General features: G+C 59.1%; 51 protein-coding genes and 1 pseudogene (1 of these 52 running past the window's edge). 27 read left to right on the top strand and 25 right to left on the bottom strand.

All coding sequences use genetic code 11. The features are described from left to right. The 6 genes from FBX99_RS13990 to FBX99_RS13965 all read left to right on the top strand — a co-directional run. Positions 1-232 carry the 3' portion of a phage holin family protein gene (locus FBX99_RS13990; protein WP_047701522.1) on the top strand. 158 nt of this gene lie to the left of the window's left edge, so 232 of the gene's 390 nt are visible here — the last part of the coding sequence; the start codon falls outside the window, past its left edge; the stop codon is at positions 230-232. Beyond that, complete coding sequence (locus FBX99_RS13985) at positions 229-564, top strand: hypothetical protein (protein WP_144927351.1); 336 nt, start codon at positions 229-231, stop codon at positions 562-564. Before FBX99_RS13990 ends, FBX99_RS13985 begins: the two co-directional genes overlap by 4 nt. A gap of 224 nt (positions 565-788) precedes the next feature. Then, positions 789-2,117 carry a deoxyguanosinetriphosphate triphosphohydrolase gene (locus FBX99_RS13980; protein WP_144927348.1) on the top strand — a complete coding sequence of 443 codons (1,329 nt, stop codon included), beginning with the start codon at positions 789-791 and terminating at the stop codon, positions 2,115-2,117. Positions 2,118-2,490: 373 nt separating this feature from the next. Then, entirely contained in the window at positions 2,491-3,117 is a 627-nt protein-coding gene (locus tag FBX99_RS13975) for a response regulator transcription factor (protein ID WP_041020693.1), read from the top strand. A 23-nt stretch (positions 3,118-3,140) separates the two neighbouring features. After that, the gene (locus tag FBX99_RS13970; protein WP_371921413.1) at positions 3,141-6,749 is read left to right on the top strand and encodes a transporter substrate-binding domain-containing protein; all 3,609 of its coding nucleotides are present in this window, start codon (positions 3,141-3,143) and stop codon (positions 6,747-6,749) included. 141 nt (positions 6,750-6,890) lie between these two features. Then, complete coding sequence (locus FBX99_RS13965; RefSeq protein ID WP_144927342.1) at positions 6,891-9,842, top strand: HD domain-containing phosphohydrolase; 2,952 nt, start codon at positions 6,891-6,893, stop codon at positions 9,840-9,842. A gap of 118 nt (positions 9,843-9,960) precedes the next feature. On the opposite strand, the gene FBX99_RS13960 is transcribed toward FBX99_RS13965, so the two are convergent. Beyond that, positions 9,961-10,443 (bottom strand): GAF domain-containing protein, encoded by a 483-nt coding sequence (locus tag FBX99_RS13960; protein ID WP_055127277.1) that lies wholly within the window; start codon positions 10,441-10,443, stop codon positions 9,961-9,963. Further along, positions 10,440-11,330: an ATP-binding protein gene (locus FBX99_RS13955; RefSeq protein WP_144927339.1), complete on the bottom strand. Its 891-nt coding sequence runs from the start codon at positions 11,328-11,330 to the stop codon at positions 10,440-10,442. Before FBX99_RS13955 ends, FBX99_RS13960 begins: the two co-directional genes overlap by 4 nt. A gap of 163 nt (positions 11,331-11,493) precedes the next feature. Between FBX99_RS13955 and FBX99_RS13950 the strand changes: the two genes are divergently transcribed. Beyond that, a complete protein-coding gene (locus FBX99_RS13950) occupies positions 11,494-13,815 on the top strand; it encodes a response regulator (protein ID WP_144927335.1) in 2,322 nt (773 codons plus the stop codon). On the opposite strand, the gene FBX99_RS13945 is transcribed toward FBX99_RS13950, so the two are convergent. The 3 genes from FBX99_RS13945 to msrB form a co-directional block, all read right to left on the bottom strand. Further along, on the bottom strand, positions 13,799-14,260 hold the full coding sequence (locus FBX99_RS13945; RefSeq protein WP_144927333.1) for a MarR family winged helix-turn-helix transcriptional regulator: 462 nt from the start codon (positions 14,258-14,260) through the stop codon (positions 13,799-13,801). The genes FBX99_RS13950 and FBX99_RS13945 overlap by 17 nt on opposite strands. After that, positions 14,257-14,742, bottom strand: a complete 486-nt coding sequence (locus tag FBX99_RS13940; RefSeq protein WP_144927330.1) for a glutathione peroxidase — start codon at positions 14,740-14,742, stop codon at positions 14,257-14,259. Before FBX99_RS13940 ends, FBX99_RS13945 begins: the two co-directional genes overlap by 4 nt. A 235-nt stretch (positions 14,743-14,977) precedes the next feature. Further along, a complete protein-coding gene (gene msrB / locus FBX99_RS13935) occupies positions 14,978-15,373 on the bottom strand; it encodes a peptide-methionine (R)-S-oxide reductase MsrB (protein WP_144927327.1) in 396 nt (131 codons plus the stop codon). Positions 15,374-15,590: 217 nt separating this feature from the next. Between msrB and FBX99_RS13930 the strand changes: the two genes are divergently transcribed. After that, a complete protein-coding gene (locus FBX99_RS13930; protein ID WP_053155200.1) occupies positions 15,591-16,802 on the top strand; it encodes a pyridoxal phosphate-dependent aminotransferase in 1,212 nt (403 codons plus the stop codon). A 299-nt stretch (positions 16,803-17,101) separates the two neighbouring features. Continuing rightward, entirely contained in the window at positions 17,102-17,989 is an 888-nt protein-coding gene (htpX, locus tag FBX99_RS13925) for a protease HtpX (protein ID WP_041020684.1), read from the top strand. 155 nt (positions 17,990-18,144) lie between these two features. On the opposite strand, the gene FBX99_RS13920 is transcribed toward htpX, so the two are convergent. Next, positions 18,145-18,798 (bottom strand): thiopurine S-methyltransferase, encoded by a 654-nt coding sequence (locus FBX99_RS13920; protein WP_145131816.1) that lies wholly within the window; start codon positions 18,796-18,798, stop codon positions 18,145-18,147. Between the two features lie 103 nt (positions 18,799-18,901). Between FBX99_RS13920 and FBX99_RS13915 the strand changes: the two genes are divergently transcribed. Then, the gene (locus FBX99_RS13915) at positions 18,902-19,669 is read left to right on the top strand and encodes a class III extradiol ring-cleavage dioxygenase (RefSeq protein WP_145131814.1); all 768 of its coding nucleotides are present in this window, start codon (positions 18,902-18,904) and stop codon (positions 19,667-19,669) included. A 135-nt stretch (positions 19,670-19,804) separates the two neighbouring features. On the opposite strand, the gene FBX99_RS13910 is transcribed toward FBX99_RS13915, so the two are convergent. Both FBX99_RS13910 and FBX99_RS13900 read right to left on the bottom strand, forming a co-directional pair. Continuing rightward, on the bottom strand, positions 19,805-21,478 hold the full coding sequence (locus FBX99_RS13910) for a DEAD/DEAH box helicase (RefSeq protein WP_145131812.1): 1,674 nt from the start codon (positions 21,476-21,478) through the stop codon (positions 19,805-19,807). Between the two features lie 303 nt (positions 21,479-21,781). Further along, positions 21,782-22,537, bottom strand: a complete 756-nt coding sequence (locus tag FBX99_RS13900; protein ID WP_047701534.1) for a spermidine synthase — start codon at positions 22,535-22,537, stop codon at positions 21,782-21,784. Positions 22,538-22,676: 139 nt separating this feature from the next. Here FBX99_RS13900 and FBX99_RS13895 point away from each other — a divergent pair, with 139 nt between their 5' ends. After that, positions 22,677-24,023, top strand: a complete 1,347-nt coding sequence (locus tag FBX99_RS13895; protein ID WP_047701535.1) for a class II 3-deoxy-7-phosphoheptulonate synthase — start codon at positions 22,677-22,679, stop codon at positions 24,021-24,023. A gap of 133 nt (positions 24,024-24,156) precedes the next feature. On the opposite strand, the gene FBX99_RS13890 is transcribed toward FBX99_RS13895, so the two are convergent. Further along, entirely contained in the window at positions 24,157-25,386 is a 1,230-nt protein-coding gene (locus FBX99_RS13890; RefSeq protein ID WP_145131810.1) for a winged helix-turn-helix domain-containing protein, read from the bottom strand. Positions 25,387-25,450: 64 nt separating this feature from the next. Next, entirely contained in the window at positions 25,451-25,669 is a 219-nt protein-coding gene (locus tag FBX99_RS13885) for a DUF1127 domain-containing protein (protein ID WP_082432450.1), read from the bottom strand. 97 nt (positions 25,670-25,766) lie between these two features. Here FBX99_RS13885 and FBX99_RS13880 point away from each other — a divergent pair, with 97 nt between their 5' ends. Beyond that, positions 25,767-26,621 carry a LysR substrate-binding domain-containing protein gene (locus FBX99_RS13880; protein WP_024776693.1) on the top strand — a complete coding sequence of 285 codons (855 nt, stop codon included), beginning with the start codon at positions 25,767-25,769 and terminating at the stop codon, positions 26,619-26,621. Here FBX99_RS13880 and FBX99_RS13875 read toward each other — a convergent pair. Further along, a complete protein-coding gene (locus FBX99_RS13875) occupies positions 26,611-27,360 on the bottom strand; it encodes a sulfite exporter TauE/SafE family protein (RefSeq protein WP_144927312.1) in 750 nt (249 codons plus the stop codon). The genes FBX99_RS13880 and FBX99_RS13875 overlap by 11 nt on opposite strands. A 144-nt stretch (positions 27,361-27,504) precedes the next feature. Here FBX99_RS13875 and FBX99_RS13870 point away from each other — a divergent pair, with 144 nt between their 5' ends. From FBX99_RS13870 to FBX99_RS13860, 3 genes are all read left to right on the top strand, one after another. After that, complete coding sequence (locus FBX99_RS13870) at positions 27,505-27,966, top strand: MarR family winged helix-turn-helix transcriptional regulator (RefSeq protein ID WP_144927309.1); 462 nt, start codon at positions 27,505-27,507, stop codon at positions 27,964-27,966. 356 nt (positions 27,967-28,322) lie between these two features. Next, positions 28,323-28,742, top strand: a complete 420-nt coding sequence (locus FBX99_RS13865; RefSeq protein ID WP_145131808.1) for an organic hydroperoxide resistance protein — start codon at positions 28,323-28,325, stop codon at positions 28,740-28,742. Positions 28,743-28,776: 34 nt separating this feature from the next. Further along, on the top strand, positions 28,777-29,790 hold the full coding sequence (locus tag FBX99_RS13860) for an alpha/beta hydrolase (protein WP_144927303.1): 1,014 nt from the start codon (positions 28,777-28,779) through the stop codon (positions 29,788-29,790). An 87-nt stretch (positions 29,791-29,877) separates the two neighbouring features. On the opposite strand, the gene FBX99_RS13855 is transcribed toward FBX99_RS13860, so the two are convergent. Then, a complete protein-coding gene (locus FBX99_RS13855; protein ID WP_007955690.1) occupies positions 29,878-30,447 on the bottom strand; it encodes an elongation factor P in 570 nt (189 codons plus the stop codon). A gap of 48 nt (positions 30,448-30,495) precedes the next feature. Next, positions 30,496-31,629 carry an elongation factor P maturation arginine rhamnosyltransferase EarP gene (gene earP, locus FBX99_RS13850; RefSeq protein ID WP_144927300.1) on the bottom strand — a complete coding sequence of 378 codons (1,134 nt, stop codon included), beginning with the start codon at positions 31,627-31,629 and terminating at the stop codon, positions 30,496-30,498. Between the two features lie 121 nt (positions 31,630-31,750). Between earP and FBX99_RS13845 the strand changes: the two genes are divergently transcribed. Both FBX99_RS13845 and FBX99_RS13840 read left to right on the top strand, forming a co-directional pair. Beyond that, entirely contained in the window at positions 31,751-32,137 is a 387-nt protein-coding gene (locus FBX99_RS13845) for a cytochrome b/b6 domain-containing protein (protein WP_144927297.1), read from the top strand. Positions 32,138-32,139: 2 nt separating this feature from the next. Further along, entirely contained in the window at positions 32,140-32,622 is a 483-nt protein-coding gene (locus FBX99_RS13840) for a GreA/GreB family elongation factor (protein WP_144927294.1), read from the top strand. 6 nt (positions 32,623-32,628) lie between these two features. Here FBX99_RS13840 and cysB read toward each other — a convergent pair whose 3' ends face one another. The 4 genes from cysB to FBX99_RS13820 form a co-directional block, all read right to left on the bottom strand. Further along, positions 32,629-33,603, bottom strand: coding sequence for an HTH-type transcriptional regulator CysB (gene cysB, locus FBX99_RS13835; protein ID WP_041020064.1), 975 nt, complete (start codon positions 33,601-33,603; stop codon positions 32,629-32,631). Between the two features lie 109 nt (positions 33,604-33,712). Further along, positions 33,713-34,213, bottom strand: a complete 501-nt coding sequence (locus FBX99_RS13830; protein WP_047701543.1) for a universal stress protein — start codon at positions 34,211-34,213, stop codon at positions 33,713-33,715. Between the two features lie 87 nt (positions 34,214-34,300). Beyond that, a complete protein-coding gene (locus FBX99_RS13825; protein WP_144927291.1) occupies positions 34,301-35,206 on the bottom strand; it encodes a 5'-nucleotidase in 906 nt (301 codons plus the stop codon). A gap of 20 nt (positions 35,207-35,226) precedes the next feature. Continuing rightward, positions 35,227-36,180, bottom strand: coding sequence for a putative 2-dehydropantoate 2-reductase (locus FBX99_RS13820; protein WP_144927288.1), 954 nt, complete (start codon positions 36,178-36,180; stop codon positions 35,227-35,229). A gap of 266 nt (positions 36,181-36,446) precedes the next feature. Here FBX99_RS13820 and FBX99_RS13815 point away from each other — a divergent pair, with 266 nt between their 5' ends. Beyond that, a complete protein-coding gene (locus FBX99_RS13815; RefSeq protein WP_003183777.1) occupies positions 36,447-37,523 on the top strand; it encodes a 3-deoxy-7-phosphoheptulonate synthase in 1,077 nt (358 codons plus the stop codon). Between the two features lie 74 nt (positions 37,524-37,597). Here FBX99_RS13815 and FBX99_RS13810 read toward each other — a convergent pair whose 3' ends face one another. Further along, positions 37,598-37,879, bottom strand: coding sequence for a GNAT family N-acetyltransferase (locus FBX99_RS13810; protein ID WP_024776680.1), 282 nt, complete (start codon positions 37,877-37,879; stop codon positions 37,598-37,600). A gap of 633 nt (positions 37,880-38,512) precedes the next feature. Between FBX99_RS13810 and oprI the strand changes: the two genes are divergently transcribed. Further along, complete coding sequence (gene oprI, locus FBX99_RS13805) at positions 38,513-38,764, top strand: outer membrane lipoprotei OprI (protein ID WP_011335311.1); 252 nt, start codon at positions 38,513-38,515, stop codon at positions 38,762-38,764. 126 nt (positions 38,765-38,890) lie between these two features. Here oprI and FBX99_RS13800 read toward each other — a convergent pair whose 3' ends face one another. From FBX99_RS13800 to FBX99_RS13790, 3 genes are all read right to left on the bottom strand, one after another. Further along, entirely contained in the window at positions 38,891-39,862 is a 972-nt protein-coding gene (locus tag FBX99_RS13800; RefSeq protein ID WP_145131806.1) for a L,D-transpeptidase family protein, read from the bottom strand. Positions 39,863-40,005: 143 nt separating this feature from the next. Beyond that, positions 40,006-40,299: a hypothetical protein gene (locus FBX99_RS13795; RefSeq protein ID WP_041020059.1), complete on the bottom strand. Its 294-nt coding sequence runs from the start codon at positions 40,297-40,299 to the stop codon at positions 40,006-40,008. 56 nt (positions 40,300-40,355) lie between these two features. Further along, complete coding sequence (locus tag FBX99_RS13790) at positions 40,356-40,961, bottom strand: arylesterase (protein WP_144927285.1); 606 nt, start codon at positions 40,959-40,961, stop codon at positions 40,356-40,358. 10 nt (positions 40,962-40,971) lie between these two features. Here FBX99_RS13790 and FBX99_RS13785 point away from each other — a divergent pair, with 10 nt between their 5' ends. From FBX99_RS13785 to FBX99_RS13775, 3 genes and pseudogenes are all read left to right on the top strand, one after another. After that, positions 40,972-41,655, top strand: coding sequence for an ABC transporter ATP-binding protein (locus FBX99_RS13785; protein ID WP_144927282.1), 684 nt, complete (start codon positions 40,972-40,974; stop codon positions 41,653-41,655). Further along, positions 41,655-44,159: an ABC transporter permease gene (locus tag FBX99_RS13780; RefSeq protein ID WP_145131804.1), complete on the top strand. Its 2,505-nt coding sequence runs from the start codon at positions 41,655-41,657 to the stop codon at positions 44,157-44,159. The genes FBX99_RS13785 and FBX99_RS13780 overlap by 1 nt, the downstream gene beginning before the upstream one ends. A gap of 34 nt (positions 44,160-44,193) precedes the next feature. After that, positions 44,194-44,361: pseudogene (locus FBX99_RS13775) on the top strand (transcription elongation factor GreB); the annotation flags it as partial. A gap of 1,065 nt (positions 44,362-45,426) precedes the next feature. Here FBX99_RS13775 and FBX99_RS13770 read toward each other — a convergent pair. Next, on the bottom strand, positions 45,427-47,646 hold the full coding sequence (locus tag FBX99_RS13770; RefSeq protein ID WP_145131802.1) for a hypothetical protein: 2,220 nt from the start codon (positions 47,644-47,646) through the stop codon (positions 45,427-45,429). 213 nt (positions 47,647-47,859) lie between these two features. Here FBX99_RS13770 and FBX99_RS13765 point away from each other — a divergent pair, with 213 nt between their 5' ends. The 3 genes from FBX99_RS13765 (at position 47,860) to FBX99_RS13755 (ending at position 50,962) form a co-directional block, all read left to right on the top strand. Continuing rightward, entirely contained in the window at positions 47,860-48,750 is an 891-nt protein-coding gene (locus FBX99_RS13765; RefSeq protein ID WP_144927271.1) for a viroplasmin family protein, read from the top strand. Between the two features lie 50 nt (positions 48,751-48,800). Next, entirely contained in the window at positions 48,801-49,307 is a 507-nt protein-coding gene (greB, locus tag FBX99_RS13760) for a transcription elongation factor GreB (protein ID WP_144927268.1), read from the top strand. Between the two features lie 467 nt (positions 49,308-49,774). Continuing rightward, positions 49,775-50,962, top strand: a complete 1,188-nt coding sequence (locus tag FBX99_RS13755) for a hypothetical protein (RefSeq protein WP_256662485.1) — start codon at positions 49,775-49,777, stop codon at positions 50,960-50,962. Between the two features lie 547 nt (positions 50,963-51,509). Here FBX99_RS13755 and FBX99_RS13750 read toward each other — a convergent pair. After that, entirely contained in the window at positions 51,510-51,833 is a 324-nt protein-coding gene (locus FBX99_RS13750; protein ID WP_178111933.1) for an ATP-binding protein, read from the bottom strand. Between the two features lie 239 nt (positions 51,834-52,072). On the opposite strand from FBX99_RS13750, the gene FBX99_RS13745 reads away from it, so the two are divergent. After that, on the top strand, positions 52,073-52,495 hold the full coding sequence (locus FBX99_RS13745; protein ID WP_144927262.1) for a hypothetical protein: 423 nt from the start codon (positions 52,073-52,075) through the stop codon (positions 52,493-52,495). 169 nt (positions 52,496-52,664) lie between these two features. Next, on the top strand, positions 52,665-53,852 hold the full coding sequence (locus tag FBX99_RS13740) for a restriction endonuclease (RefSeq protein WP_145131800.1): 1,188 nt from the start codon (positions 52,665-52,667) through the stop codon (positions 53,850-53,852). Positions 53,853-54,236: 384 nt separating this feature from the next. Here FBX99_RS13740 and FBX99_RS13735 read toward each other — a convergent pair whose 3' ends face one another. Both FBX99_RS13735 and FBX99_RS13730 read right to left on the bottom strand, forming a co-directional pair. Next, complete coding sequence (locus FBX99_RS13735) at positions 54,237-56,720, bottom strand: arsenate reductase (azurin) large subunit (RefSeq protein ID WP_144927256.1); 2,484 nt, start codon at positions 56,718-56,720, stop codon at positions 54,237-54,239. Between the two features lie 13 nt (positions 56,721-56,733). Then, positions 56,734-57,252, bottom strand: coding sequence for an arsenate reductase (azurin) small subunit (locus tag FBX99_RS13730; RefSeq protein ID WP_144927253.1), 519 nt, complete (start codon positions 57,250-57,252; stop codon positions 56,734-56,736). Positions 57,253-57,671 lie beyond the last annotated feature (419 nt).

The raw sequence follows: 57,671 nt of genomic DNA, 5'->3' as shown, positions 1-57,671 counted from the left end.
CGGCCTGGCCCTGGTCTTTGCCTTGCTGCTCCTGGTAGGCCTCTCGACCCTGGTGCTGATCCTGGTATGGGACACCTATCGACTCGCGGGCATCATCGGCCTGTGCCTGTTCTATCTGTTGGCGGCATTGTTCTGTGGCCTTCGACTCCGGGCCGCGATCTACGATGAATCGACCCCCTTCCATGCCACACTCGAAGAACTGACCAACGACCGGGAGCGTCTGTTGCCATGAGCCTGCCCGACATTCCTCAAGCCCGCACCCGGCAGGAAATGCGCAAAGCGCTGGTACGCCTGCGCATGGAAATGCATCGCCAGGAAATCCGCCAGGAAACGCGCCAGCTGCTGCACCCCCTGCAACGGGTGCGTGGCCTTGGGCAGAGCTGGCATGAAGGCTTCGGCATCAAGCATGCGCCACTCTGGGGCATGGCAGCCGTGTCCTTGCTCGGTTTCATCGGTGGCAAGCGGACCCGCAGCGGACGCAGCAGTGGCCTGGTTCGCCTGATCCGGCTGGCAACGACGCTGGTGCCGCTGATCAAACTTGCCCGCAACGTACGCAAACCCTGACGGGCTTGCGGGACGCTTCACGAACCGGGAAGCTAGTGTCCTGTTTCGCAAATACGTTCTTTTTTGACGAGTGGCTGTTGTCGTCAGGCAAGGCGCAGCGACGAGTCATAGCCCGCTATGGCGAGGAGCGGCAACGCAGCATGACGGCAACAGACACCGTCAAAAAACACAGTATTTGTGATACAGGACACTAGAGCACCTCTACCTCAACGGAGCAACCGGCCTTGGACTGGCATACCCTGCTGACTCGCGAACGCCTCGGAAAACCTGTGCACAGCCCGGAAGAGCTGGGCCGCAGCCCTTTTCACAAGGACCATGACCGCATTATCTTTTCCGGAGCCTTCCGCCGCCTCGGACGCAAGACGCAGGTACACCCGGTTTCCAGCAACGACCACATCCACACGCGCCTGACCCATTCGCTGGAAGTCAGTTGCGTCGGTCGCTCCCTGGGGATGCGCGTAGGGGAAACCATCCGCAGCGCCCTGCCCGACTGGTGTGAGCCGAGCGATCTGGGGATGGTGGTGCAATCGGCCTGCCTGGCCCATGATATCGGCAACCCCCCCTTCGGTCATTCCGGCGAAGACGCTATCCGCTATTGGTTCCAGCAGGCAGCAGGTCGCGGCTGGCTCGACGCCATGAGCGAGGCCGAGCGCAGCGACTTTCTCAATTTCGAAGGCAACGCCCAGGGGTTCCGGGTCCTCACCCAGCTTGAATACCATCAATTCGATGGAGGCACCCGACTGACCTACGCCACCCTTGGCACCTACCTGAAATATCCGTGGACCGCCCGCCATGCCGACTCCCTGGGCTACAAGAAGCACAAGTTCGGCTGCTACCAGAGCGAGTTGCCATTGCTGGAACAGATTGCCCACAAGCTCGGCCTGCCCCAACTTGAAGATCAGCGCTGGGCACGGCATCCACTGGTGTACCTGATGGAGGCTGCCGATGACATTTGCTACGCACTGATCGACCTGGAAGATGGCGTGGAAATGGAGCTACTGGACTACTCCCAGGTGGAGTCGCTGCTCCTGGACCTGGTGGGCGATGATATTCCGGACACCTACCGCCAGCTCGGACCGCTGGATTCCCGGCGACGCAAACTGGCGATCCTGCGGGGCAAGGCCATCGAACACCTGACCAACGCCGCCGCCCGGGCGTTCGTCGAGCAACAGGAAGCGTTACTGGCCGGCACGCTGGCAGGTGATCTGGTGGAGCATATGCATGGCCCGGCAAAGCGTTGCGTGTTGAATGCCAAGGACATGGCACGCAAGAAGATATTCCAGGACAAGCGCAAGACCCTGAATGAAATCGGTGCATACACCACACTCGAAATCCTGCTCAACGGCTTCTGCGGTGCAGCCCTGGAACAGCATGGGGGCCGCTCACCCTCGTTCAAGAATCGTCGCATTCTCGACCTGTTGGGGAACAATGCACCCGACCCCAATGGTCCTTTGCATGCTGCGTTCCTGCGGATGATCGATTTCATCGCCGGGATGACCGACAGCTACGCCAGCGAAATGGCACAGGAGATGACCGGTCGTACTCGCCAGTGACATTTCCCCGGTGGGGCGAGCCTGTTCTTGATGGCGTCCGATCCGTTTGCCCTCGTGGCGACGGACGCCTCGCTTCGGAAGCCGGCCCCCCCACAACGGATTTGCAACGTAAGTTGCACAGTATTGACAACATACTTTCAACCTACCCGTAAGAGCAGGCGCTCTAATACAACGTCCTAATGGGTGGTCCGCTCATAAAACGCGCCCGTCTCATGCCCATTACCTACTAAAAACCTAATTACCTCGTAGTACCCCACTTCTTTTTTTGTAGGAAACTTCTGAAATTGAATATGTACACCCGTCTCCTCGTACGACCACAGCTGTAACTGGGCTAAGGTGCGCGCTTTATTTAAGCTCGCAAGGGACTTTATTCATGAACTCCGTTTTCATTGTCGACGATCATCCGGTCATTCGCCTCGCCGTTCGCATGCTCCTGGAGCACGAAGGTTATAAAGTCGTAGGAGAAACCGACAATGGCGTCGACGCGATGCAAATGGTGCGCGAATGCATGCCGGATCTGGTTATCCTGGACATCAGCATTCCCAAGCTGGACGGGCTGGAAATCCTCTCGCGCTTCAATGCCATGACCACCCCGCTCAAAACGCTGGTGCTCACGGCACAGTCACCGACGCTGTTCGGCATCCGGTGCATGCAGTCCGGAGCCTCCGGTTACGTTTGTAAACAGGAAGACCTCAGCGAACTTGTCAGCGCAATCAAGGCCGTATTATCCGGCTACAACTATTTTCCCAGTCAGGCTCTCAATCCGATGCGCCCTGACGACCCGCGCAGTATAGAGTTGGATCTCTTCAAGAACGTCAATGATCGGGAATTGATGGTACTGCAACTTTTTGCCCAGGGTCGCACCAACAAGGAAATAGCCAAAGGTATGTTTCTAAGCAATAAGACTGTCAGCACCTATAAGAAGCGGTTGATGCAGAAACTCAAGGTCAAGTCTCTGGTAGAACTGATTGAAATGGCGAAACGAAACGCATTGGTGTGAGAATAAACAGGATGTTCAGATGCATGAAAGGATGCCTCCTGCTATTGATGGCAGGGTTATATGCAGGATTACTCGCTGCGGCGCCGGATGCGCCCGAGCACTACATGCTTCTGGGTCGCTCGACCACGGCTCATCCCGAGGTCAGCCTGGATGAGGCCCAGCGTGACTGGTTGCGTGGCCGCAAGGCGTTGGTCCTGGGAACTTCCGCACCGGATTACCCGCCTTTCGATCTCTCTACCAGCGGACGCGACTACGAAGGCATGACCGCCGATTACGCCGGGCTCATCGCCGCCGCAACCGGCCTGCCGATGAAAGTCCTGCGATTCGAGTCCCGTGAGGCAGCCGTTGCCGCGCTCAAGCATGGACAAATCGACCTGCTGGGTAGCGCGAACGGTTTCGAAGCCCGCGACCCCGAGCTTGTCCTGTCGGCTCCTTATGCCGTGGACCAGCCCGTTCTCGTCACCCGAACCAATGAAAACCGATCCCTGAACGAGGATCTCGAGGGATTGCGGCTGAGTATGGTCTATCACTACCTGCCATTGCAGGACATCGAAAAACTTTACCCGAAGGCGCGCATCACCACCTACCCGTCCTATCAGAACGCCATAAATGCCGTTGCCTTCGGCCAGGCCGATGTATTTCTCGGCGATACCATCTCCACTCATTACATGATCAGCAAGGGATACCTGAGCAACATTCGCATGGCCAGCTTCGGCAAACATGAATCCTACGGATTCGGTTTTGCGCTACGACGTCACGACACCCGACTGCTGGAGATCATCAACGCGACGCTCAACCAGATCCCGATCGCCGAGCAAGCCGCGATTTCCAAACGCTGGAGTGCAGGTGCCGACCTTTATCTCACAGAACACAGGATACAACTGACCGATCGGGAGCGACGCTGGCTGAGCGGGCATCCGGTGGTTCGGGTAGCCGTGAACGAAACGTTCGCCCCGTTCACTTTTTTTGATTCGGACGGCGATTTCCGCGGGATCAGCGCCGATCTGCTGGAACTGATCCGGCTGCGTACAGGCCTGCGCCTGGAAATTCAGCACAAGCGCAACGACAGCGACGCGATCAACGCGCTCCTGAACGGTCAAGCCGATCTGATTGCGGCACTCGTACCCAGCAGCGAACGGCAGCAACAAGTGAAATTCAGCCGCCCCTATCTCGACAGCTCATTAGTCCTGCTGACTCGAAAGCAGTCCGACACGCCCGCCACACTCGACCAGTTCGGGACCAGGACTCTGGCGATTACCAAGGGCAACCCGCTCATCGAGTGGTTGCACAAACAGTATCCAGACATCAGGATCATCGAAGCCAACGACCCTTCGCACGCCATTGAACTGCTCGCCCAAGGCCAAGCCGACGGCAGCGTGAATGCCCTGGTCATGGCCAATTATTTTCTCTCGTCGCACTCGTTCCGGGACACCCTGCAAATCAGCAGCACCGTCGGCACCCAGCAGGCCCTGTTTTCCCTGGCCACAGCCAGGGGCGCGCCCGAGTTGAACACCATTCTCGACAAAGCCCTGACCAGCATCGACCCCGAGGAACTGGGCGTGATCAACAACCGCTGGCGAGGCTATGTCTCGGCATCGGAACACACCTGGCGCACTTATAACCGCCTGTTCTTCCAGGTCGTTGCGGGCGTCGGCCTGCTATTGCTGATCTCATTGGCCTGGAACGCCTACATGCAGAGGCAGATCCGCCAACGGCAAAGGGCCGAACTGGCGTTGAACGACCAGCTCGAGTTCATGCGCTCGTTGGTCAACGGCACCCCTCACCCCATCTACGTAAGGGATCGCAACGGCGTTCTGCAAAGCTGCAACGACAGTTACCTGGAAGTGTTCGATGTAAAACGCGAAGACGTCATCGGCAAGGACGTGATGTCCGGACCGGTGAGCAATGCCTTCGAAGCACAGGAGTACCAGGCGGACTATCAGCGCGTCATGGCCGAAGGCACCGCGTTGATCGTGGACCGGCCGTTGCTCATCGGGGACAGGAAACTGACGATCTATCACTGGATCCTGCCTTACCGAAACTCCGCCGCGCAGGTACAGGGCATCATCGGTGGCTGGATCGACATCAGTGAACGACGCCAGCTCTTCGATGAGCTGCGCGCCGCCAAGGAGCGGGCCGATGACGCAAACCGGGCCAAGAGCACCTTCCTGGCAACCATGAGCCATGAAATCCGCACCCCCATGAACGCGGTGATCGGAATGCTTGAATTGGCGTTGATGCACGCCGACAAGGGCCACGTGGATCGCTCGACAATCGCAGTGGCCTACGAGTCGGCCTCCGGCATGCTGGAGTTGATAGGCGACATCCTGGACATCGCCCGCATCGAATCGGGCCACCTGAGCCTGGCACCCGAGCGGGTCAATCTCAGGGCGATGCTGCAATCGGTCATACGGGTATTCGAAGGCGTGGCGCGCCAGAAGAATCTCGCGTTGTCATTGCAGTTCGAACCATCTGACGACAATCCGGATGTGCTGGTCGACCCCCTGCGGTTCAAACAGGTGCTGTCGAACCTGATCAGCAATGCGCTCAAATTCACCGAACAGGGCTGGGTAAAGGTCGAGGTCAGGCTGACTCGATCCGCCCGGGACGATACCCTGCACATGCAACTGCTGGTCAGCGACAGCGGTATCGGTATCAGCCCCAGCGACCTGCAACGTCTGTTCGAACCCTTTGCCCAAGCCGACAATGCCGGCCGGATGGCTCGAAAGGGTGCCGGGCTGGGGTTGGTGATCAGTCGCAACCTGTGCCGGATGATGGGTGGCAGCCTGGATTTGCACAGCCAGCCGGGCACCGGCACCCAGGTCCGGGTCTGCCTGAAGCTGACCCTCCTGCCTCCGGTAACGGCTTCCACACCTCCTGAACCGGCGATAGAAACCGCCACGGCCGCCCTGAACGTTCTGGTGGTTGACGATCATTCGGCCAATCGCTTGCTGATGTCGCAACAACTGGAATATCTCGGCCATCGCTACCAAGTCGCCCACGAGGGTGCCGAAGGGCTCAAGACCTGGCTTGAAGGGGACTTCGATCTGGTCATTGCCGATTGCAACATGCCCGTCATGAGCGGTTACGAACTGGCCGGGGCGATTCGCAAGCACGAGTCCGAACACCGATTGACACCCTGCGCCATTCTTGGATTCACCGCCAATGCACAACCTGAGGAAAAACAGCGCTGCCAGGCAGCGGGCATGGACGACTGCCTGTTCAAACCGATCAGCCTGAGCGCCCTCAGCCAATGGATGAAGGCCATCAAGCCCATCAGTCGCTCCAATGTCTTCAATGTACAGAACCTGCACGCGCTGACCGGCGGCAATCCCCTGTACACCCAGCGCCTGTTGGAAGAATTGCTCAACAGCAACAGATCGGATCGCCAGGTACTGCTCGACATCGCCCGGAGCGGGAACCAGCAGGCACTTACCGAAGCAGCACACAAGATAAAAGGTGCCGCTCGAATCGTGCAGTCGCCCTTGTTGATCCAGCGATGCGAGGCGCTGGAGCAGGCCTGCCATAAGGCGCAGGCACGCGACCTGATTGACGAATGCACCAGTGCCCTCGAACACGCCATGACCGAGCTGGAGCGGGTCCTGGAAACAGAGATCGCCAAGGCAAAATAAGCTGGTGTTTACTATGCTGTTGGCTCAGCAGCGCGCACCAGGGGCGTTCTCAATGGTGTACCCCTCCGCGCCTTGCGGCCCGCTTCAATACACAACGCGGTGCAAAACCATTGAGAACGCCTGCCCCCTGGAGTGACTGCAATGCCCAGCGCGCCGCGCCCGGAACAACGCCGGTTTCCTCTGCACGTCCACATCAGCGTGATGTTTACACTGCTTTTGCTGCTGACCGGTGTGGTGCTGGGGGTCTTCAACTACCGGCAGACGACGCAGATCATCCTGTCCAGCAGTGAAAAGCTGTTCAACCGGATCGAACAGGACGTGCGCCTGGACTTGTACGGCACCTACGAACCGATCCGCCATGTGCTGAGCCTGCTGGCCGACTATCCGGCAACACAGGCATCCAATCCCGACCAGCGCCTGGCCCTGCTCGGGCCCTTCAGCCAGGCGCTGCGGGACAACCCGAACCTGGCATCGTTGTACCTGGGCGATAGCAAGGGCGACTTCCTGATGGTCCGGCCGCTGCGCACCGCCGCACTGAAGAGCGCCCTGAAAGCGCCCGCCAACGCGTTTTATCAGGTCTGGACCGTGGAACGCGCAAACCCTGTGGGCCCGATCCGCTCCCAGTCATTGTTCTACGACCAGGCACTGGTGCTCATCAGCCGCCAGGACAACCCCGACGACACCTTCGATCCGCGCCACCGAAGCTGGTTTCGCAGCGCATTGGAGACGGCTGGCCAGATCACCACCGAACCCTACGTGTTCTTCTCCACCCACGACATCGGCACCACCCTCGCCCGGCGCAGCGGCGATCAGGCGGTCATCGGTGCCGACCTGACCCTGGCGGCCCTTTCGCAGACCCTTGCCAAGCACAAGGTTACCCCCGGCACCGAAATCGTACTGCTCGACCCACTTGGCAACGCAGTGGGCTACCCCGATAGCAACCGATTGCTGACAGACACCCGCTCGGCACGCCTGATCAAGGCCCGCGACCTTAATCCGGCTATCGCCGCCGTGCTGGACGCAAGCGCTGGTGCCTCGCGCCTGGAGGCGGCTGGACGTCGGTGGATCGTTTCCCGCAGCCATATGCAGGAAGGCGGCCCCCTGGGCCTGGAACTGGCGTTGCTGGTTCCGGAAGATGAACTGCTGGCCGATGCCTATCGCATGCGCTGGCAAGGCGCGCTGATTACCCTTGCGACCCTGCTGCTGTGTCTGCCTCTGGGCTGGTTGACCTCCAGGATCCTGGTCAAGCCTTTGGACGCGCTGGTGCAAGAGGCCGACGCCATTCGCAGCTTCGACTTCAATTACCCGATGTCCCGTCGCTCCCTGGTGCTGGAGGTCGATCAGTTGAGCCTGTCGATGGCCCGAATGAAAGAGACCCTGGCGAGCTTCTTCGAAATCACCGCCAGCCTGCGCGCCGAGACCCGCTTCGCACCGCTGCTGGAGCGGGTACTGTTCGAGACCGCGAATATCGGCCAGGCCCAGGCCGGCCTGATCTACCTGCGCGAGAACGACAGCGACCGGGTAAACCCCTATGGACTGGTGATCGAGCAGACCCCGCAGGACCTGGCCGCCTTCGACTTGCAAGGTCACGCCCTGGCCGGCAACGACAGCCCTCCCTGGCTTAAGCAACTGGCGGCATCGGATAACCTTGTCACTGCCCTGGGTTTCGAGCAGGCGGCAGACCTGCAGGGCGTCCTGCGGGCGCTGGACTCTCCGCGGGTTCATCTGATCGGCATCCACCTGCGCAACCGTCACCAGGAAACCGTGGGGATCCTGGTACTGCTGATCACCGACAGCGGCACCGAAGCCGACCTGGAGAAATTGCAACCCGACCGCATCGCGTTCCTGCAGGCCGTGTCCGGTGCCGCCACCGTGAGCATCGAAAGCCAGCACCTGCAGGCCAGACAGAAACAATTGCTGGACGCCTTCATTCAACTGCTGGCCGGTGCAATCGATGCCAAGAGCCCCTACACCGGTGGCCATTGCCAACGAGTACCGGCCCTGACGCTGATGCTCGCCCAAGCTGCCGCCAACAGCCAGGCGCCAGCGTTCGCGGGCTACCAACCAACGGCAGATGAGTGGGAAGCCTTGCACATCGCCGCCTGGCTGCATGATTGCGGAAAAGTCACCACTCCCGAGTTCGTGGTGGACAAAGCCACCAAACTGGAAACCCTGAACGACCGCATCCACGAAATCCGTACCCGCTTCGAAGTGCTGAAACGCGACGCCTGGATCGATTACTGGCAGGCCATGGCGATGGGCGGCGAGCCGTCTTCACTGGCGCAGTCACGGGATGCGACACTCGCCGGCCTCGACGATGACTTCGCCTTCGTCGCCCGCTGCAACCTGGGCTCCGAAGCCATGGCCGATGCCGATCTGCAACGCTTGCAACGCATTGCCCAACGCCAGTGGACCCGGACCCTGGATGATCGACTGGGGGTTTCCTGGGAGGAAAACCAGCGCCAGGCGCGCACGCCCAAGCCAACGTTGCCGGTGACGGAACCGTTGCTGGCCGACAGGCCCGAGCATCTGTTCGAGCGCCACGAAGCCGAAGTGATTCCGACAGACAACCCGTGGGGCTTCCAGCTGGACGTCCCGCAATGGAAATACAACCGTGGCGAACTCTACAACCTCAGCGTCAGGCGGGGCACGCTGACCCGTGAAGAGCGTTACGTCATCAATCACCACATGGTGCAAACGATCATGATGCTCAGCCAGTTGCCCTTCCCCAGCCATTTGGACAACGTGGCGGAAATCGCCGGCGGTCATCACGAAAAAATGGATGGCACCGGCTATCCCAAGCGGCTCAAGCGCGAGCAGATGAGCCTGCCGGCGCGCATGATGGCAATTGCAGACATTTTCGAAGCACTGACAGCAGCCGACCGCCCGTACAAGAAAGCCAAGAAACTGAGCGAAGCCCTGGGCATCATGGCCACCATGTGCCGTGAGGCCCACATCGACCCCGAGCTGTTCGGGCTGTTCATCGATGAACAGATCTACCTGGGCTATGCCAACCAGTTCCTCGATCCGGACCAGATTGATGACGTCGACACAGACAGTCTGTTGGCCCAGGCGGGATTGCGGTCATGCTGATCGCGCCACAATTCCCTGTGGGGGCGAGCCTGCTCGCGAATCGGTGACTCAGTTGAAGGCAATGCCGACCCTACCGCCGTCATCGCGGGCAAGCCTTGCTCCCACGGTTCCTGCCCATTCAGCAATCGGTCAGACGCAGGAAAATCTCCGCCAATTGCTCGATGCCGGCCTGGTCATGTTCGCTGAAACGCGCCAGTTTCGGACTGTCCAGGTCGAGCACGCCGATCAGGCGCCCGTCCTTGAGCAGCGGAACCACCAATTCGCTGTTCGACGCGCTGTCGCAGGCAATGTGGCCGGGGAAGGCGTGGACATCCTCGACACGCTGGGTTTGGCCAGTCGCCGCCGCGGTGCCGCAGACACCTCGCCCGAAGGGAATTCGCACACAGGCGATCTGGCCCTGGAACGGCCCCAGCACCAGTTCTTCGTTGCGATTGAGGTAAAAACCGGCCCAGTTCAAGTCGTCCAGCTGGCTGAACAGGAAAGCCGAGAACTGCGCAGCGTTGGCGATGAAATCGCGCTCATCCGCCAACAGGGACTCCAGCTGTGCCGATAGCAAGCCGTAGCCGTCGAGGCCCATGCCTGTGCTCTTCAAATCGATCATGCCTTGTGCTCCAGGAGTTTCAGGCCTACCCAATAACGGGCAAACTGATAGGCGCAACGGCCGTTGCGGTTGCCGCGCCCGGTGGCCCAGCGTACCGCCAGCACGTCCAGCGCTTCGTCACGCTGCCAGGCCAGCCCGGCCTTCGCCGCCAGCTCGCCGATCCAGTGTTCCACCACGTCGAGGTAGTGCTCCTGGGTAAACGGATAGAACGACAGCCACAATCCGAAACGGTCGGACAACGCGATCTTGTCCTCCACGGCTTCGCTGGGGTGAAGCTCGCCATCGACCCGTTTCCAGTTCTCGTTGTCGCTTTCCTTCTCCGGCACCAGGTGACGACGGTTCGACGTGGCGTACAACAACACGTTGTCCGGCGCCTGTTCGAGAGAGCCGTCCAGCACACTTTTAAGCACGCGGTAATCGCCCTCGCCGGATTCGAACGACAGGTCATCGCAGAACAGCACGAAGCGCTGTGGCAGCCTGGCGATCTGCTCGACCACCCGCGGCAGGTCGGCCAGGTGATCGCGCTCGATCTCGATCAAGCGCAGGCCAGCGATCGCATGCTCGGCCAGCAAGGCACGCACCAGGGACGACTTGCCAGTCCCTCGCGACCCCCAGAGCAGCGCATGGTTGGCCGGCAGGCCGTCGATGAACTGCCGGGTGTTGCGACCCAATTGCTCGACCTGACGATCGACGCCGATCAGGTCCGACAGGCGCATGTCGAGGCTGACCTGCAGCGGCAGCAGATAGCCGCTGCGTCCGTCGCGTTGCCAGCGGGCGGCCAGGGTCACGGTCCAGTCGATGGCGGGACGGGGAGCGGGCAACAGGGGCTCGATGCGAGCCAGTACGGCATCGGCACGCTCAAGAAAAGCATTCAATCGGGCGTCCACGTCTTCTCCTCGGACAAATTCACAGTAATGATGGCGCTGCTGCGCCGAAACGCCGCTCTCAAGGATGGCGCCATCCCATCCAGCACACACCGGCCGCGCCGGTATCCGGAGATGATCAGCTATGCTTGACCGGCGAAGGGAAACGTAAGTGGTTCACCATTCCATGGACATCAGATTCACCCAACGGCTCTCTTACAAGCAGGCCCGACTGACCGTCCTGGTGGGCTTCGTGCTGGGCACCTTGCTCAGCCTGATGCAGATCGGCATCGATTATGCCAGCGAAGACGCGTCGATCAACCGCGAGATCCTGTCGTTGCTGGAAATCAGCCACAACCCGGCCTCGCGCATCGCCTACAACATCGATGCCGAACTGGCCCAGGAGTTGGCCCTGGGCCTGTTGCGCTCGCCCGCCATCATCGGCGCCGAGCTGGTCGACAACAACAATACCGTGCTGGCCAATGTCAAGCGACCCGAACTGCAGAACAGTTACCGTTTCATCAGCGATTTCCTGTTTGGCGCCCAGCGCCGCTTCGAAGACCGGCTCTACCTGGACCATCTGCCCAATGAATCTCTGGGCGTGCTGCGGCTGGACGTCGACACCTACGCTTTCGGCAGTCGCTTCCTGCGTCGGGCCGAGGTCACGTTGCTCAACGGCTTCGCTCGCAGCCTGATCCTGACCGGCCTGTTATTGGCCTTGTTCTACGTGATGCTGACCAAACCCCTGGTGCGGGTCATTCGCGAACTGAGCAGCCGCGACCCGGGCAGTAATGAGCAGAGCAGCCTGGAATGCCCCACCGGCCATCAATACGACGAAATCGGCGTACTGGTGTCGGTCGCCAACCAGCAGTTCGAAAATATCTCCACCGAAATCCAGCAGCGGCGCATGGCCGAAAATCGCCTGACCGAATACCTGGCGCAGCTGGAAAACATCGTCTCGGCTCGTACCGCCGAACTCAAGGCCATCAACGCCCGCCTCAGCCAGTCCAACGAAGAACTGGAAGTGGCCAGGCGTACTGCCCTGGACATGGCCGAAGCACGTTCCGCGTTCCTGGCCAGCATGAGCCATGAGATCCGCACACCGCTGAACGGCCTGCTGGGCATGATCGCCCTGTCCCTGGACGGCCCCCTGACCGCCGAACAACAGCAACAGCTATCGATAGCCCATGACTCTGGCAAGGTGTTGGTCGAGCTGCTCAACGACATCCTCGACCTGTCGAAATTCGATGCCGGCCAACTGGAACTCGAACGTATCCCGTTCGATCTCGGCTCCCTGATCGAAGACACGGCCAACCTGCTTTCGCAGAATGCCGCCCCCAGCGTCGAGCTGGCCTGCCTGATTGATCCGCAATTCCCGGCGCAAGTGCTCGGCGATCCAACCCGTGTGCGGCAGATCGTCAGCAACCTGTTGTCCAATGCCCTCAAATTCACCCGTTTCGGCCGGGTCGATGTGCGATTGAGCGCCTATGAAGGCGGGGTCCGGATTGAAGTCTGCGATACCGGCATAGGCATTCCCCAGGATGCTCAGGCAAGAATCTTCCAGCCCTTCACCCAGGCCGGCGCCGGCATCACCCGCCAGTTCGGTGGCACCGGGCTGGGCCTGGCGCTGACCAACAACCTCTGCGAAGCCATGCAGGGCCGCTTGACGATCAGCTCCGAAGCCGGTTTCGGCAGCCAGTTCTGCGCCGACCTGCCCCTGCCCTGTCATACACCGGCGGCGCCGGTCGACCCCTTGCGTGGCAATATCGTCGCGATTACCGCCAACAGCAGCGGCCTGGCCGAACTGCTGGACAGCCTGTTGCCGGGCTGGGGGGTGGACTATTTGAGACGCTCGGTGGATGACAACCTGCTGGGCCTCAAGCCTGATGTCCTGATTACCGACTGCCCTGAGTGCCTGTTCAACTTGCGGCCAACCTTCAACGCGCCGATCCTGCTCGTCACCGCCTACGGCAGCTTCATGCCCAGCGAACAGGCGGCCGCCCTGGCCCCGCTACTTCAACAGGCCCGACCACTGGCGCGCCACGCGCTGTATCAGATCCTGCGTCGGGCGCTGCAGAGCGAGACGACCACCATCACTGACACGCAGATCGAAGCTCTGCCACCGTCCAGGCGCGCAAGAGTGCTGCTGGTGGAGGACAATCCGGTCAACCAGTTGGTCGCCAAAGGCATGCTGGTCAAGCTCGGCTGCGAAGTCCTTGTCGCCGCCCATGGCGCAGAGGCCCTGGATCAACTCGAACGGAGCACTTTCGACCTGGTGCTGATGGACTGCAACATGCCGGTGATGGACGGCTACGAAGCCAGTCGGCAGATTCGTCGCAGCGGCCGCTGGCCGGACCTGCCGATTGTCGCGCTGACGGCCAACGCCATGCCAGAGGAGCGGGAACGCTGCCGGGGTGCCGGCATGACGGATTATCTGTCCAAGCCATTCCGACGCGAAGAACTGGCGGCGATACTGGATCAATGGGTGCCGACTACGTCAGCGCTTTGATCTGCCCAAGCAGATGATCGAGACCATTACGCAACGCCCCCAGGCGGTCGAGATCAATCCCGCTGTCGCACAGCAGACGAGCCTTGAGGGGCCCGACCTGTTCGCGCAACGCCAGACCCGCCGGCAACAGGCCCAGGTGTACCTCCCGCTCGTCCCGGGCCGAACGCCGGCGCTGGACCAGGCCCAGTTGCTCCAGGCGCTTGAGCAGCGGCGTCAATGTGCCGGAATCCAGCAGCAACCGTTCACCCAGGGCCTTGACCGTCGGTTGTTTCGGCGCGGTGTCCTGCCATTCCCACAACACCAGCATCACCAGGTATTGCGGATAAGTCAGGCCAAGCTGGTCGAGCATCGGCTTGTAACCACGGATCACCGCCCGCGAAGCGGCGTACAGCTTGAAACACAACTGGCTGTCGAGCTTCAGCGAATCGACGGGCAGCTCGTTCATTTGAGCAGGGCTTCGATCTCATGGGTCAGGTCCTGGGGTTTAGTGGTCGGGGCGAAACGCTTGACCACTTGACCGTCCTTGCCGACCAGGAACTTGGTGAAATTCCACTTGATGCCCTTGGACCCGAGCACACCGGGGGCACGCTGCTTGAGCTGGACAAACAGCGGATGGGCGTTGGCACCGTTGACCTCGATTTTCTTGAACAACGGAAAACTCACACCGAAGTTCAGCTCGCAGAACTCGGAAATCGCCCCTTCATTACCCGGCTCCTGCTTGCCGAATTGATTGCAGGGAAAGCCCAACACCACCAGGCCCCGATCCCTGTAGGTCTGCCACAACTGCTCAAGCCCCTTGTACTGCGGGGTGAAGCCGCACTGACTGGCGGTGTTGACCACCAGCACGGCCTTGCCAGCGAAATCGGCCAGGGTCTTTTGCTCACCCTTGATGGTGGTGCAGGGAATGCTCAGCAGGTTGTCGCTCATGGCAAGGCTCCAAAGGAATGGGACTGACGTGCAAGATAGCGAGCAATTCAATTGTATGCAATTTAATTATTCAGCCACCTCCGCGAATGATTTGATACAGATTTGTGGCGAGGGGACTTATCCCCGTTGGGTTGCGTAGCGACCCCAAAGGAGGGATACATCAGCCTCGCACTTCAAGGGGAGCCTAATGGGGCTGCCGTGCAACCCAGCGGGGATAAATCCCCTCGCCACAGATTTACGCGCGGGGAACGAGATCCAGGCACACCGAGTTGATGCAGTAACGCAAGCCCGTAGGCGGCGGGCCATCGGGAAATACATGACCCAGGTGGGCATCACATTTGGCGCAGACCACTTCGGTGCGGATCATGCCGTGGCTGACATCTCGCATCTCCATTACCGCGCTGTCCCCAATGGGCGCGTAAAAACTCGGCCAGCCGCAACCGGAATCGAATTTGGTCCGCGAATCGAACAGCGGCTCGTTGCAGCAGATGCAGTGATAGACACCGTCGGTCTTGGTGCCGTTGTATTTACCCGAAAACGGCCGTTCAGTGCCTTTCAACCGACAGACGTTGTACTGCTCCGGGTCGAGCATGGCGTGCCATTCCTCAAGGGTTTTCTTCAGCTTTTCCATCGTCCCACCTCGGCAATTGAAAAAGCCCGATCCGACGCTTTTCCGCGGGTCGGGCGGCACGTATGATTGCGCCTCGTCAGCGCCAGTCTGGCAGTCGCGTCATGGGTATTCAAACGGATTGTGACGCCATGCCGCGTCAGGCCCGCCACAGACGCAAGATCACCAGCACGGTCGTCCATACGCCGCCTGGATCGTTCATCTTCGGGAACACATCGCCATGCAGGTCAGCAAATCGAACAAGCTCGCCAACGTCTGCTACGACATTCGCGGCCCGGTGCTCAAGCACGCCAAACGCCTGGAAGAGGAAGGCCATCGCATCCTCAAGCTGAACATCGGCAACCCGGCGCCCTTTGGTTTCGAAGCGCCCGATGAAATCCTCCAGGACGTCATCCGCAACCTGCCGACCGCCCAAGGCTACAGCGACTCCAAGGGCCTGTTCAGCGCGCGCAAGGCCGTGATGCAGTACTACCAGCAGAAGCAGGTCGAAGGTGTCGGTATCGAAGACATCTACCTGGGCAACGGGGTGTCCGAGCTGATCGTGATGTCCATGCAGGCCCTGCTCAACAATGGCGACGAAGTACTGGTACCGGCGCCGGACTACCCGCTCTGGACCGCCGCCGTGAGCCTGTCCGGCGGTAACCCCGTGCATTACCTGTGCGACGAGCAGGCCAACTGGTTCCCGGACCTGGCGGATATCAAGGCCAAGATCACCCCGAACACCAAGGCGCTGGTCATCATCAATCCAAACAACCCGACCGGCGCGGTGTACTCCAGGGAAGTGCTGCTGGGCATGCTCGAACTGGCCCGTCAGCACAACCTCGTGGTGTTTTCCGACGAGATCTACGACAAGATCCTCTACGACGATGCCGTGCACATCTGCACCGCGTCCCTGGCGCCGGACCTGCTGTGCCTGACCTTCAACGGCTTGTCCAAATCCTACCGGGTGGCGGGTTTCCGCTCCGGCTGGATTGCCATCTCCGGTCCCAAGCATCATGCCCAGAGCTACATCGAAGGCATCGACATGCTGGCCAACATGCGCCTGTGCGCCAACGTACCGAGCCAGCACGCGATCCAGACGGCACTGGGGGGCTACCAGAGCATCAACGACCTGGTCCTGCCGCCTGGCCGGCTGCTGGAACAGCGCAATCGCACCTGGGAACTGCTCAACGACATTCCCGGCGTCAGCTGCGTCAAGCCGATGGGTGCGCTGTATGCCTTCCCGAGGATCGATCCGAAGGTCTGTCCGATCCACAACGATGAAAAGTTCGTGCTCGACCTGTTGTTGTCGGAAAAACTGCTGATCGTCCAGGGTACGGCGTTCAACTGGCCGTGGCCGGACCATTTCCGCGTCGTGACCCTGCCACGGGTCGACGATCTGGAGCAGGCCATTGGCCGGATCGGCAACTTCCTCAAGTCCTACCGACAATAAGCCGTAGCGCGCGAGGCACCTCGCCTCGCGCGCTGTTTGATTCAGCAACATATCCGCCCTGCCAGCCTCGGCAGGCCCTCTACACTGAATTCTCAACAGCGGGCGGGCGATGCGGCCCAACGTTCACGGGACAAGAATGGCATCCGGCTTTTCCTCAGTGACTTTCAGAAAAGTCTTTCATTCATTTAGGACGCCTGTAGGACACAGTTTGAAATAGTCGCTGAGTTGAATAGCCTGCGGCAGCACCTTATATACCCCGCATAACGCTACATCTTTAGCATGAGGAGATTGCTACCACCATGATGCGCATCCTGCTGTTCTTGGCCACTAACCTGGCGGTCGTGCTGATTGCCAGCATCACCCTGAGCCTTTTCGGCTTCAACGGGTTCATGGCGGCCAACGGGGTTGATCTCAACCTCAATCAGCTGCTGATCTTCTGTGCGGTGTTCGGCTTCGCCGGTTCCCTGTTCTCGCTGTTCATCTCCAAGTGGATGGCGAAGATGAGTACCAGCACGCAGATCATCAGCCAGCCGCGCACTCGCCACGAGCAATGGCTGCTGCAAACCGTCGAGCAGCTGTCCCGTGAGGCTGGCATCAAGATGCCGGAAGTCGGGATTTTCCCGGCCTATGAGGCCAATGCCTTCGCCACGGGCTGGAACAAGAACGACGCACTGGTCGCCGTCAGCCAGGGCCTGCTCGAACGGTTCTCCCCGGATGAAGTCAAGGCCGTGCTGGCCCACGAGATCGGCCACGTTGCCAACGGCGACATGGTGACCCTGGCCTTGATCCAGGGCGTGGTGAACACCTTCGTGATGTTCTTTGCCCGCATCATCGGCAACTTCGTCGACAAGGTGATCTTCAAGAACGAAGAAGGCCAGGGCATCGCCTACTACGTGGCAACCATCTTCGCTGAATTGGTATTGGGCATCCTCGCCAGCGCCATCGTCATGTGGTTCTCGCGCAAGCGCGAATTCCGCGCCGACGACGCCGGCGCACGCCTGGCCGGCACCAGCGCCATGATCGGCGCCCTGCAACGTCTGCGTGCCGAGCAAGGTTTGCCGGTGCACATGCCCGACACCTTGAATGCCTTTGGGATCAACGGTGGTATCAAGCAGGGCCTGGCTCGTCTGTTCATGAGCCACCCACCGCTGGAAGAGCGTATCGACGCACTGCGTCGCCGCGGTTGATCGTCCGGAGCTGAAGAGAAGCCCGCAGCGATTCGATGATCGTTCCCACGCTCTGCGTGGGAACGCCTCAACGGACGCTCCGCGTTCGGCCTTTAGGGACGCAGAGCATCCCAGGCTGCATTCCCACGCAGAGCATGGGAACGATCACCCGCTACTCAGCGATTGAAAATCCGATAAACCCGCTCGTCCAACCTGGTCACCCCAGCCTGCAGGAACTTCCAGCTTTCCCCCAGCACATCCTGCTCCTGCAAGACCTCCAGCTTCCAGTTGTACCCCAGCAACCGCTGCACTTCATCATCACTCACGGAAAATGGCGGACCGGGCATTTCAGCCTGGTTGTATTCAAGGGTGATCAGCAAACCGGCGCAGCTTGGCAGGATGCTTTGCAGGTGCGCCGTGTATTGCTCACGCATCTGCCCAGGCAAGGCAATCAACGCTGCCCGATCATAAAGCGCCACGCAATCGTCCAGGTCATCCCGACCCAAGGCAAAGAAATCACCGCAACGGATTTCGATGTCCCCGGCACGAAACACCTTGAAAGCCCCCTCTTCACTCACGCTCGGCCTCAACTGATGTTCATCGAAAAAATCAGTGATGGCTTTTTCCGACAGCTCCACCCCCAATACCGAATGCCTCTGCTGGGCGAGCCACAGCAGATCCAGGGTTTTGCCGCACAATGGCACCAGTACCCGACTGCCCTGCGCCAAGCCCATTTGCGGCCAGAATCGCTGCAGGTACGGATTGACTTCCGATGAATGAAAACCGATCTGATTGGTTGACCAGCGCTTATGCCAGAACTCGGGCTCCATGATTCGCTCCAAAAATTCGATCAAAACAGGTTAAAACTTATATTAGATTTAGATCATTGACCTGACAGAAGATGACCACATCTTAACGCTCAGGAGCTCGTTCATGCTGCCCAGCCTGTTTATCTCCCACGGCTCACCGATGCTCGCCCTCGAGCCCGGCGACAGCGGCCCGGCGCTGGCTCGCCTGGCCGCGCAATTGCCCAGGCCTACGGCCATCCTCATTGTGTCCGCCCATTGGGAAAGCAGCGAGCTGTTGGTCAGCGCCAATCCGCAACCGCGTACCTGGCATGACTTCGGCGGCTTCCCGCCAGCCCTGTACCAAGTGCAGTATTCCGCACCGGGACAGCCGGAACTGGCCGCCCGGGTGGCCGAACTGCTCAACGCCGCGCACCTGCCGGCACGGCTCGACGTCCAGCGGCCATCCGACCACGGCGTCTGGGTACCATTGTCCTTGATGTATCCCCAGGCCGACATCCCGGTGGTTCAGCTCTCCCTGCCCAGCGACCAGGGGCCCGCTTTGCAGACACGGGTCGGCCAGGCGCTCGCAAGCCTGCGCCAGCAGGGCATCCTGTTGATTGGTTCCGGCAGCATCACCCATAACCTGCGCGACCTCGACTGGAACGCCGGCCCCGAGAGCGTCGAGCCTTGGGCGAAGGATTTTCGCGACTGGATCGTGGAAAAACTGGCGGCCGACGATGAGGTCGCGCTGCATGATTACCGTCGCCAGGCACCCAATGCCGTGCGCAGCCACCCCAGCGACGAGCACCTGCTGCCGCTGTATTTTGCCCGCGGTGCCGGCGCCAGGTTCAGCGTGGCCCATGAGGGGTTCACGATGGGAACGCTGGGGATGGACATCTACCGGTTCGATTGACCGAGTCGCGCCCTTCGCGAGCAGGCTCGCGAAAGGGGCAACACCATCAACCGACCGAACACCAAACGACAGGCATAAAAAATCCCCGAACCAGTCGGGGATTTTTCATGCTCGATCAATCAACCCAAGGGTTGATCAGTCTTCGCGATAACGACGCAGCTTGAGTTGCTTGCCGGCTACGCGAGTATCCTTGAGCTTGGCCAGCAATTTCTCCAGACCATCTTCCGGCAGTTCCACCAGGCTGAAACTGTCACGCACCTGGATGCGACCGATGGCTTCACGGGCCAGGCCACCCTCATTGAGGATCGCGCCCAGCAGGTTCTTGGCGGCGATGCCGTCACGGGCGCCCAGCGCGGTGCGGCAACGGGCACGGCCTTCGGCCAGCGGGATCGGTGCACGACGCTCACGGTCGCCACGGTCCGGACGGTCACCGCTACGCTCGGGACGATCGCCACGTGGCGCGCTGTTCGGCACCAGGGGACGTTCCTTCTCGATGGCAGCCAGGTTCAACGCCTGACCATTGGTGGCTTTGCGCAGCAGGGCGGCGGCCAGGGCACGTGGACTGCAACCGATGTCGGCAGTCAGGCGATCGAGCAGATCACCGTGGGTCGATTCGGCGTCAGCCACCAGCGGCGACAGGCTGTTGGTCAGCTTCTTGATGCGGGCATCGAGAACGGCCTGAGCGTCCGGCAGGCGAACCTCCGCCACCTTCTGCCCGGTAACACGCTCGATCACCTGCAGCATGCGGCGCTCGCGCGGAGTCACCAGCAACAGTGCGCGACCTTCGCGACCGGCACGACCGGTACGACCGATACGGTGAACGTAGGATTCAGGATCGTACGGCATGTCCACGTTGAACACGTGGGTGATGCGTGGAACGTCCAGGCCACGGGCAGCCACGTCGGTCGCCACAACGATGTCCAGGCGGCCATCCTTGAGGGAGTCGATCACGCGCTCGCGCTGGTTCTGGGCAATGTCACCGTTCAGCGCAGCGGCCTTGTAGCCTTTGGCTTCCAGGGCGCTGGCCAGGTCCAGGGTCGCTTGCTTGGTGCGCACGAACATGATCAGGGCATCGAAGTCTTCCACTTCCAGCAAGCTGAGGACAGCGGAGGTCTTCTGGTCGGCGTGAACCAACAGGTGGGCCTGTTCGATCGCGGTGACGGTCTGGGTCTTGCTCTGGATCTTGACGTGTTTCGGATCCTTCAGGTGACGCTCGGCGATCGCACGGATCGACTGCGGCAAGGTAGCCGAGAACAGTACGGTCTGACGGGTTTCCGGCATGGCCTTGAAGATCACTTCCAGGTCATCCATGAAGCCCAGCTTGAGCATTTCATCGGCTTCGTCGAGAACCAGGTGGTTCACGGTGGCCAGGACTTTCTCGTCGCGACGCAGGTGGTCGCACAGACGGCCAGGGGTGGCGACAACGATTTGTGCGCCATTACGGATGGCTTTCAATTGTGGGCCCATCGGCGCGCCACCGTAGACAGCCACAACCGTTACGCCCGGCATTTGCTTGGCGTAGGTTTCGAAAGCAGTTGCAACTTGCAGCGCCAACTCACGGGTTGGGGCCAGGATCAGAGCTTGCGGCTCGCGCTTGGACGGATCAATGCGGTGCAGGATAGGCAAGGCGAACGCGGCGGTCTTACCCGTACCGGTTTGCGCCTGACCAATCATGTCGTGACCGGCGAGAATGATCGGGATCGACTGCTGCTGAATGGCCGAAGGCTCTTCATAGCCGGTAGCGACTACTGCAGCGACAATATTGGGATGAAGTTCAAGAGCGGCGAAGCCGCCGATTTCCTGGGTCATGGGTCTGCCTCTAAGTGCATCCGCAAAGACCCATGCTCCAAAGCTGCACATGCCGTGTTGAGACTCAAGAGTCGCCCTGGCAGCTTTGTCGGCGGGGATTTGCGAAAACGAATGAATGAAAAAGAACGTCGTGGGAGCATCCGTTGTGTGGACATGCAATCGAAGCTGACTTCGAAATTGCGCTACCTTGACGCGGCCCGGCTAAAGGCCGGCGCGCACTATACCGGAATTCGGCAAAAAAGGGAGCTTTTTTTACAGTGGCTAAACCGGTTCACCTTTGTGGCGAGGGGATTCTCGGCTGTATCAAGTCGCCGGCCGAATCGCCTTGATCAACGGCAGCAACGAATAGCCCAGCCGTGGCGCCAACGCTTCGGCACGGGCGATCAGTCCTTCCATGTCCATCGTCTGCTCCAGATCCGCCGGCACGATCAGGATCACGTTGCCCTCCTTCACCGGCAGCTCCCAGTAGTGCCGGTGGTACAAGCCACGCAACAGCGCAGCGCCCAGCGGCTTGCCGTCGTCGGTGGCCCACTGGTTGATCACCAGCCAGCCGCCGGGGTTCAGGCGCTTCTGGCAGTTTTCCAGGAAGCCCCAGGCCAGATGACCGACGCCGGGGCCGACATCGGTGTAGAGGTCGACGAAAATCAGGTCCGCGGGCTCTGCGGTTTCCAGTAACTCCAACGCATCGCCGACACGGATGTACAGCCGTGGATCGTCATCCAGGCCCAGGTATTCGATGGCCAGGCGCGGCACGTCGGGACGCAGTTCGATGGCCTCGACGTCTTCCAGCGGCAGAAACCGGAGGCAGGCCTGGGTCAACGTACCGGCACCCAAGCCCAGGAACAGCGCGCTTTCCGGTTGCTCGTGGCACAACGCACCGATCAGCATCGCGCGGGTGTAGTCATATTCGAGCCAGCTTGGATCGGCCGTGAACACGCAGCTCTGCTCGATGGCATCGCCGAATTCGAGAAACCGGTAATCGGCCACTTCGAAGACCCGGATCATGCCGAACTCGTCATGCACCTCGGCGAGCAGATGCTCGACGCGCTCCTCTGTCATTTCATCTCCTGATGCTTGCCGGGCGGGCTGCGGCAAAAGCGTAATTGTCGGCCAAGCGACGGGAGCAGGTCACGCACTAATTTGCTGATAACTTTGCTGATAACATGGCCGCCCGAGCGTCAACCACCTAGAGATCATGATGAGCCAACCCTGGAGCCCTGACAGCTGGCGCGCCCTGCCGATCCAGCAACAACCCCGCTACCCCGACGCGGCGCACCTGCTGCAAGTCGAGCAGACCCTCGCCAGCTATCCGCCGCTGGTGTTTGCCGGAGAAGCCCGGGAACTGCGTCGCCAGTTCGCCGAAGTCACCCAGGGCCGGGCTTTTTTGCTGCAAGGCGGCGATTGCGCCGAAAGCTTCGCGGAGTTCTCGGCGGCGAAGATCCGCGACACCTTCAAGGTCCTGCTGCAAATGGCGATCGTCATGACCTTTGCCGCCGGTTGCCCGGTGGTCAAGGTCGGGCGCATGGCCGGGCAGTTCGCCAAGCCACGTTCGGCCAACGATGAAACCATCGACGGCGTCACCCTGCCGGCCTACCGGGGCGACATCGTCAACGGCATCGGTTTCGACGAGCAGAGCCGCGTGCCGGATCCGGAACGCCTGCTGCAGTCCTACCACCAGTCCACCGCCACCTTGAACCTGCTGCGGGCGTTCGCCCAGGGCGGATTTGCAGACCTGCACCAGGTGCACAAGTGGAACCTGGATTTCATCGCCAACTCGGCCCTGGCGGAAAAATACAGCCACCTGGCCGACCGCATCGACGAAACCCTGGCATTCATGCGCGCCTGCGGCATGGACAGCTCGCCACAACTGCGTGAAACCAGCTTCTTCACCGCACACGAAGCGCTGCTGCTCAATTACGAAGAAGCCTTTGTGCGCCGGGACAGCCTGACCAACGATTATTACGACTGCTCGGCCCACATGCTGTGGATCGGCGACCGCACCCGTCAGTTGGACGGTGCCCATGTCGAATTCCTGCGCGGCGTGAACAACCCTATCGGGGTCAAGGTCGGCCCGAGCATGAACCCTGACGACCTGATCCGCCTGATCGACGTACTCAACCCGGACAACGATCCGGGTCGGCTGAACCTGATTGCGCGGATGGGCGCGAATAAGGTCGGCGATCATCTGCCGCAGCTATTGCGTGCCGTGCAACGCGAAGGCAAGCAGGTGCTGTGGAGCTCCGACCCCATGCACGGCAACACCATCAAGGCCAGCAGCGGCTACAAGACCCGGGACTTTGCGCAGATCCTCGGGGAAGTGAAGCAGTTCTTCCAGGTCCACGAAGCCGAAGGCACTTATGCCGGCGGTATTCACATCGAGATGACCGGGCAGAACGTCACCGAATGCATCGGCGGCGCACGGCCGATTACCGAGGATGGACTATCGGATCGTTATCACACCCATTGCGATCCGCGGATGAATGCCGACCAGTCGCTGGAACTGGCGTTCTTGATTGCCGAGACGTTGAAGCAGGTTCGGCGGTGAGTCAGGTGATTATGCAGCGCCTGTGAATCCCTCATCGCGAGCAGGCTCGCTCCCACATCGACCGTGCCGTTCACAGATTATGTGTTCGCCAGCATTCCACTGTGGGAGCGAGCCTGCTCGCGATAGCGCCGGATCAGTCACCCGAGATCCCGGCCAACACCTCCGCCAACCGAACCCCACCCACCCGCTGGCAATTAAGCTGAACCCGCTCCAACCCCAACCAGTCGGCCATGCGCCGCAGGTTCACCGCCAGCGCGTGCGCACCCTCCTCGTCCAACCCTGGCTGCTCCTCATGCACGGCGTGCACCGCCAACCGGCCATGGGCTCGCTCCGCCCGCAGGTCCACCCGAGCGGCAATGCGTTCGTTATGCAGGAACGGCAACACGTAATAGCCATACACCCGCTTGTGCGCCGGGGTGTAGATTTCCAGGCGATAACGGAAGTCGAACAGCCGTTCGGTACGATTGCGCTCCCAGACCAATGAATCGAACGGCGAGAGCAAGGCGCTGGTCGTCACGTTGCGGGGAATTTTCCCTTCCGGCAGACACCAGGCCGGCTGCCTCCAGCCTTGCACCTGGCAGCGCCACAGCTCACCGGCTTCCTCCAGCTCGGCCAGTCGCCCACGGCTATCGGCCGGATCGAGGCGGAAATAGTCGCGCAGGTCCTTTTCGGTGCCGACACCCAACGCCCCAGCGGCATGCAGCAGCAAGGCGCGCTGGGCCTGGGCCTCGTCCGGAACCGGTTGCTCCAGGATCGAAGCCGGAAACACCCGCTGCGGCAAGTCGTAGAGCCGCTCGAAGCCGCGTCGCCCGGCCACCGTGACTTCGCCCGCGGCGAACAGCCACTCCAGCGCATGCTTCTCGGCACTCCAGTCCCACCAGGGGCCGGCCTTTTCCGCCCGTGTGGACAGACTCCCGGCGCCCAGGGCGCCCTGCTCCCGGACCGCCGCCAGGACGCGATGAATGACATCCTGCCGCTCACGGCCGAACCGCGCCAATTGTTGGTAGATGCCTTCGCCACGGGCCGCACGGGCCATGCGCCAGCGCATCAGCGGATACATCGACAGGGGCAACAACGACGCTTCGTGCCCCCAGTATTCGAACAGCGTGCGCCGTCGCCCCCGGCTCCAGGCAGCTTGATCGAGCAGTTCGGGGTTGTAGTGACCGAGACGGGAAAACAGCGGGAGGTAATGCGAACGTACCAGGGCATTGACCGAATCGATCTGCAGCACGCCGAGGCGTTCGATCAGGCGATTGAGGCGAGAGGGTTGCACCGAAGCCGGCGGCAGCCGCCCATTGAATCCCTGGGCGGCCAACGCCAGACGCCGGGCCTGTTTGAGGGTAAAGGATACAGTCGCGGGCATGGAGATCTCCTTCTCTGCTCGCAACCTACCTCACCAGTTATCGATTTGTGTAGGGAGGGAAGGCTCATTTGTGCAGTGGATCATCCCAGAATGGCCGAACCACTTCCTGTTCTACATCTGCACGGCTGACGCCGATATCCTTGAGCGCCTCGTCGCTCAGACCGGCGAGCAATTCGCGCTCGTGGTGCAATTCATACCAGCGGCTAAACTTGTGCAGCAGATCGCTGAGGGAAAAATGGAATGAATGCCTATCTATCGATACGTATCCTTTCTGACCTTTCATCGTGATGTCCTCCGTTGGGGGTGGTTCAAGTCTCGCCCCAAGGCTAAGATCAATCCAACGAATGTTTCTTATGCAATACATCTCGGAGATTGATCAATTGTCGAGTTACCCGAGCATCGATACGGAAGTGCTGCGGACCTTCGTCGCCATCGCCGACCAGGGCGGTTTTACCCGCGCCGGTGAATTGGTCAATCGCACCCAATCCGCCGTCAGCATGCAGATGAAGCGCCTCGAGGAAGATGTGCTGCAGCGACGATTGTTCGAGCGTGACGGGCGCCAGGTCAAACTCACCGCCGAAGGCCAGGTGCTGTTGGGCTATGCCCGACGCATCCTCAAGCTGCACAGCGAAGTGTTCAATACCCTGCGTGAACCGCACATGGTCGGCACCGTGCGCATCGGCACGCCGGATGACTACGTCATGCGCTTCCTGCCCGGCATCCTGCAGCGCTTCGCCCAGTTTTATCCGTTGATCGAGATTGAAGTGCACTGCGAATCGTCCAAGCAGTTGCTGCTGCGCCAGGACCTGGACCTGTCGATCGTTACTCGCAAACCGGGGGATGAAATCGGTCAGCTATTGCGCAAGGAGCGCTTTGTCTGGGCCGAAGCGGCGTGCTTCAGCGCCCATGAGAAAACACCGCTGCCGCTGGCGATGTTCAATAGCGATTGCTTCTGTCGACAGTGGGCTTGCAATGCTCTGGATGCCATGGGCCGCGAGTATCGTGTGGCCTATAACAGTTCCAGCCTGTCGGCTCTCATGGCAGTGGTGGGCGCGGGACTGGCGATCACCGCGCAACTGGAAAGCCTGCTGACACCGGACATGCGCGTGCTCGGCGAAGCCGAAAACCTGCCGGAGCTGCCCGAGGCCAGCATCATGCTGATCCGCAACCTGCACAATCCGTCGCCCATCACCGAGTGCCTGGCCGAGCACATCGTCGAAGGCTTCAAACTTTAAAGGCGAGCAGCACCGCGCACAGCACCAGGAACCCGCAGAACAGCCCGCGCAACAGCCGCTCCGGCATGGCGTGGGCGACTTTCACGCCCCAACTGATGCTCAGCAGACCGCCGACGGCCAATGGCAAGCCGATCCACCAATCCACTTGATGGTGGAATGCATAGGTGGCCAGGGTAACGCCGGTACTGGGCAAGGCCAGCGACAACGACAATCCTTGAGCGACCACTTGGGTGGTGCCGAACACGCTGGTCAGGATTGGTGTCGCGACGACAGCACCGCCGACCCCGAACAGACCGCCCATGGTCCCGGATGCCGCCCCCAGCACCCCCAGCCATGGCCAGCCGTGGCGCATCTGCGCTGAAGCCGGTGCGGTGGCGGAAAACATTCGGATCAGGTTATAGGCCGCCAGCGCGACCAGGAACGCGACGAAGCCGATTCGCATGCTTTCGGCGTCGACACCGACGGCCCAGATCGAGCCGAGCCAGGCAAAGCAGAAACCCATGGAGGCCAGCGGCAGCACATGACGCAATTCGATGCGATTGCGCTGGTGATAACGCCACAACGCGAGCATCACATTGGGAACCACCATCACCAGGGCAGTGCCTTGGGCGATCTGCTGATCCAGACCGAACCATACGCCCAGCACCGGAATCGCGATCAGCCCACCACCGATACCGAACAATCCCCCCAAGGTGCCCAACGCAGCCCCCAGCACCAGATACAATGCAACTTCGATCACAGACGTTCCCCCTTCATCAGGGCGTCTATCCTACGCAGTTGACGTCGGCGGGGAAACGCAACATCCGATCAGAATGTCGGAATTATCTGGCGCCTTAAAGGTTCGCACGCTAGATTCATAGCATTATCGATTGAAGGTTTTGCCATGAGCCCCCAGCGCGACACCCCCGCCCCCTGCGAAGCCCTGTTGCTCGACAACCAGGTCTGCTTTGCCCTGCATTCCACGTCGCTGATGATGACCAAGGTCTACAAGCCGTTGTTGCAAGCCCTGGGCCTGACCTATCCGCAGTATCTGGCGATGATGGTGTTGTGGGAAAAAGACGGCTTGACCGTCGGTGAAATCAGCACGCGCTTGCTCACCGACCCCGGCTCGCTGACGCCGCTGCTCAAGCGCCTGGAGGTCGAAGGCCTGCTCAGCCGCACCCGCAGCCGTGAAGATGAGCGCGTGGTAATCGTCGAGCTCACCGAACAGGGCCGCGCACTCCATGAAAAAGCCCTCGATATCCCCCAGTGCATCCTCGCCGCCAGCGGCCAGACACTGGAACAGCTGAAAAAGCTACAACTGGACCTGCAGGCACTGCGCAGCCACTTGCAAGACAGTCTGTAACCCATCCCCAGGGGTAAGCTCGCTCGCGAAGACATCCCCCTTCTTCGACTGACCCACCGCCATCGCGAGCAGGCTCGCTCCCACCCTGGTTCTGAGTGTCCGCAGAAATCGCGTCCACCACGGATCCCTGTGGGAGCGAGCCTGCTCGCGATGGCGTCTTTCCAGCCTCCGCAAAAAAATCCATCACGACCGAACAGCTCTAACTCAAGGCTTTCATGGCTATTTAGCTTGAAAGACAGGAAGTCGATCCAAAATTTAACTTGCGCACTAAATATTAGCGATCTATATTTTCCTCGCATCTACTTAGCGCGCAAATATTTAGCGCAACAACACAACCCGGAAACGAGGCTCTCATCATGCAAACTCTCTACACCGCAATCGCAACCTCCACCGGCGGCCGTGACGGTCGTGCGATCTCCAGCGACAACATTCTCGACGTCAAACTCGCCACCCCGAAAGAACTTGGTGGCGCCGGCGGTGCGGCGACCAACCCGGAACAGCTGTTTGCCGCCGGCTATTCGGCCTGCTTCATCGGCGCCCTGAAATTCGTCGCCGGCCAAAGCAAACGCAAGATCCCGGACAACGCCTCGATTACCGCCCACGTCGGCATCGGTCAGATTCCCGGCGGTTTCGGCCTCGACATCGACCTGCACATCAGCTTGCCCGGCCTGGACCATTCCGACGCGCAAAGCCTGGTGGACGCGGCTCACCAGGTCTGCCCGTACTCCAACGCCACCCGTGGCAACGTTGATGTGCGCCTGCACGTGACCGTTTAACCCACCGATCCGGACCGAACCCAAGGAGATTCCCATGAACACGTTCACCCAGGCCCTGACCGGCACCCTACTCGCACTTGGCGTCAGCAGCGCCTTCGCCGACGGCATCGTCGAGCACAACACCCAGGCGTTTCTCGATGCATTGAATGCCGGCACCGGCAAGCCCCTGGAACAACTTTCGCCGAAGGATGCCCGGGCAGTACTGGTCGGTGCCCAGGCGGGGGTAAAACTGACCTTGCCCAAGGCGGATGTCAGCGAGAAGACCATCCAGGTCGATGGCCAGTCGATCAGCCTGACCATCGTTCGCCCGGCCGGGGTCAAGGGTGAGCTACCCGTGTTCATGTTCTTCCACGGCGGTGGCTGGGTCCTGGGAGATTTCCCAACCCATGAACGCCTGGTTCGGGATCTGGTGGCGGGATCGGGAGCCGTGGCGGTATTCGTCAACTACACGCCCTCCCCTGAGGCGCATTACCCAGTAGCGATCAACCAGGCCTATGCCGCGACCAAATGGGTGGCCGAGCACGGTAAGCAGATCAATGTCGACGGCAAACGCCTGGCCGTGGCGGGTAACAGTGTCGGCGGCAACATGGCAGCCGTCGTGGCCTTGATGGCCAAGGACAAGGGCACGCCGGCAATTCGCTTCCAGGCGTTGTTATGGCCGGTGACCGATGCGAGTTTCGAGACCGCGTCCTACAACCAATTCGCCGAGGGACATTTCCTCAGCAAGAACATGATGAAATGGTTCTGGGACAACTACACCACCGATGCCGGACAACGTAACGAGATCTACGCTTCGCCGCTGCGGGCCAGCACCGCACAACTCAAGGGCCTGCCGCCCGCGTTGGTGCAGACCGCCGAAGCCGATGTGCTGCGCGATGAAGGTGAAGCCTACGCACGTAAACTGGATGCGGCCGGGGTGCCGGTCACGGCGGTGCGCTACAACGGCATGATTCACGACTATGGCCTGCTCAACGTGGTCAGCCAGGTGCCCGCGGTGCGTTCAGCGATGTTGCAGGTGTCGGAGGAGTTGAAACAGCATTTGAAATGAAAAATGGCGAGGGAACTGACTGACAGGACCCCACAGAATGAAAAAGCCCGACTCAATGGTCGGGCTTTTTCACACACTAGACTTCGCTTATTTAGCGCGGCCTTTGTAGGAACCGCCTTCGCGGGTATCGATCTCGATCATGTCGCCGATTTCGATGAAGTCAGCAACCGACAGCTCGGTACCGTTCTTCAGTTTGGCAGGCTTCATCACCTTGCCGGAAGTGTCGCCGCGGGCGGAACCTTCGGTATAGTCAACCTGACGCACGATGGTGGTCGGCAGTTCTACGGAAACCAGACGGCCTTCGAAGAATACGGCTTCGCAGACGTCGGTCATGCCTTCTTCCACGAATGGCAGAACGCTTTCGATGTCTTCAGCGTTCAGCTCGTACATGGTGTAGTCAGTGGTGTCCATGAACGTGTAGGAGTCGCCGCTGATGAAGGACAGGGTCGCTTCCTTGCGGTCGAGGATCACGTCGTCCAGTTTGTCGTCCGCACCGTAAACGGTTTCGGTCTTGTAACCGGTCAGCAGGTTCTTCAGCTTGGTCTTCATGATCGCGCTGTTACGACCCGACTTGGTGAATTCAGCTTTCTGAACCAGCCAAGGATCGTTGTCGATACGAATCACGGTACCGGGTTTGAGTTCTTTACCAGTTTTCATTGCGAATATCCGAATTTGGATGGGAGTGACAAAAATCTAGGCCGCGTATCATATCCAATTTCCATAAAACTTCACCAGCGCCGCGGCAAGATCGGGTCGCGAAGCCTGTTCCAGGCACCACGCACGGGCATGTTCAGCCAGCTTCGGCTGCTGCTCGCAGGTGGTTTTCCAGTGTTGGGACATGTCTTGGCCGGCATTCCACGCCCGCCAGAGACCGCTCATCGCTTTTTCGGCCGGCCCAGGAAGCCCCTGGGTGTAAAGCCTGAGGAATGCGTCGAGTTTTTCCAGATGAACGTCTTCTTCCTGCTGGTAGATATGCCAGAGGAAAGGTCGACCCGCCCATTGCGCGCGCACGAAAGAGTCTTCGCCCCGCACGGCATTGAAATCGCAGCACCAGAGCAACTGATCGTACTGATCCTGTCTGACGAACGGCAGCACCTGTACCGTCAGAGCTCCGCGTCGATGCAACGCACCGACCTTGAGGTCGGCAATCCCGAGCCAACGCTCGACATCCCCCAGCACCCGCCCTTCGGGAACCAGCACATGGGACGGCCGGGCATCGCCGGCCATCGCATCGAACCAGCTGGCCAGGCCGGCATTTTCGTAGGCAAACAGCGAAATCAGCTGCGCATCCGCTGCCCGCTCGACGCCCAATCCTTGCAGGAACGTCTGTTGCGCCGCGACGTCCTGTTGGAACTGCCGGCACCGCTCCAGCAATCCAGACTCACGCAGCAAGCCGCCGGTCCCCTCGCGAAAGCCGGGGAAAAAGAAATACTTCTGGACATGCCTGTATTTGACCGACGGCAACCCGTGGCAGCCGATGACCCAGTCCTCGGCGCTCAGGTAGTCCAGGTTCATCCACAGCGGCGTGGTCTGGCGCTCCGCCATTGCGTCCATATAGGCGCCCGGCAACTGGCAGGCAAACGCAGCGATCACCACATCGGCGGCGTCGGCGCCCGGCCAGTCCTTGGGCCAATGGCGTACATCTACGCCTTGTTGCCATTGCTCGGCCAGCGCAACGTCGATTTCCGGGCAGAGCCGTTCGAAGGCTCGCAGGTCATCGACCCATAGCCGAACCGCGCATTGGTGTTCGGCCACCAATTGCCGGGCCAGGCGCCAGGTGACGCCGATGTCGCCAAAGTTATCGACGACGGTGCAAAAAATATCCCAACGCACGGTCATTCCCGATTCCCTGTGGCAAAGCTTCGATTGTCCCGAATAAACCGATGATGCAGAAGAGCCGACGGCGATTAATCTTCATGCGACAATCACTGCCTACCCGTGTCCCTGCCAGGAAGCAGCCATGCCTGATCACCCACCCGCCCCGCGTCTCACCGCTTTGCAACTGACCATCAGCATCGCCCTGGGCCTGTGGCTGGGATTCCTCGCTATTGTGCTGACGGGGTGGCTGCTGTCTAAATTCTTCCTGGGCGAACAACTCGCCCCGGTGGCCGCCGCGGTGCACCAACTCGTGCGACCGCCGGCCGTGCAGCCACCTCCCGAACCGCAGAATCCCATGTTCGAACAGTACCAGCAGAACCTTCAGCGCAACGAACAACGGCAGGCCCTCGACCAGGCTCGCAGCAACCCGCGCAATCAATCCAACCCCAAATGCCAGTTCTGGCTGGAACAGGACCGGAACGCTCCGAGCGAGAAGACCCGCGCCAACGTTTTGCAATTCTGCGACTGATCATGAACAAACAAACCGTTCACCAATTGATCATCGACAAACTCAAGGTCGATCTGGACATCGCCGAACGCGCCGCGCAGACCGCCTACGAAACCGCGACCCACGAAGAAAACATCGCCGAGAACAAATACGACACCCTGGGCCTCGAAGCGTCCTACCTCGCCGCTGGACAAGCCAGGCGCGTGGAGGAAATCCGCCAGGCCCTCGCCCTCTGCCAGAACCTGCCCCTCAGGCCCTATGATGCGCAACGCGGCATCCAGGTCGGTACCCTGGTCGGCCTGGAGGATGAAGATGGTCGCCAGCAATGGCTGTTCCTGGGGCCCGATGCCGCGGGATTGAAAGTGTCGCTGGTGGGGCAACCGATCACGGTCATCACCCCTCGCTCGCCATTGGGCCGAGGCTTGCTGGGTAAGTTCGAAGGGGATGAAGTGGAGATCGTCGTAGCGGGCGCCCGGCAACAGTTCGCTGTCACCGAGGCGATATAGCGAAGATCAGTGCACAGGCAGCTCGACGCCCTCGAACAGCTCTTCGAGCTCCTGCTTGTTGTGGCACTGGATGGCCTTGGCCATGACCTCCCGGGTCAGGTGCGGCGCGAACTTCTCGATGAAATCGCACATGAACCCCCGCAGGAAGGTACCGCGGCGGAAGCCGATCTTGGTCACGCTGGATTCGAACAACTCGCTGGCATCCAGCACCACCAGGTCGCTGTCGAGCTTGGCATCGACAGCCATCTTCGCCACGATGCCCACGCCCAGGCCAAGGCGTACGTAGGTCTTGATCACGTCGGCGTCGGCGGCAGTGAACACCACTTTGGGCGTCAGCCCGCGATGGCTGAAGGCCTCGTCCAGTTTCGAACGGCCCGTGAAGCCGAACACGTAAGTCACGATGGGGTATTCGGCCAGGGCTTCCAGGGTCAATTTGGGCAATTTGGTCAACGGATGGCCCTGGGGCACCGCCACGCAGCGGTTCCAGCGATAGCAGGGCATCATCACCAGGTCGCCGAACAACTCGAGGGCTTCGGTGGCGATGGCAAAATCCACCGTGCCGTCGGCAGCCATCTCGGCGATTTGCATCGGCGAGCCCTGGTGCATGTGCAGTGCCACGTCCGGGTATTGCTTGATGAAGTTGCTGATCACCGGCGGCAGCGCATAACGCGCCTGGGTGTGGGTGGTGGCGATCGACAAGGTACCTTTCTTCTCGTTGGAGAATTCCTGGGCGATCTGCTTGATGCTTTCGACCTTGCGCAGGATCTCGCCGGCCGTGGTAATGATGCGCTCGCCCGCCGGCGTCACGCGGGTCAGATGCTTGCCGCTGCGGGCGAAGACTTCGACGCCCAGTTCGTCTTCCAACAGGCGAATCTGCTTGCTGATGCCGGGTTGTGATGTGTAGAGGCTTTGCGCAGTGGCGGAAACGTTGAGGTCGTGGTGCGCCACTTCCCAGATGTAGCGCAGTTGTTGAAGCTTCATATGTATCCCTCAAAGCAGTTGGACGCCACGGGCATCAGCGACGGTATATAACTATATGAATGGTCGTGGCAAGAAATCTAGAACTTTTTATAAAAGCCATCATTTGACCTTAAGCTTCTCCCTGGCGCCGACGCTGCACCAGCGGCACCAGATAGACCGGCACCCGAGCCAACTGCAAAACCCGGGCGGCGGTCCGGCCCAAGGGCGTTTCACCACTGGCCCCCTGACAGTGACTGCCTACGATCAGCAAATCGACGGAGAGTTTCGCAGCCTGTTCGAGAATGACCTGGGAAGGATCGCCCTGAAACACCCTGACCGACCTGATCAGCTTCAAATCCTGCTGCCCCTCCCCCAGCTCCTCCCGAAAACTGTCGAGTACCCGCTGTTCGATATTGGCCATCACCGTATTCAGACCCTGTCGATGAAATTCGTTCAGCGCCTGCTCGTCGAGATAGCTTTGTAACACCGATTCGGCGAACAGCCCCATCGGTTCTACCGCATGCACTACATACAACTCGGCTTTAAACGTCCGTGCCAACGCCAAGGCATGCTGCATCACATAAGGGGCGTAGAGCCCCAAGTCTGTGGCGTACAGCATCGAGCGAATCATGTGACCTCCTCGCGTGCCAGAATGGCGGAGATGGATTCAGCTTAGCAGTGCCTTGAAGAGTGCGACGGGCGCCGGAGAACGGGACAGTCAGGGCTTCACTTCGTTACTGATGCCGTGGGGCACGTGGCCGGTGGCGACCACCTCGCGAGCCAGTTCGCAGTGGCCCGTCTGATCGTCGAAAAACACGTCGGCAGCAAAGGCTTCGAGGAACGCAGACTTGGTCAGGCCACCGAGAAACAGCGATTCGTCCAGACGGATGTCCCACTCGCGCAAGGTCCGGATAACCCGCTCGTGGGCCGGAGCCGAACGGGCGGTGACCAGCGCCGTGCGGATCGGGCAGACATCCTCCGGGAACTCCCGTTGCAGGGCATTGAGCGCCGCCAGGAAGCCCTTGAACGGCCCGCCTCGCAACGGCTCGCGGGCCGACTGCCGTTCGCTGGCCTGGAACGCTTCGAGACCACCGGTCTGATAGATGCGCTCCGACTCATCGGAGAACAGCACCGCATCGCCGTCGAAGGCAATACGCAGTTCCTCACTGGCGGCGCGGCTGGCACCGCCCGAGAGGATGGTGGCCGCAGCAAAGCCGGCATCGAGGGCATTGCGTACATCCTCGGCATGGGTGGACAGGAAAAGATCACAGCCGAACGCCTTGAGGTAAGGATAAGGACTGCGCCCGCCGACGAACGCGGCGCGGGAGATCGCCAAGCCATAGTGGTGAATCGAGTTGAACACCCGCAGGCCCGTGTCGGCGCTGTTGCGTGACACCAGGATCACCTCGACCCGGGCACGCCCCAGGTACTGGTTGAGGCTCAACAACTTCTGCACGAGGGCGAACGCATCGCCAGGTTCGAGGACTTCGTCTTCATGTTCGATCTGGTATTGCCGATAGGCCTCGACGCCGCTCGACAGATAAACCTTGTGGCTTTCGCTCAGATCGAACAGCGCCCGCGACGAAATCGCCAGCACCAGTTTGTCATCGATGTTGCTTGCCATGTCGCTCCCCCTTCACCTGTTCAGCGGTTGCGCCGATCCATGAACGCCAACGCCTGGTACAAGGCCTCGATTTTCGGTAGTTCACACCCCGCCGCTTTCGCCGACGCCAATGGCCGGCCGTAGATTGCATCCAGTTCCAGCACGCGTTTGTGGGAATAGTCGTGATACATGCTCGGCCAGTAATCGGACATCTTTTCGGTCATCGCGAACAAATACCCGGCGTAGTCCGATGCAATATGATGACCGCAGGCCCGGGCGCCGCGCACCACTTCGGCCATCAGCGCCTGAATCAGCCCACGGCTGTGATCGTCGGCCATCAGCGGCGTGGTGCTGGCCCCCAACAGCACCGAAAGACCGTTATAGGGCACGTTCCACACCAATTTCTGCCAGCGTGCCTGTTGCAGGTCGGGCATTGCCTGAGCCTCGACACCGGCGGCCCGGAACAGCCCTGCCGCCGCCTCGACAACCGTCATGCGTTCAGCCTGGTCGTGAGATGGGCCGCTGTGATAGCCGATGTTGACCGAGCCAAGGGCCTGGTGGGCGATGATGCCCGGGCTGGCACGGTGTACGCAGATCAGGCACAAGCCACCCAGCAGATGCATCGACTCTGGCAGCAAGGGACGTAGCGCCTCTTCGACATCGAGGCCGTTCTGCAGCAACACGACCTTCGCACCGTCAGCCGCTGCCTGGACGATGGCCGGAGCGAGGTCGGCATTGCTGGTGGTCTTGGCACCGACCAGCAGCCAGTCGCAGCGCGGCATGTCCGCCGCGCTGCGATACGCCTGGACCGGATTCAGGTTCAAGGACCCGTGGACCGCGCTGTCGATACGCAAGCCGTGCTCGGCCACCGCAGCGAATTCGCTGCGCAATAAAAAGTGCACATCAAAGCCGGCACGCGCCAGCATGACCCCATAGAACCCACCGATGGCTCCGGTACCGATCATCCCGATCCGGGGTTTTACGCCTGCCTGCATCTTTGCGACTCCTCTTGTAAAGCTGTGGGAGCAAGGCTTGCCCGCGATAAAGTCTACGCGGTTTACCTTGGAACCGAGGCACCTTCATCGCGGGCAAGCCTTGCGCCCACAAAAGCTGGGATAAATCCCCTTGAAACCAGCCCCTGCCCATTGTCGAGCAGCCTCGTAACGCGCTAAGGTTCGGCTCCCCGACGCGCTTAAATCCGCTGTGCACCGCCGCGCGGGGATCGCTGGCGGCCGGCACCCGTGACCTGACGAGTAACACGATGGCTGATTTACCGATCAATGACCTTAACGTCGCCTCCAACGAGACCCTCATCACGCCTGACCAGCTCAAGCGCGATATCCCCCTGAGCGACGCTGCCCTGCGCACCGTGACCAAGGGGCGGGAAGTCATCCGCAACATTCTCGACGGCACCGACCACCGCCTGTTCGTGGTCATCGGGCCCTGCTCGATCCATGACATCAAGGCCGCCCACGAATACGCCGAGCGCCTGAAAGTGCTGGCGGCGGAAGTTTCCGACACGCTGTACCTGGTCATGCGGGTGTATTTCGAGAAACCCCGGACCACCGTCGGCTGGAAAGGCCTGATCAACGATCCGTACCTGGACGACTCGTTCAAGATCCAGGATGGCTTGCACATCGGTCGCCAACTGCTGCTGGACCTGGCCGAAATGGGCCTGCCCACCGCGACCGAAGCCCTGGACCCGATCTCCCCGCAATACCTGCAAGACCTGATCAGTTGGTCCGCCATCGGCGCGCGCACCACCGAATCCCAGACCCACCGTGAGATGGCCTCCGGCCTGTCTTCGGCCGTGGGCTTCAAGAACGGCACCGACGGCGGCCTCACCGTTGCCATCAACGCCCTGCAATCGGTTTCCAGCCCTCACCGCTTCCTTGGCATCAACCAGGAAGGCGGCGTTTCGATCGTCACTACCAAGGGCAATGCCTACGGTCACGTGGTGCTGCGCGGTGGCAACGGCAAGCCCAACTACGACTCGGTCAGTGTCGCCCTGTGCGAACAGGCGCTGAACAAGGCGAAGATCAAGCCGAACATCATGGTCGACTGCAGCCACGCCAACTCCAACAAGGACCCGGCACTGCAACCCCTGGTGATGGAGAACGTGGCCAACCAGATCCTGGAAGGCAACCAGTCGATTATCGGCCTGATGGTCGAGAGCCACCTGAACTGGGGCTGCCAGGCGATCCCGAAAGACCTCGCCGACTTGCAGTACGGCGTCTCCATCACCGATGCCTGCATCGACTGGAGCGCGACCGAGAACACCCTGCGCAGCATGCACGCCAAACTCAAGGACGTGCTGCCAAAGCGTCAGCGCAGCTGATCGATCATTTCGCCGCACAATAAAAAAACGCCGGGCTTTCAAACCCGGCGTTTTTTATTGTGGGATCCGTTGTCTCAGAGCTTCGCCGCGTGCCGCTGGTGACGCTCCATGTAGCGCTCCACGTAGGAACAGGACGGGATCACCGTGTAGCCCATGTCTTCGGCGTACTGCAGCGCCTTTTCAGTCAGTGCCGCCGCAATCCCCCTGCCACGCAGGGCGTTGGGCACGAACGTCCGATAGATATCCAGGGTCTGTTTTCCCAGGTCCATATAGGTCAGATAGGCACGATGACCGTCCACAGTGGTCTCGAACTGATGACCAGCCTGGTCATGGTGGATGGACAACGCCTCGCTCATCACTACTCCTCGCGGGTCTGAATGCTGACCCCTACCTTACCGATGTTTTTCCGGCGAAGGAACATCTACGCCACCCCGTGCCTGTCCGGTCACCGAGCGCAAAAAATCAATCACTCAAACCCGAGCACGTCGTGAATAGTAAGCACCAATGACGCAAATGCTCAAGGCACACCTGTCATTGGAGGTAGCCTCGTCGGATTTAGCGACTTGAACGCCAGCGTTGCGCTGAAGTCAGCGAAGGCGCAATAGCTGAACATCGCCAGTTGTTGAGTCTTGAGACGAGCGTGCGTAGTTAAAGTCACCGGCCCTGCCAATAAAGATGCCCGGGACACTGCGCAAAAAATGAACAAAAGTGTAGCCGAATCAATAAACAGCGACTTTAGCGCCCCCGCAAGAGTTCCTCTCGCCAGCGGAACTTTTGTGCACGGGCACGCTCCATTCAAGGGCTTGGCGCTGTATATTTTTTAAACAACAGCAAGAAAAGTTGCTCGAAAAAGAATCACCGCCTACAATTTTTTTGCTTCTTGCGCTACGTCAGTTTACTTACTACAAGTAATGGGTAGTATGTACGCCGGCTAACTCCTCACTCTGAGGAGACAGTCACTAAATAGAAAGTCCTTGAAGGGGAACACGATGAACAACGTTCTGAAATTCTCTGCTCTGGCCCTGGCCGCAGTTCTGGCTACCGGTTGCAGCAGCGCATCGAAAGAAACCGAAGCACGTCTGACTGCTACCGAAGACGCAGCAGCTCGCGCCCAGGCTCGTGCAGACGAAGCCTACCGTAAAGCTGATGAAGCTCTGGCTGCTGCTCAAAAAGCACAACAGACTGCTGACGAAGCTAACGAGCGTGCTCTGCGCATGCTGGAAAAAGCTAGCCGCAAGTAATAGTCCTCCGGGATTGTTATCGAGCCGATCCATTTCTTGGGTCGGCTTTTTTATTGCCCGGTGTTTTCCCCCAGGCAATAAAAAACCCGCCGGCATCGCAAGACGCCGGCGGGTCGAAACAGGACCTTACTGCTGCAGGTCGATCGGTGCGCTCGAGACCATCGGCGCCGAAGCATTCGGGACGGCGATCTCGACCGGCAGGCCATCTTCGGCGGCCACCACGTCACGCACTACGTTCCAGTCCATGCGCAGGTTGCTGGTGATGTCTTCACGCTTGAGCATCGCGTTGATCACCGCGGTGTGCTTGTCCACCACCGATGGGTTGCCCTTGTCATCCAACGGCGTATGGGCTTCCAGATAAACCTTGCCGCCGCTCAAGCCCAGCTTGTAAGGGTCGTTGATGATCCGTACCGACGTGCCCACTGGCACCATACCGGCCATTTCCAGGACATTGTTGTTGAACATCCGGAAGCAACCGTGGCTGGTGCGCATACCGATACCAAATTTCTTGTTCGAGCCATGGATCAGATAGCCCGGGGTGCCCAGGGTGAACTTGAATGGCCCCAGCGGATTATCGGGTCCCGCCGGCACCACGCTGGGCAACGGGTCCCCGTCGGCGGCGTGTTCGGCCCTGATCGACGCCGGCGGGGTCCAGGTCGGGTTCGGCGTCTTGGCAGTAATGCTCGTGTGGGCGATGGGCGAGCCCCAACCTTCACGACCGATTCCCAACGGGAAGGTATAGACCACGTTCTTGCCCTTGGGGAAGTAGTAGAGGCGGTATTCGGCAAGGTTGATCACGATGCCTTCGCGCGGACCTGGCGGCAGGATGAAACGCGTTGGCAGTACAATCTCCGTGCCAGCTCCGGGCAACCAGGGGTCGACGCCCGGGTTGGCGGCGACCATCTCGGTGTAACCCAGGTCATAGGTCGTGCCCAGGTCGGCGAAGGTGTCTTCGTATTTGGCCTTGATCACCTGCACCTGACCAACGATGTCCTCGCCCGGCGGCGGCAGAGGCAGCTCCAGTGCAGCAACGGGCCCCGCCGCACACAGGGCGGCAAGAGACAGGCAGCGGGCGACGGCAGGCAAGCGCAGCAACATCCGGGACATCCTTCGCAGATCGAACAGAGGGTATGAAAACGGCGATTGTACACCGCAGCCCGGTATTACGGGGAGAGCGGCGATGGTCCGTCCGATACACTGCCGTCCAGCTCACCTCACAGGGCAAGTTTCGAAGCTGAAAATTACAACTCGAACCGCAGTTCCGGCCAGATCGGGGAGGTACCGCGCTTCTGGGACTCGAGGATCGCCCGGCACAGCGAGCACAGGCGATGATCCTGGAATATCCGCCGATCGACGCCCGACCAGCGCGGCTGGGCCGGCAGCAGGCTGCCGCAGAGCGTGCGGTCCGCCGAACCACCGAGCTCCAGTTGCCGGGTCACCAGATGCACCCGCACTTCCTGGCAGGCGAACAGGTCCAGCTGTTCGTCAGGCTCGATCAGTTGGTAGGCAAACAGGGACCAGGCAGGACGCGGCATCGGGGGCTCCAAATCGGGGGCGCCACATTAGCCGAAAGACCGTCTCTAGAAAAGCGTCAAAGCAGCGGTTTCAGTGTCGGCCAGACATTTTCCAGCAACTTGCCCTGGGCCGCGACGGACGGGTGCAGTCCGTCACCCTGCATCATCCCTGGGACCCCACCGACGTCCTTGAGGAAAAACGGCACCAGCGGCACTTTTTTCTCATCGGCCAGGGTGCTGTAGACCTTGGCGAAGGCATCGGTGTAGCGCCGGCCATAATTGGGCGGCAGTTGCATGCCCAGCAGCAGCACCTTCGCACCGCTGGCGCGGGAGGCGTCGATCATCGCTGCAAGGTTTTGTTGCAATTGTGTTGGCGGCTGCCCGCGCAGGCCGTCGTTGCCACCCAACTCCAGAATCACCAGGGTCGGCTTATGGGCTGCAAGCAGCGTCGGCAGCCGTGCCTGGCCTCCTGCGCTGGTGTCGCCACTGATGGACGCATTGACTACTTTGTCGTCAAAACCCTCGGCCTTGAGCCGTTGCTCGAGCAACGACACCCAGCCTTGCCGGGTATCCAGGCCGAAAGCCGCGCTGATACTATCGCCAACGATCAGGACTGTACCCGCCGCTGCGTTCTGGACCATGCACATCAAGGCCAGGCCGGCACTCAAAAACCACACACGCATCGGATTCTCCATGGGCTCAAGCATTCTCACCGCGCAGGACCTTAGCAAAGTGGTTCCCAGCGCGGAAGGTGAACTGACCATCCTGCACGAACTCAGCCTGGAATTGAACAAGGGCGACAGCCTGGCCATTGTCGGCGCGTCCGGTTCCGGCAAATCCACCCTACTGGGCCTGCTGGCCGGCCTGGACCTGCCCAGCGGCGGTGAAGTGACCCTCGCCGGGCAGGCTCTCAGTGCATTGGATGAAGACCAACGGGCGCGGATCCGCGCCGAGCATGTCGGTTTCGTCTTCCAGTCGTTCCAACTGCTCGACAGCCTCAATGCGCTGGAAAACGTCATGCTGCCCCTGGAGCTGGACGGTCGCAAGGACGCCCGTGAACGCGCCACGGAACTGTTGCAACGGGTCGGCCTGGGCCAGCGCCTGACCCACTCGCCTCGCCAGCTCTCCGGTGGCGAGCAGCAGCGTGTGGCCATTGCCCGTGCCTTCGCCGCCGAGCCCGACGTGCTCTTCGCCGACGAACCCACCGGGAACCTCGACAGCCACACCGGCGAGCGCATCAGCGATCTCTTGTTCGAACTGAACAAGGAAAGCGGCACAACCCTGGTGCTGGTCACCCACGACGAACGCCTGGCCCATCGCTGCCGGCGCCTGATCCGACTTGAAGCCGGCCAGATGGTCGCGCCCCTGGAGCCTTGATGGCACGCTTGCCGCTGTTGCGCCTGTTCAGCCTCGCTGTCCGCCAATTGTTGCGCGACGCCCGCGCCGGCGAGTTGCGTGTGTTGTTTTTCGCTTTGCTGGTCGCCGTGGCGGCCAGCACCGCCATCGGCTACTTCGGCGCCCGACTCAACGGCGCGATGATGCTGCGCGCCACCGAATTCCTCGGCGCGGACCTGCTGCTCGAAGGCAGCTCGCCTGCCCGTCCCGAGCAGATCCGCAGCGGCACCGAGCTGGGCCTGGAGCATGCCCTTGTCGTGGAGTTCTCCAGTGTCGTCGCCACCGACAACGGCATCCAGCTTTCCAGCGTCAAGGCTGCCGACGACCTCTACCCGTTGCGCGGCGAACTGAAGAGCGCCCCTTCCCCCTTTGCCCCGGAAGAGCCCGGCGGACGACCGAACCCGGGCGAGGCATGGGTCGAAGCCCGGCTGCTGACGGCACTGGATCTGAAGATCGGCGACAGCATCGATGTCGGCAACACCACCTTGCGCCTGAGCCGGGTGCTGACTTACGAACCGGATCGCGCCGGCAATTTCTACAGCCTCACGCCCCGGGTCATGATCAACCTCAAGGATCTGGAAGCCACCGGCGTGGTGCAGCCCGGCAGCCGCGTCAGCTATCGCGACCTCTGGCGAGGCCCGGCGTCTGCCCTGCAAACCTATCGCGACCTGATCAAGCCAGGCCTGGAAGCCAACCAGCGCCTGCAGGATGCCCGTGACGGCAACCGGCAGATCGGTGGCGCCCTGGGCAAGGCCGAGCGCTACCTGAACATGGCCAGCCTGGTGGCGGTGCTCTTGTCCGGCGTCGCGGTTGCGCTCTCCGCCAACCGTTTCGCCACACGACGTTTCGATGCCAGTGCGCTGCTGCGCTGCCTGGGCTTGTCACGTCGGGAAACCATGCTGCTGTTCAGCCTGCAACTGACGGTACTGGGCCTGCTGGCGAGCCTCAGCGGCGCCCTGCTCGGCTGGATCGCCCAATTGGGACTGTTCGCCTTGCTGCATGACCTGCTACCCGCCACGGTACCGCCCGGCGGGCTGTTGCCGGCCATCGCCGGGATCGGCACAGGGCTGGTGGCGCTGGCGGGGTTCGCCCTGCCGCCCCTGGCCGCGTTGGGGCGGGTGCCGCCATTGCGCGTATTGCGCCGGGACATGCTGCCCATCCCTTCCAGTACCTGGGTGGTCTATGGTGCCGCGCTGGGTGCCCTTGGCCTGATCATGTGGCGCCTGAGCCTGGACCTGGTGCTGACCTTCGCCCTGCTCGGCGGCGGTGTCGTCGCCGCACTGGTGCTTGGCGGCCTGCTGTTGCTGCTGCTCCAGAGCCTGCGCCGGATGCTCGCCCGCGCTTCCTTGCCCTGGCGGCTGGGGCTCGGCCAGTTGCTGCGCCATCCCCTGGCCGCGGCCGGCCAGGCATTGGCATTCGGCCTGATCCTGTTGTCCATGGCATTGATCGCCCTGCTGCGCGGCGAGTTGCTGGACACTTGGCAAAACCAGTTGCCGAAAAACGCCCCCAACTACTTCGCGCTGAACATCCTGCCCAATGACAAGCAGGCCTTCATCGACAAGCTGTTGCAGCTGTCGGCGCAATCGGCCCCGCTCTATCCCGTGGTACCGGGGCGGCTCATCAGCATCAACGGCGAACCGGCCAGGGAGTTCGTCACCAAGGACTCGGCCGGGGATCGGGCACTGCAGCGCGACCTGAGCCTGACCTGGGCCGCGGACCTGCCGGAAGGAAACGTCGTCACCGCCGGGAACTGGTGGCCGCAGCAGCCGCCGGACGATATACCGGGGGTGTCGGTGGAAGGCAAAGTGGCCGAAAACCTGCAGATCAAGCTGGGCGACCGGCTGGTGTTCAGCGTGGGAGGCATCAACCGCGAGGCGAAGGTCACCAGCCTGCGGGAGATCAACTGGGACAACTTCCAACCCAACTTCTTCATGATCTTCCAACCCGGCACCCTGAAGGACCTGCCGGCCACCTACCTCACCAGCTTCTATCTGGCCGCCGGTCACGACCAGCAGATCGTCGACCTGGCCCGGGCCTTTCCGGCGGTGACGATTCTGCAGGTCGAAGCCCTGCTGCAACAACTGCGCAGCATCCTGGCCCAGGTGACCCTGGCCGTGGAGTACGTGCTGCTGTTTGTCCTGGCGGCGGGCATGGCGGTGCTGTTCTCCGGCCTGCAAGCCACCCTGGATGAACGGATTCGCCAAGGCGCGCTGCTGCGGGCCCTGGGGGCCGAGCGCCCCATGCTAGTCAAGGCCCGACGCATCGAATTCGGCCTGTTGGGTGCGGTCAGCGGGTTGCTGGCGGCCCTGGGCTCGGAACTGGTCAGCCTGGTGCTCTACCGCTTTGCTTTCGATCTGCCCTGGCATCCGCACCCATGGTTGCTGATGTTGCCGCTGGCGGGTGCGCTGCTGATCGGCGCTGCGGGGGTGTTTGGCACCCGACGGGCGCTCAACGCCAGCCCGCTGACAGTGTTGCGCGAGGGTTGATAGACTTTCGTCCTTACCACCACAAGAAGTTGCCATGAGTCGTTATCGCCCACCTCGCACCGCTGGCACCGCGCTGATCACCCCCGAGGGCGAGGCGCGGATGCGCGCCGAGTTCCACGAGCTTTGGCATGTGCGCCGCCCTCAAGTGACCCAAGCGGTCAGCGAGGCGGCGGCCCAAGGCGATCGCTCGGAAAATGCCGACAACAATCTATAACCCCACTTACCATACTATTTCCTCTGAAATCCTTTTAAACCGGGACATTCAAAATAGTATGCATACCCTCGAAAGCATACTATTTTGAGTATGCGCCCTCATTTCCCCACCCCCAAAATTTTTTTCATTTGGAGCAAAAAAGCGGCCTCACCCACCCCGCTTTTCCCAGAAACACATTCATGCACGGCGAGTTCGACAGAGACTTTGCCGCCCGTCATGCCTCATGACCGTCCCCCTCTCTGACACTGATACTCCGAGCCGAACCTCAAAAATCTGCATAACGCACACCTTTCCCCCCAAAAATACGATTGGCGCGCCACCAAGTATATGAGTTGAATTTCTGACAGCACCTATGTGCGGCCACGAGATTGAGGAGGCGACAAAACTCATTCGTCCCTCGCTCCTATCGAGCTGAATTACATACACGCGATCACGGGTTGACCACTAAGCCATCATTAGCGGCACGTCTTTTCCACCGCCTGCTCAAATGATCATCAGCACCAATCACGAAGAGGCCTGACCATATTGCCAGCCAAAACTACGCGATGGTCAACCAACGCATCCCCATAACCGAACCAACAACCTTAGCCATTGGTCGCCACCAGCCGCCTACAAAACGTGAAAATGTCGTAAGCCGAGAGGGCGTCGCGACTGGTGAATAGAGCCCAAGGTAGGAATACGTCCCGAGCCAGCGCCAGAAAATTTGCAGTTCTTGCTGAGCAGCCATCACAGAGTCGACGTTCCACCAAATGCCCCAGCACTCTTTCCAGTGCGAATTCACCGCCCAGGTCTGAATGAGCGATTGCCTCAATGGGCTTGAGATCCTCAATCAGTGAAGTCTGTGCAGAGACAATACGGGTCATCTACATGGCGTTGGAAGAGCTTGGCTTGGATATCCCTCCTTACTGGCTGCGAGACTAAAGCCATACCACGGCAATGGACGAAGCCCCACAAGCTTCCCATTGCCATTCCCTTACCCGTAGACGGCGCTACGCCAACTTCGATTTCGTCTAAACGCCAGGTGAACACCATCGGTACCCAAGGAGAGAGCGCTCATCCAAATGCTTCGCTGCGTTTAGCATAGAAATCCTTCACCTCTTCCCACGTCATTTTCATGGCAATGTTCCGTGCTGATGTTTCATCGAGAAGATAAACCTCCACGTCAGGATCCATGATGGGTGAGAGGAATTTGCCGATTCCCATAATCCGACCAGTCCCCACCGTACCGTCCTGGTTAAAAATAACTGCCGGGCGATGATCCCCCTCTTCGAACAACGCCCTCACGCCAGACTTCAACCACTCCCAATCGACAGTCACGGGAAAAGCTGGGCTAACGGTGTGAAGAACGACTGGAACGATTGAATCGATCCCTTTTACGAATGTGCCGGGAAACGCTCTGAGTAGTTCAAGATCTGGAATCTCATCAAGCACTGCATCCAACCGCACGCCGTCGACGTCCCCCTGCTCGTCCAGACAAGAAGATAAATGCGGGGCCACGTATTCTTCGAAATCGCGATATTCCGCAGACTGTAAAAGCTGACCTTGACTACCCTTCATCCGCAGAATCGCCCCTTTCAGGATGCGCCGAATTAACAAGGCTGCCTGGTGACGTCGATCAGGAGGAAAGCGATCAATGCTTCCTTCCTCAGACAATCTGAACAGCATTGCTTCCCGCAAACCCAGATCAAAACACGCCTGATGGAACGGATGCCGATCACTGATCAGATCCGTCCGCACCCATTTCGCAAGATCCTCCGTTGCCTGGAGTTTCCTGGACGGATCGTTGGACAGCATGGGTATAGGAGTGACGATTTCTTCCGTCACGTCATACATCTGCTTCATTTCGATCGCATAACGGAGCGCCTCCAACTGGGCCCACTCAACCATAGGCTCAATTCTCGCCGCATGCTCTTTATCAGGTGCTGCATTGAAAGCGGCCAAGGCGAGATCACCCAGCGCCCGGCCCACGAGGAAGGCATCACTGCACTTGATTGTCCCCCCCGGGAACGGCACTCCTGCCGACAAGTTCTCTATCAATGGCATAGCCACGACAGGGTCTGTCCAGTCGAGTTGGTTTTGGCTCATATAGGGCATGTACCAGTTCCGCACGGCCGGGTTACAGACGAACTCCCGCGCGTGTTGTCCGAGACTACCCCAGAACTCGAACCTGGTAGGCACCCCTCTTAGACGATATTGCCGAGCCTTCATTTGCCAACAAAAGTCTCCGCTGAACTCAGGCTCAAACTGCTCCTGCAGAATCGGGTAGGCTGCCTTGGCAAGGTCGTAGATTGTGGCAGGCGTCTGACCCGCAATATCGGCCTTGCGGCTGTCCAGAAACAAAGAAGCGTCAGAATCACGCTGCGACAACCCGTGCTCCTTGCACCAGGCGTACATGGAGTAGGGGTCGATGGCGCACAGCGTGATGCACCACCGCCCTCGCCCGTAGCCATTGACGTCCCGCCACAGCATCATGAAGCCGTGTGATCCTGCCCTGTCGCCTGCACGAGCAATGATGTCCATTGCGGTCATCACTAAACGTGGCGGCAGTCGTTCGTCAGCGCCATTCCCCTCTGCCTGTCCACCATCATTTTCATCGCCTTCGTCGTCGATGGCATCCGCTGATTTTTCGACCAGGTACAGATCGATCGAGGGCAATGCCTCCGGTGGCAGCTTCACGCTACCGGTGAGATGCCAAGCTTCGGGCAGATGGGCCTGCAGCGCGAATGAGGACTCAATAGACACCAGCTTGAGCGCCAAGCATTGCTTGCCCGACCATGCATTCATGCTACCGACTGCGTGTGTCAGAAGCGTCGACCAGTCTGCAGCCACCACGACAAAACAAATATCGAAATTGCCCAGGAATGGCAGCAGGTTCCGCAGTTCCTGTTCATAACCTGCAAGCTCGGTAACAGTCTGCCGCTCAGTCTCACTGGCTCGTTTAACCTCAAAAACCACGAGGGTCTTCGACTCGGGACTGAAACAGAGGATGTCGGGGCGTAGCACTTCCCCCTTGGTGAGCGAGATGCTGGTGTTGATTGAAATAATCTCCAGCAATCCTAGGCGGCCCAGTACGTGCCCAGCAGCCTCCGCCGAGGCACGTCGAGAGATGTAATCGATGCCGAAGGATGGAATGAAAAAATCCTGCCCAATTGCATCTGTTATGGAGGTGATGATTTCCTGACCTTTAATGTTTTCGAGCAACTGGTCGTTTTCGATAAGCCTTTGCAGCCAGGTCACTACCTCAGACTCAGGTGGCAATTTTGGTTTGGACATGATCCTTCCTTGAATTTCCGGGCCGCAGCTTTGAGCCATCAGAACACAATGGTGCGAGAGGTAATTTGTCAGCTCAAACGAAGCCGCCGACGAATTCATCCTAGCAGAGCCATACCCCAAAGCCGGCAAACAGCCAGATGACTCCTGGCAGATCGCCCACATTTCTGGTACGAGATAGAGGCCTTCTAAATATGAAGATCAAGGTTGCTCAGGATGGCAAAAAAGATTCGATTCTATGCAGTGATTCATGGACGCCATACAGGAATATTTGACAGATGGGACGGTGGAGCCCGAGCATCTGTCGACCATTTTCCTGAAGCCGAGCATCGTTCATTCAGATCGCTTGAACTTGCGGAGGAATGGTATCGGCAGAACACTCGCTCCCCGCGCTCAAATCACTCACCGGTGTACCATTTCAATACCGATACGATTGAAAGGCGACCCACGGCCAAGGCGCAGCCTGAGCTACACGATGATCTTTCCAAGCAATACCTCGTCTACATCATCATTGACCCGGAGACTGAGGAGCCTTTCTATGTTGGTGAGACCGGAAATTTCCCCCGCCGCCAGCAAGCCCACATTAGATCCGCGAACACAAGAACGAAACGAGCCGCTGCCAAGATCGCCCAGATTCTTGAAAAAGGGCAAATGCCTCTGTTCAAGGCCGTTGAGATTTGTGAATCGAAGGACGCTGCGCTAGCAGCAGAAACACAATGGATCAAACGCTGTGTCGAAAAGGGTCATACCGTTTGGAACCGAATAAGAGAACACCGAGAAATTCAGGAGCTTCACCACGCCCCCAAGATACAGATGGACAGCATAATCGGTGACGGCCCCATTCAACTGGGCCCCTACCCCTACACCTCTCGTTTTGAACTCAAAACCAAGCTGTATAGCTACATTTCAAATGCGCCCTCTGGCCGTGTAACCCATCCCGTAGCGTTGGAAAAACTCGAACTGATATGGGCCACCTCGAAACAGAAGAAATCCGCCCCCGAATTCTGGATAGTTCCTGAGGGAGTTGGAGCCAGCCTTTACGTAGTCCGAACAGATCGCACCGCTTCCAGCTTTGACTACATGGCAGTGATTGATCGCATTCCATAACCTGTGAAATGCTCGGATCTGTACGCATAATTCTTCAAAAGGAGGCCGCTTTGGCCACAAACATCATCACTCGCGGTGGCCACGACAGCCTCAAGGCGGAGCTCGATCACTTATGGCGCGTCTACCGACCTGAGATCACTCAAAAAGTCACCTGGGCTGCATCCCTGGGGGATCGGAGTGAAAACGCAGATTATCAGTACAACAAAAAGCTGCTGCGGGAGATCGATCGACGGATCAGGTATCTGCGCAAACGACTAGAGGACGTCAAGGTCGTTGACTATTCACCCGAGCAGGAGGGGAAGGTGTTTTTCGGAGCTTGGGTGGAGGTTGAAAATGACGATGGTGAGTTCAAGAAATTCCGGATTGTGGGTTACGACGAAATTTATGGGCGCAACGACTACATCTCGATCGATTCACCTATGGCACGGGCGCTGCTAAAGAAGGGACTAGGTGACGAGGCCGTGGTGCAGACCCCGACGGGCGAGGCCGTCTGGTATGTCAATAGTATTTCCTATGAGAGCCCTGCACATAGCGGGGGCCACCTATCAAGCGAATAGCGCTGTCGCCGCTCCCCAAAAACCGCCAATAGCCATCATTTGAAGAACAGGTATTTGCGATGAGGGTATAGGATTGGACAGATGCTTGGCGTCAGGATAAATGATCGCGTCCCCTCCCTCTCTGCTGCATGCTCACAAAGCGTGCTGGTCAAATCCGATTCAATCGACGGCTAGCACCAATAAATGACAGCTCAGTCGAATGCAAACGGGTGGTCACGTTGAGCGCCAATTCGCAGCCTTGCTATCCGCTGTAACGCCCGTAGTAGACACTCAACGCGGCCCGCCAAGATACTTGCACTCTTCACAACGGCTTGGTAGATTCTGGCTGCGCCGGGTAGGCGCACTTCACCCGTCAGTGTTAGCTGGAAACGGCACTACCCGCAGGAACTCAAAGCTCAAGGCCATGATTTTTCCAGGCCCCAAAGCGACGTAGGCGGGTGACGTTGCGGTAAGGGGCGGAGAAAAACATGAGCACCACCCCTGTTGTCCCCCCTTCTACACTCCGTGGTATCAAGCGCAAGGCAAAGTCCATTGCTCGCTTGCGTCAAATCTCCCACTCCGAAGCACTCGACATTGCCGCTCTGGAATCCGGTTACGAGAATTTTCGCCACGCCCAACGAGCCCTCATGCGCACTCAGGACAACGCGACTCCGCCATCATCTCCATCCATTGCGGCTGCGCAGGAAATGGTTGCACCCAATTCTAATGAACAAGGAATGCGCATGGGCATCAAGATGAGCTCCGCCTTTGATCAGAACAAGCAAGAGTGGGAAGCCGACACCTATCAAAAAGGCCTGGGCGCCGAGCCGTTGCAATGCAAGCATTGCGGCACACATGTCACCCATAATCCTCCGCACACCAGGGAGATGCACGACAAGTCGGTCTTCGTGCAGGGGTATTTCCGGTTGTTGCCCAAAGGCGCACACGCCGCAAACTGCCCTTTCGGTGTAGATGAAGAGATCAATAAGATCGCGAAGACATCTGAGGGGTTGATCGAGAGTATCCAGAAGGACAAATACCGGATGCGACTGGTAATGATTAAAGAGGCCCTGGAGGGGACAGGCGCGCCGAAAAATCCGGACGGAGGGGACAGAACAAAGACGGGCAGAACTTATACCTCCAATCCTGGGCTGTTGCCCGCGTATATCAACTCGGCCAATCGAGCCTTGAAACTCCGAACGCTCTGCGCAAGCAACCAGGATATCGAGCAGCATCTGGAACTGGTCTTTGAAGGCAATGTGAAGGTAGCCTGGAATCAGTTCTATTTCGAATCGGAACAGCACATGTCAGGCTTTCATGCCGTTTCGCAGAACACCGTGCAGCATCCCATTGCCATCCACGGCCAAGTCAGTAGCGTTCGTTGTGGACTCAAAGGCGACTCCAGCAAAAACGTGATAAACCTGCAGATGAGCAAATTCCGGCCGGATCCCGAAAACCCTGAGAATGGAATTGGCGTAGAGGTAAGTATCTGGTCGCCCCAATCCGAGTGGTTTAAGGGTATCCAGAATGGGGACGAGGTCGTGGTGCTCGGCATGTGGAAAACATCTACCACCCCTCCGGCGGCGGCGCAGCGAGAAGGTCGATACAAGACTTTTACCAAACGTCGGCTGAGTTTGAACATGATACTCAAAGCACAGATCACCAAGGTTCTATGATTGATTGCGAGTGCTCATCAGGCTTACGCGATCTCGTAAAGCTGGTGAACTGTTGTGAGACTCACTCCACCGTTTCCCATCACGGCAGCGTTGGAGTGATTGAGTTTCGTCAGGTAACACCGCCGCTGACTAAAAGCTGCTTTCCGCTTTTCCATACCCTTTCCCTTGCGGTCTTGGCAATTAGTTCTAGGGTATTGATGGTACGCCTAGAAACCATGGTGACTGGATAAACGCCGCTGATGTCGGTGACAAGATACCCCATTGAAATCAACCATTCGGATATCAAGTCAAGTATGTCAACGCACATTAAGCCAAGCCAGGCCCGAAACCGAAACGTGACGACCGAAAAGATGACAGAAGGCATCAAGTGAACCCCGAGACCAAGCCGAAGCACCCGACACGTCCCACCCACAGACCTGAAAAGTAACAAAGGTATTAAGGTGATATCAGCACTGCTCGCTGACCAGTCCCAACCTCAACATTTGTCCAGCCGGCCCGAACGGGCCGACTATGGCATTAATCGGTCAATCAGCTGAAATTTGACCGCCTAACCCACGCATGGAAGTCTGATTTCAAAGCAGACACCATCACCCAAGTTGCGGGCAGTCAGGCTACCACTCAGACGTGAAACAAAGGTCTTCGCCATATACAGCCCCTGTCCAAGATGTTCGCCCTCCTCTGCGCCGTCTCGCACAGAGACACCATATTCAAAAATTTCTTCGATAGGGTCATTCGCGATATGAGGCCCATTATTTTTTATAGTGATAACGGCGTCCCCTTGCTCTAAGTAGCCATCGACGATGATGTCAGTATCAAGCGCTCGAAAATCTTTGGCGTTATTGATGATCGCCGTCAGCACCGACTCCAGCATGTCAGCGTCAACCATCACATAAAGGGCAGAGTCCGTCTCGGAGGCTGGCCGGAAGATATAGTTCGAGGCTACAGCGTGCGGGGAACTTCCTTTCTGCAGTCTTGCACTGCTGGCACTGATAAGCGCGTATGCCTCTTTGACGCTCCCGAGCCGGAGTGACCAGACGACACTGTTCGCGAATGAAAGCCTTCGTCAGGGCCGGTTAGACTTACACCTTTGACTCCAAAGAGAACGCGATAATGACCGAATCTCCATACATCACTCACCGAGAAATCCTGCTCAACGGCATGTACGGCACGGCCTATTGCCTGCAGCAGTTCGTCCTTCATCAGCTAGACCCATATCGCTATGCATTTGACATCGATAATCATAGCGGTGGGCTCGATGGTCGGCATATCCAGATCTACAAGGATATGAAGCAGTGGTACTGGGACAATGGCCAGGCCTCAGCTGGCTTCAAGGAGGTGGCAGAGATCATTCAATCCCGTCGGGTTCAACAGGCTCAATCCAACCTTGAACAGCTTCGCTGCCTGCGAGAAATGCGGCCCGAGGATTACCCCCATGAGCCAGGGGAAAACCAGTTGGAGGCCTATCGCAACGACGTCGAACTCCATGAGTGGCACCACCGGGAACATGTGGCCAAGGGTGACCTTGACGAGTAGGCATCGAGTTCAAACCACCTCCGTAGACGGGTAGATAGCACTAGGCTATTGTCTGGCCTCAAGCACCGAGACCTTTCAGGACAATCAGCTACCCTGCGGCGGCAACTGATCAAGATTGAGGTGTAACGGCTTGCACCGCACCTCAGTCTTCAGCCCGGAATAGACGCCCATGATTTACCAATGCAATGGATGCAACAGAACTACTTTTGAGACAACCTGCCCTTGGTGCAACAGCTCGCAGGTATCACCATCTGCAGAGCTGCGCGCTCAACATCTGACGCCACTCGATCCTTCCTTTTACCCGGACTTTCAGTACCAGTCCAAGGGACTCCTCAAAGATTTTCTGGGCAAGAAGAAAGAGCAGGCACAGCTGAACGATCTGCTCAACAATGTGCTAAGAAAATACGCACAGCTCAAGCAGCCCTACTTCACGAACTTCATCCACACTACCCGTGAAACCTCTTCCACCAGCAACGATGCCGGCGTGCCAGGCCCAAGGCTCGATGGTGTGTACACCGAACGCGAGCTGTTTCGCGAGGTGCTGATCCGCAAGGGGTTCGATGAGCTTGAAGGTTTGCCCTCGCTACTGGACAAACTGCTTCTGACCACTGCATTCAACTCGACCTATCTTGGCTTCTCCAGAGAGCTCAGTCGCCACATCAAAGCCGACTTGGCCGAGACCCTTCGGTCATGGATCGATGAGGCTGGAACGACGTTCAGATCTGATCTCGCTCTGTTCTACTACTACCTCTGGGAGAACGATATTTCGTACCAGGGTGTCCAGTTCAATGCTCAAACGAACGCTACGACCAACACTCCTTTGATTTCCTTGCCGGCTTTCCGCTCCGGGCTCAGTCTTTGCGAAGGTATCTACTTCGACATCCTCGTCGAACGCTTGGGAAGCCAGCTTGAGCATTTCAACCCCAACCGGTTCATCACCATGTATTTGGTGGACGCGATGGACGGGTTCCAGTTCGAGGCGTTCCTGGTCGAGATTTTCCAGACCATCGGCTTCGACGTTAAGGAAACCAAGAAGACCGCCGATCAAGGGGCCGACTTGTTCGTGAGCCGGTTTGGCAAAAACATGGTGATCCAGGCAAAAAACTACACCGGCTCCGTTGGCAACGCTGCAGTTCAGCAAGCGATCTCAGCCAAGGCGTTCTACGGTTGTGACGAAGCCATGGTAGTCACCAATTCGTACTACACGAAGTCGGCCAAGGAACTCGCCACCACCGCCGGGGTACGCCTCGTTGATCGGGAGGGTTTGCAGACCTATTTGGACGATTACAACCAGAAACTCATTGAGGTCTTCCAGGCTGAAGCGGAAGAAGATCGGGAAGAACTGACCTTACGGTAGTCTGGACAACCGTTTCTGGAACAACCTGGCAGGCCTGGTGGCATACCTACGTGATTACATTCCTGTTCAGTCCCGTGGCACACCATCAAAGCTTCAGCTATCGAACTGCCTGCTATCGCTTGAGAAAGCCGGACATGGATCGCATGCAAGCGAGCACGGGCGGCATATGCGAGTGAGAAGTCCGGATCATGCAGAATGGCTCGGTCAAGCGCCTCGTTTTCCCAGGCCATAGAGAGAGCAGGAGATCTATACCTGTCCCTCACGCGCGAGAGGAAAGAACAAATTTGCGCACAACGTCCTCCCTCACCACCTGCGAGACTGCGCTCGCCCCAATACCATGATCGTAAAGACCTCGGAAAGAAACGCCTAGCGGGCGTGAAACAGCTATGCCTTAAATCTTCGTGACTTGAAGCTGATTGTCTCTTTGAATTCTTCCACTTTCCCAATACGACGAATACTCGCCCATGTCCCTTTGTAATAAGGCACTACGTTTCGATCAACCCATGGCGTGGTTAAATCACCCATAACGCCATTGAAATGGCCGAACTGCATGAACGTCTGATTCCGTTTGATATCCGGCTCTAGATAGGCCAGCGCATAGGACGAGCCGTAGTCGTTGAACACCTCGACCACATCCCCGGATGCAATAGCCAACGTTTGGGCATCATCAGGATTGATTTCCAGATAAGCCATCGGCACGCGCCTCTGCACAAAACTGTTGTACTGGTCGTGATAGAGCGTTTGCCATACCTCGTTAATACGTCCGTTGTTGACCCAGAACTGGTGCTTCTCCTTCTGTTCCTCCACCGGCTTTGGCAGGCCTGGCCACGTCGCTGGTTTGAACTCAGCTTCGCCGTCCGGCGTGTCGAATTTGTAATCGGAGTACAGCATTTCGGTGCCGATCAGTTTGCCGTCTCGGTACTCCTTGACGGGTAACTGGACTCCATTGTTGCCCATGGCTTGCAATCGCTCGTAGGTGACAATATTGCCCGTGGTTCCACCCTGACTATCAATAGGGCCAGCACCGGGTTGCCCGGCCATACGAAAGCCGTCATTGAACGCGTCCTCCTCAGTTTTCCAGTCGAACCCTGCGAAGCGCGCCGCCATGTCCTGCTTTCCTTCGGCGGTATACATTTGCCGGAGGGTGTTAGCGATAGCTGCCGCGATGAGGCAATCGGCTTTCGCCGAACCAGGAGGATCGGTGAATTTTTGCGACAGACGCATCCTGCGTTCCCCATTCATAGAGGTGAGATTTATCTCACCCGGATGGGCTGCTGGCAGCATCACGTGCGCGGCTTCTGCTAGCTTGGTGGGGTAGAGGTTGATATTGGCGAGGAAGAGCCCACCTTTGTTTTTCACCGCATCGTAGATCGCATCCACCATCTGCGTGGTTGAGCCGCCGCGAACATTGGCCATAGCCTCCCTGACAATATTGGCGCGCTTCAGAATGACCGTGCGATGTTGCTCGGCATTGAGCGTGGTCTGAAACGGATTAGCTCCCCAAGCGGTATACATCATGCCCTTGCCGTTGATGACCTCCTGATCCACGTAGATCTTGGTAGTGCCTGGATAAGGTGGGCGTGTATAACCCTCTTGATGCCCGCCCATTCGCACCACACCTGTACCCCGTCGTCCGACGTTATGGGTCGCAAGCACTAAATCGACCAAAGCAGACTGGATGAGGTAGTTGTCATTGCCCCAAATAATCCCTTTCTCGTAGGCATGCATGGTGTGGGGGCGGTGACCAGAAGCTTTAGGCTTGTAGGCCCATTCGGCAGCGAGCTTGAGCTTCTCCGCCGACACGCCGGTGATGTGGCTGGTTTCTTCGAGCGACAGCTTGTTGGCTTGAAGTGCCTGATCGAACCCCTTGGTATGGGCTGAGATAAATTCCTTGTCGTGCCACTCTTGTTCAACCACGTAGGTCAACAGGCCGTTGAACAGGGCGATATCCGTTCCCGGTTCGATATCCAGGTGAAGCACGTTGTCCTTGCCCGCCGCTTGCTCGGCAACAGCAATGGTCGGTGTCCTGCGCGGGTCAACAAAAATCACTTTCGCTGGTGCAACGGTTTCTCCAGGAAAACGCTGTTTACGTTTGTCGATCGTCTGTCCCTGTAAATTGGGTATCCAGTGGGCCAGGAAGTAGTTGGTTTGGGTTTCGTAGGAGTTGCAGCCGATGGCAACAATGACGTCGGCCAACTCGGCATCTTCATAGCTGTTGTTCAGTTCGCCAATGCCCATCTCGCGGGTGGCGTGGCACTCGGAGTTATAGGCCGGGCGATTGTGGATACGTACCAGCGGAGTTTTCAGCGCTGTGAACATCAACTTGCCGGTGCCCCAGGTATTCTCAAACCCGCCCCCGGCACCTCCGTGATCGAAGCAGTCAAAGGCGAGCGCGGCTGGCCCGTCATTATCTAGAATCTTCTTGGTCACGCCCGCATAAAGCGCCAGCGCATCATCCCAGCTGGTGTCCACCCACTGGTCAGCCACATAAACGCGTGGACTGCGTAACCGCTCCTTGCCTACGCCATCGGGGCTGTACATGACCTTGGCGAGCTGTCCGCCTCGTGTGGAAGACAACCCTTTATTCACTTCGCACTGTTTGTCCGGCACGATCATGATGTTGTAGCGCTTACCATCCTTGTCGGTGATCGTATTCTGCATCGCCGGGGTCATGATGACAGCCAAAGGAGGTAGCTGTTTGCGGAAGTCGAGCCCGAGTGCGTTTTCATCGGGTGCCCGTCCGCCTTCCTGATTTTCCGGCCATTTGTACACATGATAGCCACAACCCACGATGCAGAAGTGGCATGTCAGGTTGGTCTTTTGGGCCCCTGGAGGTGGGAGCGCTACACGATCTTTGTTGGTTGCCATTTGAATCTCCTTATCACAGGAGGTTGGACTGACGTCCGTAGATCAACCCTTCTACGGCAACTGCACGTACCGAATCGTCTTTGGGGTTGTATTCGAGCACTATGCTTGGCAGGTTCTCAGTAGCTTGGCCGGAAACCATTTGGCCAATATTCTCAGGATCGAAAATGCTGAAATGACAGGGGCATTTAAACAACTTCTGTCCTGCGTCATAGGCAACCGGACAACCCATGTGTGTACATAGCATGCTGTAGGCGACAATGTCGCGCTCCGGGCCGACGCCCCCCGGAACAGGTGCGCCCATTTTGATCAACGCGCAAGGTGAGGCCGCGTCAGGATAGAAAAATGAAAAGGGTGTGTTGACCTGCAATTTCTGCGCGTTGGTGATCGCTTTCATTTGGTAGGGGAGATTGACTCGCCCTTCTACCACTGGCAGTGATGTCGCCGCTTGTGTGAGTTCAGGTACCCCGATGGCCACGCTCGCTGCAACACCGCCTCCCACTTTCAGGAAGACTCTTCTGGATATCGATGTCATCTCTGCCTCTGCATTATGTTTGCGATACGGACGGCCCCCGCCTATGTACTAAGCAACCTTTACTTCAGCCGATTCAGCATAGGATAGAAAACCGTTCTTGCGACCAAATGACTCAAGTATCGAGAGATACCGTCCCTTGCATCGTCGACACTGACACCCTTCTTGGGGATCACTTGACTACTGACTGTGTACTTAAAGCAGGTAGTCGACGCCTCAACTGCCCCCTGCTTGATATCGTCAGCGGAGGCGAAGAACTCTGTATCCGTCCGGCCAAGTCACCTACCAAGCCCCGCAAAGCCAAGACATGGTGTGCACTTAAATTTAAGTGGACACCAGTTCTAGCCTTTTAAGCGGGTATTTCATGCAGCCAACACGCCGTTCCTATTCCAAGTCCTTCAAAGCCCAGGTCATTCAAGAGT

This window comes from Pseudomonas sp. SJZ074, from assembly GCF_007828215.1.
GTDB lineage: Bacteria > Pseudomonadota > Gammaproteobacteria > Pseudomonadales > Pseudomonadaceae > Aquipseudomonas.
Note: the sequence above shows the minus strand (reverse complement) of the source record. Positions and strands in the feature narration are given on the sequence as shown.

Bases quoted from the DNA above. Each gene is read 5' to 3' on its own strand.
- FBX99_RS13985 (WP_144927351.1), top strand. From the start codon at position 229: ATGAGCCTGCCCGACATTCCTCAAGCCCGCACCCGGCAGGAAATGCGC.
- FBX99_RS13975 (WP_041020693.1), top strand. From the start codon at position 2,491: ATGAACTCCGTTTTCATTGTCGACGATCATCCGGTCATTCGCCTCGCC.
- FBX99_RS13970 (WP_371921413.1), top strand. From the start codon at position 3,141: ATGAAAGGATGCCTCCTGCTATTGATGGCAGGGTTATATGCAGGATTA.
- FBX99_RS13965 (WP_144927342.1), top strand. From the start codon at position 6,891: ATGCCCAGCGCGCCGCGCCCGGAACAACGCCGGTTTCCTCTGCACGTC.
- FBX99_RS13960 (WP_055127277.1), bottom strand. From the start codon at position 10,443: ATGATCGATTTGAAGAGCACAGGCATGGGCCTCGACGGCTACGGCTTG.
- FBX99_RS13950 (WP_144927335.1), top strand. From the start codon at position 11,494: ATGGACATCAGATTCACCCAACGGCTCTCTTACAAGCAGGCCCGACTG.
- FBX99_RS13945 (WP_144927333.1), bottom strand. From the start codon at position 14,260: ATGAACGAGCTGCCCGTCGATTCGCTGAAGCTCGACAGCCAGTTGTGT.
- FBX99_RS13940 (WP_144927330.1), bottom strand. From the start codon at position 14,742: ATGAGCGACAACCTGCTGAGCATTCCCTGCACCACCATCAAGGGTGAG.
- msrB (WP_144927327.1), bottom strand. From the start codon at position 15,373: ATGGAAAAGCTGAAGAAAACCCTTGAGGAATGGCACGCCATGCTCGAC.
- FBX99_RS13930 (WP_053155200.1), top strand. From the start codon at position 15,591: ATGCAGGTCAGCAAATCGAACAAGCTCGCCAACGTCTGCTACGACATT.
- htpX (WP_041020684.1), top strand. From the start codon at position 17,102: ATGATGCGCATCCTGCTGTTCTTGGCCACTAACCTGGCGGTCGTGCTG.
- FBX99_RS13920 (WP_145131816.1), bottom strand. From the start codon at position 18,798: ATGGAGCCCGAGTTCTGGCATAAGCGCTGGTCAACCAATCAGATCGGT.
- FBX99_RS13915 (WP_145131814.1), top strand. From the start codon at position 18,902: ATGCTGCCCAGCCTGTTTATCTCCCACGGCTCACCGATGCTCGCCCTC.
- FBX99_RS13910 (WP_145131812.1), bottom strand. From the start codon at position 21,478: ATGACCCAGGAAATCGGCGGCTTCGCCGCTCTTGAACTTCATCCCAAT.
- FBX99_RS13900 (WP_047701534.1), bottom strand. From the start codon at position 22,537: ATGACAGAGGAGCGCGTCGAGCATCTGCTCGCCGAGGTGCATGACGAG.
- FBX99_RS13895 (WP_047701535.1), top strand. From the start codon at position 22,677: ATGAGCCAACCCTGGAGCCCTGACAGCTGGCGCGCCCTGCCGATCCAG.
- FBX99_RS13890 (WP_145131810.1), bottom strand. From the start codon at position 25,386: ATGCCCGCGACTGTATCCTTTACCCTCAAACAGGCCCGGCGTCTGGCG.
- FBX99_RS13885 (WP_082432450.1), bottom strand. From the start codon at position 25,669: ATGAAAGGTCAGAAAGGATACGTATCGATAGATAGGCATTCATTCCAT.
- FBX99_RS13870 (WP_144927309.1), top strand. From the start codon at position 27,505: ATGAGCCCCCAGCGCGACACCCCCGCCCCCTGCGAAGCCCTGTTGCTC.
- FBX99_RS13865 (WP_145131808.1), top strand. From the start codon at position 28,323: ATGCAAACTCTCTACACCGCAATCGCAACCTCCACCGGCGGCCGTGAC.
- FBX99_RS13860 (WP_144927303.1), top strand. From the start codon at position 28,777: ATGAACACGTTCACCCAGGCCCTGACCGGCACCCTACTCGCACTTGGC.
- FBX99_RS13855 (WP_007955690.1), bottom strand. From the start codon at position 30,447: ATGAAAACTGGTAAAGAACTCAAACCCGGTACCGTGATTCGTATCGAC.
- earP (WP_144927300.1), bottom strand. From the start codon at position 31,629: ATGACCGTGCGTTGGGATATTTTTTGCACCGTCGTCGATAACTTTGGC.
- FBX99_RS13845 (WP_144927297.1), top strand. From the start codon at position 31,751: ATGCCTGATCACCCACCCGCCCCGCGTCTCACCGCTTTGCAACTGACC.
- FBX99_RS13840 (WP_144927294.1), top strand. From the start codon at position 32,140: ATGAACAAACAAACCGTTCACCAATTGATCATCGACAAACTCAAGGTC.
- cysB (WP_041020064.1), bottom strand. From the start codon at position 33,603: ATGAAGCTTCAACAACTGCGCTACATCTGGGAAGTGGCGCACCACGAC.
- FBX99_RS13830 (WP_047701543.1), bottom strand. From the start codon at position 34,213: ATGATTCGCTCGATGCTGTACGCCACAGACTTGGGGCTCTACGCCCCT.
- FBX99_RS13825 (WP_144927291.1), bottom strand. From the start codon at position 35,206: ATGGCAAGCAACATCGATGACAAACTGGTGCTGGCGATTTCGTCGCGG.
- FBX99_RS13820 (WP_144927288.1), bottom strand. From the start codon at position 36,180: ATGCAGGCAGGCGTAAAACCCCGGATCGGGATGATCGGTACCGGAGCC.
- FBX99_RS13815 (WP_003183777.1), top strand. From the start codon at position 36,447: ATGGCTGATTTACCGATCAATGACCTTAACGTCGCCTCCAACGAGACC.
- FBX99_RS13810 (WP_024776680.1), bottom strand. From the start codon at position 37,879: ATGAGCGAGGCGTTGTCCATCCACCATGACCAGGCTGGTCATCAGTTC.
- oprI (WP_011335311.1), top strand. From the start codon at position 38,513: ATGAACAACGTTCTGAAATTCTCTGCTCTGGCCCTGGCCGCAGTTCTG.
- FBX99_RS13800 (WP_145131806.1), bottom strand. From the start codon at position 39,862: ATGTTGCTGCGCTTGCCTGCCGTCGCCCGCTGCCTGTCTCTTGCCGCC.
- FBX99_RS13795 (WP_041020059.1), bottom strand. From the start codon at position 40,299: ATGCCGCGTCCTGCCTGGTCCCTGTTTGCCTACCAACTGATCGAGCCT.
- FBX99_RS13790 (WP_144927285.1), bottom strand. From the start codon at position 40,961: ATGCGTGTGTGGTTTTTGAGTGCCGGCCTGGCCTTGATGTGCATGGTC.
- FBX99_RS13785 (WP_144927282.1), top strand. From the start codon at position 40,972: ATGGGCTCAAGCATTCTCACCGCGCAGGACCTTAGCAAAGTGGTTCCC.
- FBX99_RS13780 (WP_145131804.1), top strand. From the start codon at position 41,655: ATGGCACGCTTGCCGCTGTTGCGCCTGTTCAGCCTCGCTGTCCGCCAA.
- FBX99_RS13770 (WP_145131802.1), bottom strand. From the start codon at position 47,646: ATGTCCAAACCAAAATTGCCACCTGAGTCTGAGGTAGTGACCTGGCTG.
- FBX99_RS13765 (WP_144927271.1), top strand. From the start codon at position 47,860: ATGGCAAAAAAGATTCGATTCTATGCAGTGATTCATGGACGCCATACA.
- FBX99_RS13755 (WP_256662485.1), top strand. From the start codon at position 49,775: ATGAGCACCACCCCTGTTGTCCCCCCTTCTACACTCCGTGGTATCAAG.
- FBX99_RS13750 (WP_178111933.1), bottom strand. From the start codon at position 51,833: ATGCTGGAGTCGGTGCTGACGGCGATCATCAATAACGCCAAAGATTTT.
- FBX99_RS13745 (WP_144927262.1), top strand. From the start codon at position 52,073: ATGACCGAATCTCCATACATCACTCACCGAGAAATCCTGCTCAACGGC.
- FBX99_RS13740 (WP_145131800.1), top strand. From the start codon at position 52,665: ATGATTTACCAATGCAATGGATGCAACAGAACTACTTTTGAGACAACC.
- FBX99_RS13735 (WP_144927256.1), bottom strand. From the start codon at position 56,720: ATGGCAACCAACAAAGATCGTGTAGCGCTCCCACCTCCAGGGGCCCAA.
- FBX99_RS13730 (WP_144927253.1), bottom strand. From the start codon at position 57,252: ATGACATCGATATCCAGAAGAGTCTTCCTGAAAGTGGGAGGCGGTGTT.